General features: G+C 67.7%; 51 protein-coding genes, 2 pseudogenes and 1 riboswitch (1 of these 54 running past the window's edge). Of the genes and pseudogenes, 32 read left to right on the plus strand and 21 right to left on the minus strand.

The genetic code is table 11. From position 1 onward, the window contains the following. The 7 genes and pseudogenes from AC1DFE_RS14485 to AC1DFE_RS14515 form a co-directional block, all read right to left on the minus strand. A pseudogene (locus tag AC1DFE_RS14485) lies at nt 1–135 on the minus strand (S-(hydroxymethyl)mycothiol dehydrogenase); the annotation flags it as partial. A gap of 59 nt (nt 136–194) precedes the next feature. Beyond that, nucleotides 195–1,823: an APC family permease gene (locus AC1DFE_RS14490; protein WP_476906573.1), complete on the minus strand. Its 1,629-nt coding sequence runs from the start codon at nt 1,821–1,823 to the stop codon at nt 195–197. Nucleotides 1,824–1,973: 150 nt separating this feature from the next. Continuing rightward, nucleotides 1,974–3,515, minus strand: a complete 1,542-nt coding sequence (locus tag AC1DFE_RS14495) for an aldehyde dehydrogenase family protein (protein WP_476906644.1) — start codon at nt 3,513–3,515, stop codon at nt 1,974–1,976. A gap of 9 nt (nt 3,516–3,524) precedes the next feature. After that, on the minus strand, nt 3,525–5,237 hold the full coding sequence (gene betA, locus AC1DFE_RS14500) for a choline dehydrogenase (protein WP_476906574.1): 1,713 nt from the start codon (nt 5,235–5,237) through the stop codon (nt 3,525–3,527). Between the two features lie 344 nt (nt 5,238–5,581). After that, entirely contained in the window at nt 5,582–6,166 is a 585-nt protein-coding gene (locus AC1DFE_RS14505) for a TetR/AcrR family transcriptional regulator (protein WP_476906575.1), read from the minus strand. A 64-nt stretch (nt 6,167–6,230) separates the two neighbouring features. Further along, a complete protein-coding gene (locus AC1DFE_RS14510) occupies nt 6,231–7,631 on the minus strand; it encodes a sensor histidine kinase (protein ID WP_476906576.1) in 1,401 nt (466 codons plus the stop codon). Beyond that, on the minus strand, nt 7,628–8,311 hold the full coding sequence (locus AC1DFE_RS14515) for a response regulator transcription factor (RefSeq protein ID WP_476906577.1): 684 nt from the start codon (nt 8,309–8,311) through the stop codon (nt 7,628–7,630). Before AC1DFE_RS14515 ends, AC1DFE_RS14510 begins: the two co-directional genes overlap by 4 nt. A 468-nt stretch (nt 8,312–8,779) precedes the next feature. Between AC1DFE_RS14515 and uraD the strand changes: the two genes are divergently transcribed. From uraD to purM, 6 genes are read left to right on the plus strand one after another with little or no spacing between them, the layout of a single operon-like run. Beyond that, nucleotides 8,780–9,277, plus strand: coding sequence for a 2-oxo-4-hydroxy-4-carboxy-5-ureidoimidazoline decarboxylase (gene uraD, locus AC1DFE_RS14520; RefSeq protein WP_476906578.1), 498 nt, complete (start codon nt 8,780–8,782; stop codon nt 9,275–9,277). Further along, nucleotides 9,274–9,612: a hydroxyisourate hydrolase gene (gene uraH / locus AC1DFE_RS14525; RefSeq protein WP_476906579.1), complete on the plus strand. Its 339-nt coding sequence runs from the start codon at nt 9,274–9,276 to the stop codon at nt 9,610–9,612. Before uraD ends, uraH begins: the two co-directional genes overlap by 4 nt. Before the next feature lie 12 nt (nt 9,613–9,624). Continuing rightward, nucleotides 9,625–10,482 (plus strand): fumarylacetoacetate hydrolase family protein, encoded by an 858-nt coding sequence (locus AC1DFE_RS14530; RefSeq protein ID WP_476906580.1) that lies wholly within the window; start codon nt 9,625–9,627, stop codon nt 10,480–10,482. 45 nt (nt 10,483–10,527) lie between these two features. Further along, nucleotides 10,528–10,965, plus strand: coding sequence for a hypothetical protein (locus AC1DFE_RS14535; RefSeq protein ID WP_476906581.1), 438 nt, complete (start codon nt 10,528–10,530; stop codon nt 10,963–10,965). A gap of 47 nt (nt 10,966–11,012) precedes the next feature. Then, nucleotides 11,013–12,746, plus strand: coding sequence for an amidophosphoribosyltransferase (purF, locus tag AC1DFE_RS14540; protein ID WP_476906582.1), 1,734 nt, complete (start codon nt 11,013–11,015; stop codon nt 12,744–12,746). Beyond that, entirely contained in the window at nt 12,746–13,909 is a 1,164-nt protein-coding gene (purM, locus tag AC1DFE_RS14545) for a phosphoribosylformylglycinamidine cyclo-ligase (RefSeq protein WP_476906583.1), read from the plus strand. Before purF ends, purM begins: the two co-directional genes overlap by 1 nt. A 120-nt stretch (nt 13,910–14,029) precedes the next feature. Here the strand turns inward: purM and AC1DFE_RS14550 are convergent, their stop codons facing one another. Together AC1DFE_RS14550 and AC1DFE_RS14555 are read right to left on the minus strand one after the other, a co-directional pair. After that, the gene (locus AC1DFE_RS14550; RefSeq protein ID WP_476906584.1) at nt 14,030–14,815 is read right to left on the minus strand and encodes a VOC family protein; all 786 of its coding nucleotides are present in this window, start codon (nt 14,813–14,815) and stop codon (nt 14,030–14,032) included. A 271-nt stretch (nt 14,816–15,086) separates the two neighbouring features. Continuing rightward, nucleotides 15,087–15,320, minus strand: a complete 234-nt coding sequence (locus AC1DFE_RS14555) for a DUF3073 domain-containing protein (RefSeq protein WP_476906585.1) — start codon at nt 15,318–15,320, stop codon at nt 15,087–15,089. Between the two features lie 325 nt (nt 15,321–15,645). Between AC1DFE_RS14555 and AC1DFE_RS14560 the strand changes: the two genes are divergently transcribed. Then, nucleotides 15,646–16,398, plus strand: a complete 753-nt coding sequence (locus tag AC1DFE_RS14560; RefSeq protein ID WP_476906586.1) for a septum formation family protein — start codon at nt 15,646–15,648, stop codon at nt 16,396–16,398. Nucleotides 16,399–16,425: 27 nt separating this feature from the next. On the opposite strand, the gene clpB is transcribed toward AC1DFE_RS14560, so the two are convergent. Then, nucleotides 16,426–19,083, minus strand: coding sequence for an ATP-dependent chaperone ClpB (gene clpB / locus AC1DFE_RS14565; RefSeq protein WP_476906587.1), 2,658 nt, complete (start codon nt 19,081–19,083; stop codon nt 16,426–16,428). A gap of 244 nt (nt 19,084–19,327) precedes the next feature. Between clpB and AC1DFE_RS14570 the strand changes: the two genes are divergently transcribed. Both AC1DFE_RS14570 and AC1DFE_RS14575 read left to right on the plus strand, forming a co-directional pair. Continuing rightward, nucleotides 19,328–19,663: a YciI family protein gene (locus AC1DFE_RS14570; RefSeq protein ID WP_476906588.1), complete on the plus strand. Its 336-nt coding sequence runs from the start codon at nt 19,328–19,330 to the stop codon at nt 19,661–19,663. A gap of 258 nt (nt 19,664–19,921) precedes the next feature. Beyond that, nucleotides 19,922–20,995 (plus strand): metallophosphoesterase, encoded by a 1,074-nt coding sequence (locus tag AC1DFE_RS14575; RefSeq protein WP_476906589.1) that lies wholly within the window; start codon nt 19,922–19,924, stop codon nt 20,993–20,995. Nucleotides 20,996–21,043: 48 nt separating this feature from the next. On the opposite strand, the gene AC1DFE_RS14580 is transcribed toward AC1DFE_RS14575, so the two are convergent. Beyond that, nucleotides 21,044–22,168: a glycoside hydrolase family 16 protein gene (locus AC1DFE_RS14580; RefSeq protein WP_476906590.1), complete on the minus strand. Its 1,125-nt coding sequence runs from the start codon at nt 22,166–22,168 to the stop codon at nt 21,044–21,046. Nucleotides 22,169–22,402: 234 nt separating this feature from the next. Between AC1DFE_RS14580 and AC1DFE_RS14585 the strand changes: the two genes are divergently transcribed. The 8 genes from AC1DFE_RS14585 (at nt 22,403) to AC1DFE_RS14620 (ending at nt 31,899) form a co-directional block, all read left to right on the plus strand. Continuing rightward, nucleotides 22,403–23,254, plus strand: coding sequence for a glycosyltransferase family 2 protein (locus tag AC1DFE_RS14585; protein ID WP_476906591.1), 852 nt, complete (start codon nt 22,403–22,405; stop codon nt 23,252–23,254). A gap of 1 nt (nt 23,255) precedes the next feature. Next, nucleotides 23,256–24,254 carry a glycosyltransferase gene (locus tag AC1DFE_RS14590; protein ID WP_476906592.1) on the plus strand — a complete coding sequence of 333 codons (999 nt, stop codon included), beginning with the start codon at nt 23,256–23,258 and terminating at the stop codon, nt 24,252–24,254. 61 nt (nt 24,255–24,315) lie between these two features. Continuing rightward, nucleotides 24,316–25,416: a hypothetical protein gene (locus AC1DFE_RS14595; protein WP_476906593.1), complete on the plus strand. Its 1,101-nt coding sequence runs from the start codon at nt 24,316–24,318 to the stop codon at nt 25,414–25,416. Nucleotide 25,417: 1 nt separating this feature from the next. Beyond that, on the plus strand, nt 25,418–27,538 hold the full coding sequence (locus AC1DFE_RS14600; RefSeq protein WP_476906594.1) for a glycosyltransferase: 2,121 nt from the start codon (nt 25,418–25,420) through the stop codon (nt 27,536–27,538). Next, nucleotides 27,535–29,523 carry a hypothetical protein gene (locus AC1DFE_RS14605; protein WP_476906595.1) on the plus strand — a complete coding sequence of 663 codons (1,989 nt, stop codon included), beginning with the start codon at nt 27,535–27,537 and terminating at the stop codon, nt 29,521–29,523. Before AC1DFE_RS14600 ends, AC1DFE_RS14605 begins: the two co-directional genes overlap by 4 nt. Beyond that, a complete protein-coding gene (locus tag AC1DFE_RS14610; RefSeq protein ID WP_476906596.1) occupies nt 29,513–29,926 on the plus strand; it encodes a hypothetical protein in 414 nt (137 codons plus the stop codon). The genes AC1DFE_RS14605 and AC1DFE_RS14610 overlap by 11 nt, the downstream gene beginning before the upstream one ends. Before the next feature lie 250 nt (nt 29,927–30,176). Further along, the gene (locus AC1DFE_RS14615; protein WP_476906597.1) at nt 30,177–30,914 is read left to right on the plus strand and encodes a hypothetical protein; all 738 of its coding nucleotides are present in this window, start codon (nt 30,177–30,179) and stop codon (nt 30,912–30,914) included. Between the two features lie 109 nt (nt 30,915–31,023). Continuing rightward, nucleotides 31,024–31,899: a DUF4031 domain-containing protein gene (locus AC1DFE_RS14620; RefSeq protein WP_476906598.1), complete on the plus strand. Its 876-nt coding sequence runs from the start codon at nt 31,024–31,026 to the stop codon at nt 31,897–31,899. Here the strand turns inward: AC1DFE_RS14620 and AC1DFE_RS14625 are convergent. The 3 genes from AC1DFE_RS14625 to AC1DFE_RS14635 are packed head-to-tail and all read right to left on the minus strand — an operon-like array spanning nt 31,890 to nt 34,163. Further along, nucleotides 31,890–32,291 (minus strand): YccF domain-containing protein, encoded by a 402-nt coding sequence (locus AC1DFE_RS14625; protein ID WP_476906599.1) that lies wholly within the window; start codon nt 32,289–32,291, stop codon nt 31,890–31,892. The two genes, AC1DFE_RS14620 and AC1DFE_RS14625, sit on opposite strands and share 10 nt — an antisense overlap. 52 nt (nt 32,292–32,343) lie before the next feature. After that, entirely contained in the window at nt 32,344–33,513 is a 1,170-nt protein-coding gene (locus AC1DFE_RS14630; RefSeq protein WP_476906600.1) for an MFS transporter, read from the minus strand. Between the two features lie 53 nt (nt 33,514–33,566). Continuing rightward, nucleotides 33,567–34,163, minus strand: coding sequence for a phosphoribosylanthranilate isomerase (locus AC1DFE_RS14635; RefSeq protein ID WP_476906601.1), 597 nt, complete (start codon nt 34,161–34,163; stop codon nt 33,567–33,569). 104 nt (nt 34,164–34,267) lie between these two features. Here AC1DFE_RS14635 and AC1DFE_RS14640 point away from each other — a divergent pair, with 104 nt between their 5' ends. The 4 genes from AC1DFE_RS14640 to AC1DFE_RS14655 all read left to right on the plus strand — a co-directional run bounded on the left by AC1DFE_RS14640 (nt 34,268) and on the right by AC1DFE_RS14655 (nt 36,439). Continuing rightward, the gene (locus AC1DFE_RS14640) at nt 34,268–34,900 is read left to right on the plus strand and encodes a HutD/Ves family protein (protein WP_476906602.1); all 633 of its coding nucleotides are present in this window, start codon (nt 34,268–34,270) and stop codon (nt 34,898–34,900) included. 70 nt (nt 34,901–34,970) lie between these two features. After that, nucleotides 34,971–35,039: riboswitch (guanidine-III (ykkC-III) riboswitch) on the plus strand. 9 nt (nt 35,040–35,048) lie between these two features. Beyond that, the gene (locus AC1DFE_RS14645) at nt 35,049–35,372 is read left to right on the plus strand and encodes a DMT family transporter (protein WP_476906603.1); all 324 of its coding nucleotides are present in this window, start codon (nt 35,049–35,051) and stop codon (nt 35,370–35,372) included. Further along, a complete protein-coding gene (locus AC1DFE_RS14650; RefSeq protein WP_476906645.1) occupies nt 35,372–35,761 on the plus strand; it encodes a DMT family transporter in 390 nt (129 codons plus the stop codon). Before AC1DFE_RS14645 ends, AC1DFE_RS14650 begins: the two co-directional genes overlap by 1 nt. Before the next feature lie 27 nt (nt 35,762–35,788). Next, the gene (locus AC1DFE_RS14655; protein WP_476906604.1) at nt 35,789–36,439 is read left to right on the plus strand and encodes an MBL fold metallo-hydrolase; all 651 of its coding nucleotides are present in this window, start codon (nt 35,789–35,791) and stop codon (nt 36,437–36,439) included. 80 nt (nt 36,440–36,519) lie between these two features. Here AC1DFE_RS14655 and AC1DFE_RS14660 read toward each other — a convergent pair whose 3' ends face one another. Beyond that, a complete protein-coding gene (locus AC1DFE_RS14660; protein WP_476906605.1) occupies nt 36,520–38,373 on the minus strand; it encodes a DEAD/DEAH box helicase in 1,854 nt (617 codons plus the stop codon). Between the two features lie 711 nt (nt 38,374–39,084). Between AC1DFE_RS14660 and cycA the strand changes: the two genes are divergently transcribed. From cycA to AC1DFE_RS14690, 6 genes are all read left to right on the plus strand, one after another. Beyond that, nucleotides 39,085–40,575, plus strand: coding sequence for a D-serine/D-alanine/glycine transporter (gene cycA, locus AC1DFE_RS14665; RefSeq protein WP_476906606.1), 1,491 nt, complete (start codon nt 39,085–39,087; stop codon nt 40,573–40,575). A gap of 202 nt (nt 40,576–40,777) precedes the next feature. Beyond that, entirely contained in the window at nt 40,778–41,125 is a 348-nt protein-coding gene (locus tag AC1DFE_RS14670) for a molybdopterin oxidoreductase (RefSeq protein ID WP_476906607.1), read from the plus strand. Beyond that, the gene (nirB, locus tag AC1DFE_RS14675; RefSeq protein ID WP_476906608.1) at nt 41,125–43,638 is read left to right on the plus strand and encodes a nitrite reductase large subunit NirB; all 2,514 of its coding nucleotides are present in this window, start codon (nt 41,125–41,127) and stop codon (nt 43,636–43,638) included. The genes AC1DFE_RS14670 and nirB overlap by 1 nt, the downstream gene beginning before the upstream one ends. Continuing rightward, nucleotides 43,635–43,949, plus strand: a complete 315-nt coding sequence (locus tag AC1DFE_RS14680) for a Rieske (2Fe-2S) protein (protein ID WP_476906609.1) — start codon at nt 43,635–43,637, stop codon at nt 43,947–43,949. The genes nirB and AC1DFE_RS14680 overlap by 4 nt, the downstream gene beginning before the upstream one ends. A gap of 43 nt (nt 43,950–43,992) precedes the next feature. Continuing rightward, nucleotides 43,993–44,694, plus strand: coding sequence for an SAM-dependent methyltransferase (locus AC1DFE_RS14685; RefSeq protein WP_476906610.1), 702 nt, complete (start codon nt 43,993–43,995; stop codon nt 44,692–44,694). 141 nt (nt 44,695–44,835) lie between these two features. After that, nucleotides 44,836–45,432, plus strand: a complete 597-nt coding sequence (locus tag AC1DFE_RS14690; protein ID WP_476906611.1) for a dihydrofolate reductase family protein — start codon at nt 44,836–44,838, stop codon at nt 45,430–45,432. A gap of 92 nt (nt 45,433–45,524) precedes the next feature. Here the strand turns inward: AC1DFE_RS14690 and AC1DFE_RS14695 are convergent, their stop codons facing one another. Further along, nucleotides 45,525–46,940 carry an MFS transporter gene (locus AC1DFE_RS14695; RefSeq protein ID WP_476906612.1) on the minus strand — a complete coding sequence of 472 codons (1,416 nt, stop codon included), beginning with the start codon at nt 46,938–46,940 and terminating at the stop codon, nt 45,525–45,527. A gap of 2 nt (nt 46,941–46,942) precedes the next feature. After that, nucleotides 46,943–48,016 (minus strand): Lrp/AsnC family transcriptional regulator, encoded by a 1,074-nt coding sequence (locus AC1DFE_RS14700; RefSeq protein WP_476906613.1) that lies wholly within the window; start codon nt 48,014–48,016, stop codon nt 46,943–46,945. A gap of 100 nt (nt 48,017–48,116) precedes the next feature. Between AC1DFE_RS14700 and AC1DFE_RS14705 the strand changes: the two genes are divergently transcribed. After that, a complete protein-coding gene (locus AC1DFE_RS14705) occupies nt 48,117–49,379 on the plus strand; it encodes a M20 metallopeptidase family protein (protein ID WP_476906614.1) in 1,263 nt (420 codons plus the stop codon). Nucleotides 49,380–49,403: 24 nt separating this feature from the next. Beyond that, nucleotides 49,404–50,692, plus strand: a pseudogene (locus tag AC1DFE_RS14710) (MFS transporter). Between the two features lie 74 nt (nt 50,693–50,766). On the opposite strand, the gene AC1DFE_RS14715 reads toward AC1DFE_RS14710, so the two are convergent. Both AC1DFE_RS14715 and AC1DFE_RS14720 read right to left on the minus strand, forming a co-directional pair. Next, nucleotides 50,767–52,011, minus strand: a complete 1,245-nt coding sequence (locus tag AC1DFE_RS14715) for an MFS transporter (RefSeq protein WP_476906646.1) — start codon at nt 52,009–52,011, stop codon at nt 50,767–50,769. Nucleotides 52,012–52,291: 280 nt separating this feature from the next. Then, entirely contained in the window at nt 52,292–52,486 is a 195-nt protein-coding gene (locus AC1DFE_RS14720; protein WP_476906615.1) for a hypothetical protein, read from the minus strand. A gap of 241 nt (nt 52,487–52,727) precedes the next feature. Here AC1DFE_RS14720 and trmB point away from each other — a divergent pair, with 241 nt between their 5' ends. Then, entirely contained in the window at nt 52,728–53,660 is a 933-nt protein-coding gene (gene trmB / locus AC1DFE_RS14725) for a tRNA (guanosine(46)-N7)-methyltransferase TrmB (RefSeq protein WP_476906616.1), read from the plus strand. Nucleotides 53,661–53,822: 162 nt separating this feature from the next. Further along, nucleotides 53,823–54,629: a DUF1206 domain-containing protein gene (locus tag AC1DFE_RS14730; RefSeq protein ID WP_476906647.1), complete on the plus strand. Its 807-nt coding sequence runs from the start codon at nt 53,823–53,825 to the stop codon at nt 54,627–54,629. Between the two features lie 32 nt (nt 54,630–54,661). Here AC1DFE_RS14730 and AC1DFE_RS14735 read toward each other — a convergent pair whose 3' ends face one another. Both AC1DFE_RS14735 and AC1DFE_RS14740 read right to left on the minus strand, forming a co-directional pair. Next, the gene (locus tag AC1DFE_RS14735) at nt 54,662–55,339 is read right to left on the minus strand and encodes an anti-sigma factor family protein (RefSeq protein WP_476906617.1); all 678 of its coding nucleotides are present in this window, start codon (nt 55,337–55,339) and stop codon (nt 54,662–54,664) included. Continuing rightward, nucleotides 55,336–55,836 carry a sigma-70 family RNA polymerase sigma factor gene (locus AC1DFE_RS14740; RefSeq protein WP_476906618.1) on the minus strand — a complete coding sequence of 167 codons (501 nt, stop codon included), beginning with the start codon at nt 55,834–55,836 and terminating at the stop codon, nt 55,336–55,338. Before AC1DFE_RS14740 ends, AC1DFE_RS14735 begins: the two co-directional genes overlap by 4 nt. Nucleotides 55,837–56,028: 192 nt before the next feature. On the opposite strand from AC1DFE_RS14740, the gene AC1DFE_RS14745 reads away from it, so the two are divergent. Further along, nucleotides 56,029–56,381: the 5' portion of a COG4315 family predicted lipoprotein gene (locus AC1DFE_RS14745; RefSeq protein WP_476906619.1), read on the plus strand. The gene runs 157 nt beyond the window's last position; 353 of the gene's 510 nt are visible here — the first part of the coding sequence; it begins with the start codon at nt 56,029–56,031; its stop codon lies beyond the right edge, outside the window.

The raw sequence follows: 56,381 nt of genomic DNA on the forward strand, positions 1-56,381 counted from the left end.
ATCCGTGTGGCACACCCCGCACGTCAGGACGTCCACCAACGCCTCCCCCGGCCCCGGATCCGGCACCAGGATCGTCTCCACCGACACCGGAGCATCCTTCGCCCTGACAACAACTGCCTTCACTTTATGAACCATGACCTGGTGTTCCTTTCCTGAGCCCGGGGCCCTTTGGCTGCGGCACCTCTCTGCCAAATCTAGCCGACCTGCTGGGGTTCCAAATCCTCGTCCCGCGGACCGGACATTCCGCCCGCCGTGGTGCTGATGTCAGCCCGGACGGGCAGATCCCGCGAAGGCACCGGAAGCGGTGCGGCATGCTCGGCGAGGACGCCCGTCTGGTGCCTGATCTTCAGTCGGTAGAGCAGCGCTCCGCCAATGGTGACTGCCGCGACGAAGAGAACGCCGCCCCACTGGAAGTACCACTCGAACGGCGGCACGGAGTTGTAGATCTCCTGCCGCGGCCAGACCAGGTTCAGCGTCATGGCACCGCCCCACAGGACCGCGAGGATGTTCACCGGGAGTCCCCACTTGCCCATGCTGAAGCCGGCTTCGGAGTGGTCTCCGGCGCCCGGCCACTTTTTCAGGAGGCGCTTGCGCAGCATGGGGACCGTGACCAGCAGGTAAGACAGGTAGATCAGGACGATGCTGATGCTGGACAGAATCGTGAAGATCGCCGGCTGCGTGACGTTCACCAGCAGCGGGATGACCGCCAGCACGCCGATCACGATGGCCGCAACCGTGGGGGTCTTGCGGACCGGATCCACCTTGCTGAGCTGCCGGCTGAACGGCAGGTTGTTGTCCCGCGCCATGGCAAACATCATGCGGATGGCAGCGGCGTGAACGGCCAGCGTGCAGACCATCACGGCCACCACGATGCACACGAGGAAGGCCTTGCCGAAGGGTCCGCCGAGGACGGAGAGCACGATGTGCTGCAGGCCGCCGTCGGCAGCGCCGATCTTGGGGTCGGTGAGGTCCGGTGCGGCCAGGATGCCGAAGAGCAGGATCAGCCCGCCCAGCAGGAAGGATGCCGTAACGGCGCGCAGGATGGCCTTGGGCGCGGTGCGCTTCGGGTCCTTCGTTTCCTCGCCGAGGGAGCTTGCGGTGTCGAAGCCGTACATGACGTAGCCGGAGGCCATGGCGCCGATGAGGAACACGCCGAAGAAGCCGAGGTCGTGACCTTCGCCGAACCCGGCGGTGTCGAAGAAGACCTCGGGTCCCCGCGCCACGTGCCAGCCCAGCGCGAGGATGAGCAGCACGGCCGCGATCAGCTCGACGAACACGCCGATGCTGTTGATCCGGGTCATGAGCTTCACGCCGAAGGCGTTGATGAGCGTCGAGATGGTGATCATGATGGTGGCCAGGACCACGCCGTTGACGGCGAAGTCAAAGGGGCCGGTGCCGTCTCCGATGATCTGGAATCCGGACCACAGCTGCGGCAGGGTGATCTGCAGGGCCAGCGCCACGGACCCCAGCGCCATGATGGAGGACAGCAGCAGCAGCCAGCCGGCGAGCCAGGCCGAGGTGCCTGAGGCGAGGCGTTTGGCCCAGTTATAGACCGAGCCGGCCACGGGGTATCGGCCTGCCAGCTCGGCAAAGCACAGCGCCACCATCAGCTGGCCGACGAAAACGATGGGCCAGGACCAGGCGTAGGCCGGGCCGGCCATGGAGAAACCAAAGTAGAACAGTTGAAAAACACCCGTGAGGATGGAGATGTAGCTGACGCCTGCGGCGAAGCTGGCGAACTTGCCGATGCTCCGGTCCAGGGTCTGGGCATAGCCGAACTCGTCCATGCCGCTTGAATCAGTACTCTTGCTGGGTTCCAACATCTGAACTCCTATTTCAGAAAAGCACGATGGTGATGACCCGCGGCCGCCTTTGGACGCGGGTAACACTACACCCACGTGAAATCGCACGCAGGTGTATCGACGGCCGGGCACCGCGCTGCAGCGCCCGGCCGTCTCCCCCAAAGCTGATCCCTAGCCGGTTGCGCCGGCCCTCGTCTCCTCCGAAGTTTCTCCGGGAGCTGAGCCGAACCAACCGCTCGGGGCGGGGGCGATGTTCTGCCAGATGTGCTTGGCTTCGCGGTATTCGGCCAGGCCCGCCTGGCCGAGCTCACGGCCGATCCCCGACTTCCCGAAGCCGCCCCATTCCGCCTGGGGGACGTACGGGTGGTAGTCGTTGATCCACACAGTTCCGTGCCGGAGGGCGCCCGCGACGCGCTGCGCCTTCGACGCGTCCGACGTCCACACCGCGCCGGCCAGGCCGTATTCGGTGTCGTTGGCGATCGCGACAGCCTCGGCTTCGGTCCGGAACGTCTCAACGGTCAGCACGGGGCCGAACGACTCCTCCAGCAGCACGCTCATGCCTGACCGGCAGTTGCCGAGCACGGTGGGCGGGTAGAAGTATCCGTCGGCGAGCGGCCCCTCCTCCGGGATGTAGCCCCCACACAAGAGCTCCGCGCCCTCCGCGATCCCGGCCTGGACGTAGGCGTGGACCTGCTCGCGGTGCTTTGCTGAGATGAGCGGCCCGGTCTCGGCGTCCGGATCGAAGGGGCCGCCCATGCGGATCCGCTTCGCCCGCTGGACCACCTCGGCCACGAAACGCTCGGCGATCGTCTCCTCGACGACGAGCCGTGCCCCTGCCGAGCAGACCTGGCCGGAGTGTAGGAACACCGCGGTCAGGGCGTTGTCGACGGCGGCGTCCCAGTCCGCGTCCGCGAAGACGACGTTCGGGTTCTTACCGCCGAGCTCGAACGCGACGCGCTTCACGGTCTCGGCGGCGGCCGCCATGATCGTCTGCCCCGTCGAGAGCCCTCCGGTGAGTGAGACGAGGTCCACCCGCGGGTCGGAGCTAAGCGGTACGCCCACCTTCGACCCTCTGCCGGTCACCAGGTTCGCGACGCCGGCCGGGACGCCGGCTTCGGCGAGGGTCTCCATGAGCAGGATCGACGTGGACGGCGTGAGCTCGCTGGGCTTGAGCACGAACGAGTTCCCCGCAACGAGCGCCGGCGCCACCTTCCACGCCGCCTGGAGGAGCGGGTAGTTCCACGGCGCAATGAGCGCGCAGACCCCGAGCGGCTCGTACACGACCCGGCTGATGGCATCCGCCCGGCCGGTGTCGATGACCCGGCCGGCGTCGAGCCCGGCCACCTTGCCGTAGTACCGGAAGCACGCGGCGATATCGTCCATGTCATACTCGGCCTCCACCAGCCGCTTGCCCGTATCGAGCGCCTCGGCAAGCGCATAGGCGGCCTTGTCCCGCTCAAGGAGGTCCGCGACGCGGAGCATGACCGCACCTCGTTCGATGTCCGTGAGCCGGCGCCACGGGCCGTCGTCGAACGCGGCCCGGGCACTGGCGATCGCCCGCTCCGCATCCTCGACCGTCGAGGAGGCGACGACGGCCACCACGCGCCCGTCCGCCGGGCAGCGCACGGTGGTGGTCCCGCCGTCGGATGCCTCTTGCCAGGCGCCGTCAATGTACAGGCCCCGGGCGAGCTCCAGTTGGGTATCGATCGTCATGCTCATGCCCTAGCCCTTCGCCGCAACGGTTTCGGCTGCCGCGGCTCCGCCGCGTTCGAGCGGGCTCACGCCGTGCCGGTAGAACTCGGCGTGCTGGGGCGCCAGCGGCGCCTTGCCGGCGATCAGGTCGGCGGCCTTTTCGGCGAGCATCATCACCGGGGCGTAGATGTTGCCGTTGGTGACGTAAGGCATGGCGGAGGCGTCCACTACGCGGAGGCCACTGGTGCCGTGCACGGTCATGTCCAGCGGGTTCACCACGGCCATGGGATCGGAGTCCGGGCCCATCTTCGCGGTGCAGGACGGGTGCAGTGCCGTTTCGGCGTCGCGGGCCACCCAGTCAAGGATCTCCGCGTCGGTCTGCACGGCCCGGCCGGGAGAAAGCTCGCCGCCGTTGAAGGGACCCATGGCGGACTGGCCGAGGATGTCGCGGGCAACATGGATCGCCTCGACCCATTCGCGGCGGTCCTGATCGGTGGAGAGGTAGTTGAACAGCATCGACGGGTGCACCGTGGGATCGGTGGACTTGATCTTCAGGCTGCCGCGGGCGTCGGAGTACATGGGCCCGATGTGCACTTGGTAGCCGTGCTTGGCATCCGCCTTCTGGCCGTCGTAACGGACGGCGACCGGGAGGAAGTGGAACATCAGGTTGGGGTAGGCCACGTCCTCGTTGGAGCGGACGAACCCGCCGCCCTCGAAGTGGTTGGTGGCGGCCGGACCCTTCCGGCCCAGCATCCACTGCAGCCCGATCAGCGGGTAACGCCACAGATCCAGGGCCGGCTGCATGGAGACCGGCTGGGTGCAGGCATGCTGGATGTAGACCTCGAGGTGGTCCTGGAGGTTTTCGCCGACGCCGGGAAGGTTCACCACGGAGTTGATACCAAGGGAGTTCAGGTGGGCGGCGTTGCCGACGCCGGAGAGCTGGAGCAGCTGCGGGGTGTTGATGGCGCCGCCGGCCAGGATCACTTCACCCGCGGTCACCTGGTGCGTCTTGCCGTTGCGGCGGTAGGTGACTCCGGTGGCCACGTTGCCCTTGAAGTTGACCTTGGTGACGAGGGCACGGGTCAGGACGGTCAGGTTCTTCCGGCCAAATTCGGGCCGCAGGTAGGCGCGGGAGGCGGAGAGCCGCTGGCCCTTGTGGACGTTGCGGTCGAACGCGGCGAAGCCCTCCTGGCGGTAGCCGTTGACGTCGTCGGTCAGCGGGTAACCGGCTTCCTGGGCGGCGGCGAAGAAAGCCTGGAACAGCGGGTTGGTGGCAGGGCCGCGCTCCAGCACCAGCGGGCCGGAGTGTCCGCGCAGCTCATCGCCGGGATCGGCGGCCAGCGCGTTTTCCATCCGGTTGAAGTACGGCAGGCAGTGCGCGAAGTCCCAGGTTTCCATGCCGGCGTCGGCGCCCCAGCGCTCGTAGTCCAGCGGGTTTCCGCGCTGGAAGATCATGCCGTTGATGGAGCTGGAGCCGCCCAGGACCTTGCCGCGGGCGTGCGCCACGCGCCGGCCGCCCATGTGGGGCTCGGGATCGGACTCGTAGCGCCAGTCATAAAACGGGTTGCCGCTGGGGAAAGTCAGCGCTGCGGGCATCTGGATGAAAAGGTCCCAGGGGTAGTCGCTTCGTCCGGCTTCCAGAACCAGGACGCTGCTCTGGCCTCCGTCGCTCAGGCGGTTGGCGAGCACGGAACCCGCGCTTCCGCCACCGACGATGACGTAGTCATAATTGGTCTCTGTCATGCGAAATCTCCTTCTAACTGGTGCAGATCAGCGCTCATTACGAAGGCCGGGTCCGTGGGTTCGGTCCGGGCCTTTACGTGGCGGGCTCTTAAGCCGGTGTGAGGTTTGACGGAATGGTCGGGGAGTTGCGGCGAGTGGATTGTTCCCTGAGCCGCAGGCAGGAAGCCGCCGGGGAAACGCCTTTATTTCCGCGGGACCCCGCTTGTGTGGTGTAGGTCATACACATGCAGACTAGTGCACCTTGAACAAGCGTTCAAGGTTAAAACTGAACCGATGTTCAAGAAATTTTTGAAAGAGTCCGCCGCTGGCCGGGCTGGGCTTGTTTTAGTTGGGGCTTGTATCCGCTAGCCGGCGAAGGCGATCTGTTCGGTTCGGGCGAGGCTCCTCCGGATGGAGGCCTCGTCTACGCCAAGGAGCGACGTCAGCCACATCCCGTTTTGCACGACGACGATGTCGGCTGCCCGCTCCCTGCATTCGTCGCCGGAAAGCTCGGGTTTGGCATTTCCTATCAGCGTCGCCAGTCCATTGAGATACCGCTCGAACGCCGCGGCATTGATCAGCCCGAAGTCCTCATCGGCTTGCGCGAGCGCCCAAAGATGGAGGCGCAGAGACAGATATTCCGTGGTCAGCAATTCCGGGCCGGCAACGCGCCGGAGGGCCTTACGGAGCTGCTCGTCCGGGGGCGACTCCGGGTCGGGCGCTACAAGCATAAGGTCGTGCTCGTCGATCCGGCGCAAGGCCGCACGGATCAAGCTGGACTTGTCTTCGTAGTAGTAGTTAACGAGCCCCAGCGCGACGCCGGCTTCGCGCGCCACGGCGCGCATATTGATACCTGCGATGCCGTGCCGTGATAGCAGGTCCAGCGCCGCTTTGAGAATGCGCGACTGCCTGTCAACCTGTTCGCCGGAGTTCACGGTGCTTGTATCCACTCGGCCAGAATATGGCGAAACCCGTTACGGTGCATCTGCTGGCAGCGCGATGGTCAAAGTCTTTTCAGGGGCGCGCAGCGGCCCTGAAGGTGACGCGGGCGTCCAGGCCAGGGGTGCCGGGCCTGGCTTCGAGGGACACAGCCGCGCCGCTGGCCTCGGCGAGCTGCTGCACGATGGCCAGACCCAGGCCGCTGCCCTCGGACGTCGACTGGCCACGCCAGAAGCGGTTGAAAGCCTTTTGCCGGTCGTCCTGGGAAAGCCCGGGGCCGTCGTCGAGCACGTGAAGCTCATAGCCGCCGGCGGCGGCGTCCGGCCGCACCACCAGACGGATCTCTGAGTCCGACGGCGCCACGGCCAGGGCGTTGTCGATCAGGTTGTCGATAATTTGCTCGGCCGCACCGGGCATAGCCGTTACCCTGGCCTCCGGAGCAGCGTCCAGAACTGTGCGCACTCCGCTTTCCTCCGCCAGCGCCTCCCACTGCTCCACGCGATTCCGGGCAATCTCGCTGAGGTCCACATCCTCGCGGTCCACGTGTCGGCTATCCGCCCGGCTCAGGAGGAGCAGGCCGTCAATGATCCGCTGTAGCCGGTACGTCTCCTCCAGGGAATCAGCCACCATGACCCGTGCGCCGCCGGGATCGTTGCCCACCGCGTCCACGGCGTTCTCCAGCCGCAGCCGCAGTCCTGTCAGCGGGGTGCGGAGCTGGTGGGACGCATCGCTCGCGAATCCCCTCTGCTGCTGCAGCAGGTGCTCCAGCCGGTCCGCCATCTGGTTGAAGGACCGGGCCAGTGTCCGCAGCTCCGGCGGACCCTCCTCCTCCTCGGTGCGGGTGGCCAGGTTGCCTTCCGCCAGCAGTTCCGTGGCCTTCTGCAGCCGCTTGATCCGCCGGGTCACAGCGCCCGCCATCAGGTAGGCCAGCAGCCCGGCAAGCAGGACAGTGATGCCCGCAACCGCCCACATCACCCTCAGCTGGCCGGACACCCGGTCATCCACCACCGACGCCGGGTAGGTGAGGCGGACGGCACCGGTGATGTTCTCGCCGCTGAGCACGGGAACCGTGACGTACACGAGGTCGAACCCCAGGGTCTCCGAGTGACGCTGGCCGGAGGTGATCTGGCCGGCGAGCGCGGCGGCAATTTCGGGGCGCGAAAGGTAAGCGGCCCCGGTAGCCGACTGGTCGTCGTCGGACGTTGCCACAGCTGTACCTGCGCGGTCCACCACCACCACGCGGGCACCGCTGGCGCGGCCGTAATCGCGGACGGCCGTGGCCACCGCCCCGGGCGCGGGACCGCCCGTTTCGAGCAGCTGCCGCGCCCTCCCGCTGAGCAGGAAGGCATCGCGTTCCAGCGAGGTGGCGAGGCGGTCGCGTTCCACCCGGACGAGGTAGCTGCCCAGCGGAATGTCCTGCACCAGCACCACGAGCAGGGTGATGGCCATGAACGCCCCGATCAGCCGCCACCTCATCCGGGCACATCCAGCCTGAATCCGACGCCGCGCACCGCCTCGATCCAGCGGGGGTCGCCGAGCTTCTTCCGGATGGCTGCCACGTGCGCGTCCAGGGTCTTGGTGGTTCCGTACCAGGTGCCGTCCCACACCGCGTGCAGAATGTCGCTGCGCTGGCACACGGCGCCGGGATCCTCCGCAAGGTAGTAGAGGAGCTCGAATTCCTTGGCGGTGAGGTGGATTTCCGTCCCGGCCACCAGGACCCTCCGCGAGCGCTGGTCGATGCTCAACGCCCCGATGACGCGGGCGCCGTCGGCCGGCGCGGGGGTGTCGGACTGCGGGTCGGCCGTGCGGCGCGCGACGGCCCGGATCCGCGCGATAAGTTCCCGCATTCCGAACGGCTTCACCAGGTAGTCGTCCGCCCCGAGCTCCAGGGCCAGCACGCGGTCGATTTCCTCGTCACGCGCGCTGACCACGATGATCGGCGTCATGGTCAGGGACCGGATGGACCGGCAGACGTCCGTGCCGTCCATGTCCGGCAGGCCCAGGTCAAGGAGCACGAAATCCGGGCTGGAGCTCCGAACCTCGGCGAGCGCCCCTGCCCCGTCGGCGACATGCCGGGCCTGGAAGCCGGCCCGGGTCAGGCCCTCCAGCACGCCGGCGGCAACGGATTCGTCATCTTCAACCACGAGGATCTGCATATCCGATTATCTTCCGGGCGGAACGGTGCCGCGGCGGATAGCCGCGCTTGAACAGGCTACTTCTCCGAGCTTTGACAATTCTTGGACCCTCGAGGCCCCCCAACCACCCTCCATCCCGGCCCGCCCCGCGCCCGGTCCCGCGAAACCCACTCTCACCTCCTGCAGGAAAAACCCCAACCCTCCTTCACCGGTTGAGAGAGCGTTCGCCACAAAGCCGCGAAAGCTGACGGAGGATCGGCCTAAAAACCGCGAAAGCTGGGAGAGCGCCGGCATCCGCCCGGGCTCAGCCCCTGCGGTAGTCTCTTGACACCGGCGGACTTACTCGGCTTCACTATTACGTATGCTGAAATAACAGTTCCATGATGCGGAACCCGAGGCTCCAGTATGGGGTGTTGGTTCGCCGGGAGAGGACCCGGACCTCCGCATAGCCGTCACCATGGATGCCAGCATCTGCTTGAGGATCACAACGTGAAGCTTGCCGAATTCAATGCGGCGGACCGGGACGCTGCCAACGCAGTCCTGCGCCCCTGCATCGACGTCCCGCGCTGGGTGGACCAAATCGCCGGTGCGCGCCCTTTCAGTTCCGTTCAGGACCTCCTTGACGGAGCCCGGGGTGCTGCCGCGCCGTTCACTCCGGACGAGGTGGAAGGCGCCATGGCACACCACCCGAGGATCGGTGAACGCCCCGCCGCGCAGACCACCGAAGCCGCCATGTCCAGGTCGGAGCAGGCCGGCGCTGACCCGGCGGACACGGACGTTGCCGACGCCCTCGCCCGCGGCAACCGCGCCTACGAGGAAAAGTTCGGCCGGGTTTTCCTGATCCGCGCCGCCGGCCGCACCGCCCCTGAAATCCTGGCAGCGCTGAACGAGCGCCTGGCCAACACCCCGGCGCAGGAAGACGCCATCGTCGCGCAGCAGCTGCGGGAAATCGCGCTGCTCCGCCTGGAAGGAGTGATCACCGAATGAGCGTTTCACACGTGACAACCCACGTTCTGGACACCGGCGCCGGACGCCCGGCGGCGGGTATCGCCGTCGTGCTTTATGCGAACGACGGCGGCAGCTGGACAGAGCTGGGCAACGGCACCACCGATGCGGACGGCCGCGCGAAGGACCTGGGACCGGAGGTCCTGGCCCCCGGCAACTACCGGCTGAATTTCGCCACCGGCGACTACTACGCCCAGCAGGGCGGCACGACGTTCTTCCCGGAGGTGGACCTGGTCTTCGAGGTCACCGGCACCGAGCACTACCACGTGCCGCTGCTGCTGAGCCCCTTTGCCTACTCCACCTACCGCGGCAGCTGAAAAGGAGACAAAATGCGGCTGATGCGCATTGGCCCGGCGGGCAACGAGGTACCGGTGGTCATCGACGACGACGGCCAGGCCTACGACCTGCGGCCGGTCACCCGGGACATCGACGGGGACTTCCTGCAGGCCTGGACCGGCCAGCTCACTGAACTGGACCTGAGCGGGCTCCCCCGGATGACGGTCGACGGCAAACGGGTGGGCGCACCCATCGCCAGGCCCGGTGCCGTGATCGGGGTGGGGCTGAACTACGCCGCGCACGCCGCCGAATCCGGCCTTCCAGTGCCCGAGCGGCCGATCATCTTCTTCAAGCACCCCAACACCGTGGTTGGCCCGGACGACGACGTCGTCATCCCGCGGGGTGCGCAGCGGGTGGACTGGGAGGTGGAGCTGGGTGTGGTCGTCGGCCGGCGGGCCAGCTACCTGGCATCCGACGCCGAGGCGGCGGACTGCATCGCCGGCTACGTCCTGTCCAACGACGTCTCCGAACGCGAGTACCAGCTGGAGCACTCCGGGCCGCAGTGGTCGCTCGGCAAGTCCTGCCCCACATTCAATCCGGTGGGGCCATGGCTGGTGCCCGCGGCGGCGGTGGAGGCTGACGATATCCGCCTCGCTTCCTGGGTCAATGACGAGGTCAGGCAGGACAGCTCGACGGCGGACATGGTGTTTGGGCCTGCAGAACTGGTCCGCCGGTTGTCGCAGTACATGGTGCTCGAACCCGGCGACCTCATCACCACCGGCACCCCGGAGGGTGTGGCGCTGTCCGGACGCTTCCCGTACCTGTTGGCCGGTGACGTCATGCGGATGTCCGGCGGAGACGTCCTGGGCGAACAGCGGCAGCGGCTGGTGCAGGCGGGCCCGCAGGCCTGAGCAGCCGGGCAGGCCTGCGGCCGGGATGACAGTAGGCTAGATGGCATGTCTTCCGACCAACCCACCCCTGAACGGCGCGAAAATCCTGAACGGCGCGCGATCACCGTCCGGCGTGCCCCCAAGTATGTGCCCTTCCTGATCCTGGGCGGGCTGGTGGGGTTCGCCGCGGCGGCGGTCATTGCATACGCCCTGCCCGGCGATGCCAGTTACGACCGCGGCGCCGTTTATGGCTTTTTCCTGGTGCCGTGCGCGGCAGCCGGTGTGATTCTCGGCGCAATTGCCGCCCTGGTGCTGGACCGTGCGAGCGTCCGGCGGGCCCGCCGCGGCGTCGTCGAAGCCATGCCCGAAGCGGAGCACCCTGCCGCAGGCACGGCACCAGACACGGCACCAGCCGCGCACCCGGGCACCGCACCGGCCCCTGAACCCCAGCCCGCACCGGAGCGGACCCCGGACGACGGCGGCGAGCCCGGCCCGCGGTCATAATCCGGCCGCCGGAAGTTCCATACCTGATGACGTGAGATAATCGACCAGTGGCACGCGGCGATGGAAAACTTTCTCATGATCTTCTCCCTGGCGAAAAAGGCCCTATGGACGCTTGCGGCGTCTTCGGCGTCTGGGCACCAGGTGAAGAAGTAGCAAAACTTACTTACTACGGGCTGTACGCACTGCAGCACCGCGGTCAGGAGTCGGCTGGCATAGCAACCAGCGACGGTAAGCGGATCAACGTCTACAAGGACATGGGCCTCGTATCCCAGGTCTTCGACGAGACCACGCTTAACACCCTGACCGGGCACCTGGCCGTCGGCCACTGCCGCTACTCCACTACCGGCGCGAGCCACTGGGCCAATGCGCAGCCCACGCTCGGCGCTACCGCCACCGGCACGGTGGCCCTGGCACACAACGGCAACCTCACCAACACCGCCGAACTCAACGCCATGATCCTGGAACGCAACGGCGGCCAGCTCAGCGGCGAAATGAAGCAGGGCAACACTTCGGACACCGCCCTGGTGACGGCGCTGCTCGAAGGCGAAGAGGGCAAGACCCTCGAGGAAACCGCCGTCGAGCTCCTTCCCAAGATCCGCGGCGGCTTCTGCTTCGTGTTCATGGACGAGGGCACGCTCTACGCAGCCCGCGACACCTTCGGCATCCGCCCGCTCTGCCTGGGCCGGCTGGAGCGCGGCTGGGTGGTGGCCTCCGAGCAGTCCGCACTGGCCACCGTCGGTGCCAGCTTCATCCGCGAGATCGAGCCGGGCGAGTTCATCGCCATCGATGAACAGGGCGTGCGGTCCCAGCGCTTCGCGGAGCCGACGCCGGCCGGTTGCGTTTTCGAGTACGTCTACCTCGCGCGCCCCGACGCCGCGATTGCCGGGCGGTCCGTGTACGAATCCCGTGTAGAGATGGGCCGCCAGCTGGCCCGCGAGAACACGCAGGAAGCGGACATCGTTATCCCGGTTCCGGAATCCGGTACCCCGGCTGCCGTGGGCTACGCCGAGGAATCCGGCATCCCGTTCGCGCACGGCTTCGTCAAGAACTCGTACGTGGGCCGCACATTCATCCAGCCCTCGCAGACGCTGCGCCAGCTGGGCATCCGGCTGAAGCTCAACGCCCTGGAGTCCGTGATCCGCGGCAAGCGCGTGGTGGTGGTGGATGACTCGATCGTCCGCGGCAACACCCAGCGCGCCATCGTCCGGATGCTACGCGAAGCCGGCGCCGCCTCCGTGCACGTCAAGATCTCCTCGCCGCCGGTGCAGTGGCCGTGCTTCTACGGCATCGACTTCGCCTCCCGCGCGGAGCTGATCGCCAACGGCGCCACGATCGAAGAGATCTCCCTGGCGATCGGCGCCGACTCGCTGGCCTATATTTCCGAGGACGGCATGATCGCCGCAACCCGGCAGCCGCGGGAACGGCTCTGCACCGCTTGCTTCACAGGCAAGTATCCGATCGAGCTGCCCGGCGCCGACAAGCTCGGCAAGAACCTGCTTGAGCGCACCGACCTCGGCGGCCTGCCTGCCGCGTCCGGCGCCGCTCCGGCCGCCGGTTCAACAACGGACCCCGCCGCGGAAGCCGCCATCGAACCGGCCACCGGCACCCCGGGCAACCCGAACAGCATCCCCGTCACCGAGGACCCTGCCGAGAAGCCGGGCGCCACGGGCTGTGACCCGGGCCCGGACTCCGAGTTCGAGAACCTGCTGACCGACGCCGACCGCGTGCCAGATCTCCACCACGACGCTGCGACCGTCGGCGCTGACAAGAAAGAGTCCTGATGACTTCCGCTTCCTCCACTGCTGACATGAATGCTGCCCAGAACAGCGCCGGCATCACCTACGCGGCTGCCGGTGTGGACGTCGAAGCCGGCGACCGCGCCGTCGAACTCATGAAGGACGCCGTCAAGGCGACGCACAATGCATCGGTGATTGGCGGCGTCGGCGGTTTCGCAGGCCTGTACGACGTCTCGAAGCTCCTGACCTACAAGAAGCCCCTGCTCGCCACCTCCACGGACGGTGTGGGCACCAAGGTGGCCATCGCCCAGGCCATGGACATCCACGACACCATCGGCTATGATCTCGTGGGCATGGTGGTTGACGACATCGTGGTGGTGGGCGCCGAGCCGCTGTACATGACCGACTACATCGCGTGCGGCAAGGTGGTTCCGGAGCGCATCGCAGACATCGTCCGCGGCATCGCTGCTGCCTGCTCCGTGGCCGGTACCGCGCTGGTTGGCGGCGAAACCGCCGAGCACCCCGGCCTGCTGGGCGAGCACGAGTACGATGTCGCCGGCGCCGCCACCGGCGTTGTGGAAGCAGACGCGCTGCTCGGACCGGACCGCGTCCGTGCCGGCGACGTGGTGATCGGCATGGCTTCCTCGGGCCTCCACTCCAACGGCTACTCCCTGGTGCGCCGCGTCATCAACCACGCCGGCTGGGCCCTGGACCGCCAGGTTTCCGAACTCGGCCGTACGCTGGGCGAGGAACTGCTGGAGCCCACCCGCGTCTACGCCGCCGACTGCCTGGACCTGGCACGGGCCTTCCCCGTCACCGCCGGGAAGGCCGTGCACGGCTTCAGCCACGTCACCGGCGGCGGGCTCGCCGCCAACCTGGCCCGTGTCCTCCCACAGGGCCTCGTGGCCACGGTTGACCGCTCCACCTGGGAGCTGCCCGCCATCTTCAAGCTCGTTTCCGAACTGGGCCGCGTCCCGCTGCCCGACCTGGAGCGCACGCTGAACCTCGGCGTCGGCATGGTGGCCGTGGTGTCCGCAGAGGCCGCCGACGCCGCCGTGGCCCGCCTGAACGAGCGCGGCCTGCCGTCCTGGATCATGGGTTCCGTCAGCGCCGACTCCGACGCCGTGATCAAGACCGGTCCGGACTACGTGCAGGGCGCCAAGGGCGTGGACGGCGGCGCCGTCCAACTGGTCAACGCCTACGCGTAATCCCCACCCGCCCCCTCGCCACGCGAGCTCGGCCAGGGAACCCTCCCGGCGTGGGCCCAACGCAACGAGTCCCCTGTACCTGCCGTATCACAGCAGGTACAGGGGACTCGGCGTTTAAGGCTAGACCTCCAGCACGCTGAACACGCCGCCCTGCGGGTCCTTCAGCGTGGCGATTGTGCCGCCGTCGTCCTCGAACTCCGGCTCCACCAGCACCTCGGCGCCGGCGGCCACGGCCGAGAGGACTGCTTCCTTGACGCTGGAGACGCCGAAGTAGACCTGCCAGCCCCGGCTGCCGCCGTCGTCATCCTCGTCCTCCTCGGGTGCGGGGGCGATTCCAGCCACCTCCGTGCCGTTCACCAGCAGCGTGGTGTATGTTCCGCCGTCGTCTTGCGGGTATTCCGTCACCTCGTGCCTGAACAGCTGCTGGAAAAATCCGACGGCGGCCTGCGGCTCGGGCGTGACCAGTTCGGCCCAGGCGAACGCGCCGGGCTCGTTATGCCGCCCGCTGCCCGGGTGGGTTCCCGCCTGCCAGATGCCGGTGGCGCCGCCGCCGGGCGGTTCCACGAACACCATGGTGCCCGTGTCCGCAATCTCCTCCGGTCCGAACTGCACCGTGCCGCCTGCATGCCGGGCTTCTTCTGCGGTGGACCGGGCGTCGTCCGCGGCGAAGTAGATGTTCCACCGCGCGGGCCGCTGTGAACCGCCCGGCTGCGGCTGCGGCGCCACCGTCGCTACGAGGTCGTCATCCAGGAATGCCTTCGCGTAGCTGCGGCCGTCCGGAGTGGGAAGGTCCTCGAAGCGCCACCCGAAGACGGCGGAGTAGAAAGCCTTGGCCGCGGCCACGTCAGGCGTCTGGACGTCCGCCCAGCAGAGCTCCCCGGGGCTGTACCCGCTGCGTTGCACCATGCGTCGGTACCCTTTCGTAGGCTGAATTCTTTCCAGCCTAGTTCGTCAGGGGTGCGGATTCTAAGAGGTACGGATTCTAAGAGGTGCGGTTTCCAAGGGGCAGCCCGCGGCCAACACAATAGGCCCCTTGGGCACGCCAAAGACTGGCACGCCCAAAGGGCCTTGATAATTGTGGCGACACCCGGAGCGGTAACCCGAATGCGGGAAATGCCCGGGAGGTGTACGACGGCGGCATGCAACCGACTGCCTTCCGGCAGTTCAGCGGGAACGACTAACCGATACGACGGCTGTCTACCTCGTCGTCGTCTTCATCCAAATCGTCCGCGTACTTATCCACGTAGGCTGAATAGTCCGGTTCGACCGGTTCATTCGCGAAATGGCTCGTGGTACGACTTCCCGGACCCGTGAGCTCTCGCTGTAGAGCCGAATAATCGGTGTTCGGGGAGTAGTACTTGATGTCCCGAGCCTGCTTGGTAGCTTTTGCCTTTTGACGGCCGCGCCCCATGGCGTGACCCCCTTTTGTACTTGGACCGGAGGTGGTCACCTTTGGCGATCGGTGAGGCCCCGGAATGTTTGGTCAATTTGTCGTACCCCTAGATTACATGCTTTCGGCGGCATCTGCTCGCCAGGGAGCCTCCGGAGGCTGTCGGGGCCCACTTCTCCGCGACAATCCGGGGCCCGCAGGATTTTTTTGTTCGATAGAGTCTCCTGAACGACTGAATTAAGCGGGCATGGGGATCCGGCAATTGGCCGCAGGGCCACACCGCGGAAACGCAGAGTGCCGGATGCCCACCGCCGAGCCAACGCCAGGAAAGGGGTGCCGCCCCCATATGAATGACAACGATCCCATCCGTGACGGGGAGCGCGGGCCGGCCCGCACCATCGCCGTGCAGCCCGAGCCGGCCGCGAGCGAACGGGCACAGACCAAGCTGGCCGACCGCGAACCGGCAGCGCCCGAAGCAGCCAATCGTGGACCGGCAGAGTCGAAGACGGCCAACCTCGGTGCGCGGGCCGCCCGCCTCGCCGGGTTGCTCCGCTCCCGGCTCTCGCAACCCGAGGTCCGGCAAACCCTGCTAAAGACCGGTTTCGTCGCTGCGCTGCTTGTGGTGGGCGGCCTGCTTGTGTGGCTTCTGACGTCGCTTCTCGCCGGCGCCACCCTGCAGGCGGCCAGGCCCGGCGCGGCTGCGGCGGGGCCTGCTCCCGCCCCGCCGGTCGCATCGCCCCGGCCCAGCCTGCCGCTGGCCAGCGTCAGCCCGCTGGACTTCAGGGCAGGCGACTGCTTCAAGGACTTTGACCCCGAAGCGTCCAAGTCCACGGTTGTGGCCTGCAGCACCGACCATTCCGCCCAGCTGGTGGCGGTCACCCACTACGCCGGCAGTGACGCATACCCGGGCCGGGACGCCATGAAGACCAGGGCCAGGGAGACGTGCCAGGCGGCGCCCCTGACGGAGAAATCCAACGCCTACAACCTGAACTACCGTCTCGCCTACCCGAGCACGGCCAGCTGGGCCAAGGGTGACCGCCGCGTGGACTGCTATGTCACCTCCGCCGGCAACATCATCAAGGCAAGCCTGTTGCCCTAGCCCTCTGCCCCACGGACTCCCGGCCCGCTAGTCCCGGCGGCGGACGGTGAGTCCGCTGCCCATGGGGGCTCCGCCGTCGGGCCCTGAGAATGCTTCCAGTCCTTCGACGGTGAGCTCTCCGAGGTCCGCGGCGGTGTCCACCAGGACAGTGTCGCCGTCGGCGATTTCACCGGCCAGGATGGCCTTGGCCAGCCGGTCGCCGATTTCGCGCTGCACGAGGCGGCGCAGCGGCCGGGCGCCGTACGCGGAGTCGAAGCCGGACATCGCCAGCCAGGAGCGGGCGCCTTCGGTGACCTCGAGCGCGAGCCGCCGCTCATGGAGGCGCTTGGCCAGCTCCGCCACCTGCAGCTCGACGATGCGCGCGAGCTCGTCGACGGACAGCGGATCGAACAGCACCACCTCGTCCAGCCGGTTCAGGAACTCCGGCTTGAAGGATGCGTTCACCGTTGCCATCACCGCGCTGCGCTTGGCGTTCGCATCCAGCGTCGGGTCCACGAGGAACTGGCTGCCCAGGTTGGAGGTGAGCACCAGGATCACGTTGCGGAAGTCCACGGTGCGGCCCTGGCCGTCGGTGAGGCGGCCGTCGTCGAGCACCTGCAGCAGGATGTCGAACACCTCGGGGTGGGCCTTCTCCACCTCGTCCAGCAGCACCACGGAGTACGGCCGGCGGCGGACGGCCTCGGTGAGCTGGCCACCCTCCTCGTAGCCGACGTAGCCCGGAGGAGCGCCGACGAGGCGCGCCACGGAGTGCTTTTCGCTGTACTCGGACATGTCAATCCGAACCATGGCGCGTTCGTCGTCGAACAGGAAGTCCGCGAGCGCCTTGGCGAGCTCGGTTTTGCCGACGCCGGTGGGGCCGAGGAACAGGAAGGAGCCTGTGGGCCGGTTGGGGTCGCTGATACCCGCCCGGGCACGGCGCACGGCGTCGGACACTGCGGTGACGGCCTTGGACTGGCCGATCAGCCGCCTGCCGAGTTCCCCCTCCATGTGCAGCAGCTTCTGGCTCTCGCCCTGGAGCATGCGGCCGGCCGGAATGCCGGTCCACGCCGCGATGACCTCGGCGATGTCGGTGGCGGTGACCTCCTCCGCAACCATCAGGGCGGACTTGTCGGTGACGGCGGCCTCGGCCTCGGCGGCGTCGCTCAGTTCGCGCTCCAGCGCCGGAATTTCGCCGTAGAGGATCCGGGACGCGGTTTCCAGGTCACCTTCGCGCTGGGCCTTGTCCGCCGTGGACCGCAGCTCATCCAGCTTGGCCTTCAGGTCACCCACGCGGTTCAGGCCGGCCTTCTCCGCCTCCCAGCGGGCCTTCAGGCCAGCCAACTGCTCCTTCTTGTCTGCCATGTCGGCCCGGAGGGCAGCAAGGCGCTCCACGGACGCGGCGTCCGTCTCGCCCTGCAGGGCCAGCTCCTCCATGGTGAGCCGGTCGACGGCGCGGCGCAGCTGGTCGATCTCCTCCGGGGCTGAGTCGATTTCCATGCGCAGCCGGGAGGCGGCCTCGTCCACGAGGTCGATCGCCTTGTCCGGCAGCTGGCGGCCGGAAATGTAGCGGTTGGACAGCGTGGCGGCAGCCACGAGCGCGGAGTCGGCGATGGCGACCTTGTGGTGGGCCTCGTACCGTTCCTTCAGGCCCCGGAGGATGCCGATGGTGTCGTCCACGCTGGGCTCCCCGACGTACACCTGCTGGAAGCGCCGCTCCAGGGCGGGGTCCTTTTCGATGTTCTCGCGGTATTCGTCCAGGGTGGTGGCGCCGATCAGGCGGAGCTCGCCCCGGGCCAGCATCGGCTTGAGCATGTTGCCGGCGTCCATGGCGCTTTCACCGCTGGCCCCGGCACCCACCACGGTATGCAGTTCATCGATGAACGTGACGATCCGGCCGTCGGAGTTCTTGATCTCCTCAAGGACGGCCTTAAGCCGCTCCTCAAACTCGCCGCGGTACTTGGCGCCGGCCACCATGGACGCCAGGTCCAAGGCGATCAGGGTCTTGCCGCGGAGGCTCTCCGGCACGTCGCCGGCGACCATCCGCTGGGCCAGGCCCTCGACGACGGCGGTCTTGCCCACGCCGGGCTCGCCGATCAGCACGGGGTTGTTTTTGGTCCGCCGGCTGAGCACCTGCATCACGCGGCGGATCTCGCTGTCACGGCCAATGACCGGATCGAGCTTCCCTGAACGTGCCACTGCGGTGAGGTCGGTGCCGAACTTTTCCAGTGCCTGGAAGGTGTTCTCGGGATCCGGCGAGTTGACCTTGCGGTCGCCGCGGACACCCGGGAGGGCCGCCGCCAGCGCCTCGTGGGAGGCGCCGGCATCGCGCAGCAGCCTGCCCACGCCGTCGCTTCCTGCCGAGAGGCCCAGCAGCAGATGCTCGGTGGAGACAAAGGAATCCCCCAGCTTGTCAGCCTCGTTCTGCGCGTTCTGAATCGCCTGCAGGGAGGGCCTGGACAGCTGGGCCTGCTGGACCGAGCTGCCCGAGGTGGCGGGCAGCGCCTTGATGGCGGTACTCGCCTGCACGCTGGCAGCGTCCGGGTCCGCTCCGGTGGCGCGCAGGAGTGCGACGGCGACGCCCTCCCGCTGATCCATCAGCGCCTTGAGCAGGTGGGCTGGCTCGACCTGCGGGTTACCCGCCGTGGAGGCGTTCATGGCGGCAGCCGAGAGAGCCTCCTGGCTCTTGGTGGTGAATTTGACGTCCAAAGAGAGCTCCTTTCGAAGACGGTTAGCTAAGTTGAGTGTACTACGCTCAACTTTGCTTTTCAGGTCTTTTCGGCCAAGTTTTCCCACAGCGAAATGCCCGTCCGGGCTGGCAAGGTTTTCGTGAACGGTGGCCCTTGAACTGTATCGCCGCCGCCCGAATCCCCCTAGGATCAACCTGTGGCGCGAGGGCTGTGCCGTGGAGACGGCCGCCACCAAGACCCGCACTCCAAGGACAGGACCGGCAATGAAGAAGTTCGTAGTTCTTTACAACGCACCGCAGTCGGCACAATCGCAGATGGCGGAGAGCTCACCCGAGGCCGCGCAGGAGGGCATGAAGGCCTGGATGGAGTGGGCGTCCAGGGCAGGAAGCGGCATCGTGGACATGGGCCAGCCGCTGGGCGCCGGCAAGGAGGTCAGCCAGGCGGGGACCTCGGACACGAGTGCGAGCGTGGGCGGCTACGGCATCCTGCAGGCGGAGGACATGGACGGAGCTTTGGCACTGCTCGAGGGTCACCCGCACCTCATGATGCCCGGCGCCAGCATCCAGGTCTACGAGACTTTGGATCTGCCGGGAATGTAGCGCCGCCCGCTGGGCCCCGGATGTGGCCTTAGGAACCCGTGACGCCCCAGACGCTGGTGATCCAGGCGAGCTTTCGGGCCAGGGAGGACGTCCGACGTGGACAGGATCCCGGCCACCGAAAGCTGTCACCCGGAAAGGTCGAAGGGCTGCCTATGGCCTGCCGGCGCTGCCGGCATTACCCTGATGGCCTAGTAGTAGTGACTCCCGTTCCCCAGCCTGCCGCGGCATCAGGCTCAGTTCCGTGTGATGTGAGGGATCATGACTGGACCGTCGAAACCGTGGAGCTGGTACGGCATCACCCCGGCCGCCGTTCTCACGCTGGCGCTGCTGACCGCGTGCCAAGCGGGGCCTCAGCCGCCGCCGTCGTCCGGGGCGCCCTCCTCCCCAACGGGACCTTCCTCTCCCGCGGATCCAGCCGCTGTCCATTTCACAGCCCAGGGCGACGTCGGCCTGAGCACGGGAGCACGGAAGGTTCTGGACGCGATCGGAAGCCTCCGCCCCGAGCTGAACCTGGCCCTCGGGGACTTCTCCTACGAAGCCGGGCGCGAACAGGATTTCTGCGACATGGTCACCGGCAAGCTAGGCGGGGACTTTCCCTACCAGGTGGTCACTGGTAACCACGAGAGTGACGGCCACGACGGCGACATCGCCAACATCGTGAACTGCCTGCCCAACAGGCTCCCCGGGCTTCAGGGCGAGTACGGCACGCAGTGGTACGCGGACTACCCGGAGCGGAATCCGCTGGTGCGCTTCATCATGGTTTCCCCGGGCATCAAGTTCCACGACGGAAACACCCTGGACTACTCCAGCGGAAGCGAGCGATGGCGGTGGACGGCGGCCGCTCTGGACGGCGCGAAGTCCAGCAAGATCCCGTGGACCGTCGTCGGCATGCACACCCCGTGCCTCAGCATGGGTAAATACGATTGCCAGGCCGGACGCGACTTCACCAACCTGCTCATCGACAAGAAAGCGGACCTGGTGCTGACCGGGCACGACCACATTTACCAGCGAAGCCACCAACTGGGCGACGGCCAAGGTTGCCCGGTGCTGGTGCCGGACTCCTTCTTCGGAGGCTGCATCACCGACTCGGACGGCGCCATGGTCAAGGGCGCCGGTACCGTCTTCGCCACTGTGGGAACCGGCGGCGTGGGACTCTACCAAGTCAACGAGCAGGATCCCGAAGCCGCCTACTTCGCGGCCTGGTCGGGCGAAAACCGCGCCGCCGCCCTCGGCACCCTGGACGTGACGGCCACGGCGGAACGGCTCTCGGCACGGTTCGTTCCGGCGGACGGCTACGCCTTCGCGGACAATTTCGACATCGAGCGGAAATAGCCGACTAGAAATGGGCGAGCGCTACTGGCTGGGCCGGAGCCGGCCTCCCTAGGACCGCTCCCAGATGGCGATCCAGTCCAGGTAGACGTGCCCCGCAGTCGCCGGCTTGGGGCAGCCGAACAGGCAGGCCTCGGTCTGCAGAATGTAGTGCATGGGGACGTTCGGCGTGTGGGAGGTTCCTGCCCCAAGCGATCGGCCGTCGAGGAAAAACTCGACCTTGCCGGGACTCCACTCCATGGTGGCCACGTGCCAGTCCGTGAACGTGGCGTTGGCGAAAATGACGTCCGTCGCGTGGGGGTCGTTCCCCATCTTGTGCACGGCGCCGTAGAACTTCGTGGAAAGGTCACCTTCCGGATAGTCGAGTTCGCCGTCGCGCGGCCAGATCCCGCTGTCCGGCCACAGGAGCCAGGCCGTCTTGAAACCGCGCAGGGAATCGGCCTTGAACCGTACGGAGATTCGCCCGTACAGGAAGCTGTTGTCCCGGTGCGGGTTGGCGCTGTTGTTCGGGATTTTCGGCGTGGGCGCGGCCCCCATCGGCACGCCGTTCTCCGTGTGCAGGTACCAATCGAGCATTCCGTTCTTCACGCTGAGCACCTTGGACGGGTAGTAGCCCGACTTCGCGCCCCGCTGCCCGGCCGTGTCCGGAGTGCCGTCCACATAGCCGGCGCTCCACTTCGCGGCGTACGCCGGGCCCGGGAATCCGCCGACGGGCACGTTTCCCTCATCGAAGTCCTCGCGGAACACCTGGTTCCACCCTGGCAGGTCACCCGTGGGCAGCTGATGTAGCTTCGGATCCACAGCGGGGACCTTCGCGGTCAGGGGCTTCGGTGCCGGCGGGACCGGCGCCGTGGCCGCGGGCGGCGCGGCGGCGGACGGCACCGCCGCGGGGGCTGGCTCCCGGGCCAGCGACGGTGAAGACGGCGACGGCGACGAGGGCCTGGCTGCACCGGCCGGGGATGTTGGCGGCGCAGAGGCCGCCGCTGCTGATGCAGCGGAAGTTTCCGACGCCGATGGTCCAGCCGCAGGAAGCCGGTCCAGCGGAAGCCGCTGCGCTTCCGTGGCCACCGGAGCGCACGCAGCGAGCAGCACCACCGTTGCCAGTGCTGTCAGCCGCCCGAGCGGGCGGGGCGTGCTGCGGCGCGGACTGTGGTTCCCGTGCGCGGAGTTAACCATGGGGCAAGTGTGACACCGGAAGCTTATGGCGACCATGGATTCTCCGACCCCCAAAACTGGGGTCCGTTCAAGGAATCCCAAGCTTTTTACAAGTTGCCGGGCCGAACATGTTCCGAGGGGGAGTGCAAGCAAGTTGCCAGTACCGCAGCAGCAGGCGCTTCTATTTCCCGTATCCAGCCGGGAAGGCTGCTCGGGAGGGGCATAGGCATACGACTCCGATGAGTGGTGAGGCTAGTGACCATCCCTATACAAGTATCAACTGTTCGTGCACCAAGTCCGGTACCGGTACCCCTGGCCTCCATTAGCGTGGTGATTCCCACGCTAAATGAAGCCCTGAACCTCCCTTGGGTCCTTCGCCGCATGCCCTCGTATGTGGACGAAGTGGTGATTGTCGACGGCCGTTCCCTCGACAGCACCGTCGACGTGGCCCGAGCGCTGCGTCTGGACGTCGTTGTAGTCTCGGAGCCCAACGCCGGCAAGGGCTTCGCCGTACGGGCGGGGCTGGCCGCAGCATCCGGAGACATCATCGTGATGCTGGATGCCGACGGAAGCATGGACCCGCAGGAAATTGGGTGGTTCGTCTCACCACTCCAGCATGAATTCGACTTCGTCAAGGGCTCCCGGTACGTCACCGGCGGAGGATCCGAGGACATCACGGTACTGCGCAGTACTGGTAACCGTGCCCTGACCCGCCTGGCGAACATCGTCCTGCACAGCAATTACTCGGATCTTTGCTACGGCTACATCGCCATGCGGCGCGAGTGCCTGCAGATCCTCGAACTGGAGTCGGAGGGGTTCGAGATTGAAACCGAACTGATCGTCCGCGCTTCCAGGGCGGGCCTGCGGATCGCCGAGGTCCCGAGTAACGAGCTGAACCGGATCTCCGGCAACTCAAACCTCAATACCTTCCGCGACGGGTGGCGGGTACTGCGGACCCTGGCACGTGAATGCATCGGCTGGGAAGCACCCACGGCCGGCGCCCGGCCCGAATCACTCAGGCGCGTGAAGTACAGGTATCCCAGCATTTCCCTCCCCCACATTCCGACGGATCCGGCAACCGTCCTCGGCCTGATAGCAGGTGATTAAGGTGAACCACAGTGAAGGGCTACCGGCCGTTTCGGTGGTGATCTGCTCCTACACGGAAGACCGGTGGGACAGGCTGATGGCCGCCGTCGATTCCGTCCGTGCCCAAACCGTGCAACCACAGCAGACGATCGTGGTGGTCGATTACAACGTGGACCTCTACAAGCGGCTCATCTTCACGGTCGACGATGTCGTGATCCTGGAGAACACCGGCGCCAAAGGCCTTTCCGGTGCACGGAACACCGGGGCGGCGGCGGCGACTGCCGGCGTCGTTGCCTTCCTCGACGACGACGCCGTGGCCGCCCCGGACTGGCTGGAGCGGCTGACCGCCCTCTACGACGATCCGGATGTGCTGGCCGTGGGCGGACGCGTCGTGCCGGACTGGGAAACCAACCGGCCTGACTACTTCGCCGAAGAGCTGGACTGGATCATCGGCTGCACCCACCGCGGCATGCCCAAGGTGGCGGCCGAGGTCCGCAATGTCATCGGCGCGAACATGTCTTTCCGTTCCCAGGTTTTGCAGGTGGTGGGAGGGTTCAACACCGCCCTTGGCCGGCAGAACGCGCTGCCCCTGGGCTGCGAGGAGACGGAGATCTGCATCAGGGCGGTCATCGGCTCGCCGGCAGGCCGCGTGGTGTACGAACCGGCGGCGCTGGTGAACCACTACGTCCCCGCCCAGCGGGGCACGCTGAGCTACATGCTGCGGCGCGCCTGGTCTGAGGGAATATCCAAAGCCCTGGTCAGCAAGATCGTCGGCCACAAGCGCGCCCTCGGGCCCGAGCGCCGGTACGTCCGCAGCGTCCTGCCGCGCGCAGTGGCTGCGGGCATAGCGGGCAGGGCGCGGGGAACTGACCCCGCCGGTCTCCGCCGCGCCGCGGCCATCATCGCCGTGCTGGCCGTAACTACCTGCGGGTACATCCGGGGACGCCGCCTGCCCCTTGATCCCACGTCCGCGGGCCTCGAGCCGCACGAGTCCCACGCGAGCTGGAGGGAAGTCAAATGATCCGGATGTATCCGCAGGGCAACTTTGCCCGAATCATCGAGACCGCTGGAGGGCCCGAAGCATGAGTCAGTCCGAAGAAGACGTCCTGAGGGACGCTATCCCGTCCGCCGGAACCAGCTTCGACGTCCACGGCCTCGTGGGCATCGACGTGGCCCCCGGCACTCCCGGCGAAGCGCAGCTGCGCGACATGCTGGCACCGTTCCTGGGCCCTTCAAGGGCACCGCTCCGGCTGCACGTCAGCGCGGAAACGGCGGAGCTGGCGGAACAGTCCCACGCCGAGGACGCCTACCGGTTCACGCCGGAGTCGCTCTACATCCCGGCGGACCGCGTCCAGGTCCAGGAAACCCGCGACGGTTACTCTGTCCAGGGCCGCGGCGAGCTGCTGACCGCCGTCATCCCCCTGCTGGACCGGCTGTGCATCCGGGAGAACGCCGCAATGATCCACGCGGCGGTGGTCGACTTCCGGGGCTCGGGAGTCCTCCTCCCCGCCTGGGGCGGTGTGGGCAAGACCAGTACGGTCGCCAAACTTGTGGCCATGCCCGGCGTGCGCTTCATGGCCGATGACTGGGCGTTCCTGGATGCCGACGGCATGCTCATGGGCTACGCGAAGCCGATGTTCCTCAAACCGCACCACCGCAGGATCTACCCCGACGTGTTCAGCGGCGCCCGCAAGCCACTGGCCCCGGGCTGGCTCACGAATACGGTGGCCCACCTCGCCACGGCCGTGCATCCGGTGATCGTCCGCTATCCGAAGACCGCTTCCTTCACGCGCCGCTGGTCCCCGGAGCACCGCATGGTCCATCCGGAGCTCGTTTTCGGGCAGGACGGCATCTCATCGGCGGCACTCACCCGGCTGGCGATTTTCCTCGAACGCTACGACGGCTCCGAAGCCCGGCTGGAAACGCGCAGCCGGGAATGGATGACCTCCCGCATCGTGGGGAACTTCCATTCGGAGCTCCCGGTGGTGTCACGTCGGCTGATCGAGGCCCTCGGCGCCACAGGCCTGGTTCCGCTCGAGGAGTTCTTCAGCCAGAAGGCAGCCGTGGTCCGGCGGGCCCTGGACGACGTGCCCTGCTCCCTGCTCCGGATTCCCGCCTCCTGGTCTGCCGACCGGACCTCGGACTACGTTGCCGGCCTGATCGCCTCCAAGCTGGAGGAGTGACATGGGCGCGCACGTGAGCGACCTTGAAGTGTCAGTTGTGGTTCCCGCGCGGAATGCCGCCCGCTGGCTGGGCGAGTGCCTGGAATCCATCCGCGCCGAAAAACCGCGGGAGATCATCGTGGTGGACGGCTGCTCCACGGACAACACGGTGGAGATCGCACGGTCCATGGGCGCCCGCGTCATCTCGGACGAGGGCCGTGGGCTGCCCGCGGCGAGGATGCTCGGCGTCGAGAACGCCTGCTCCGACCTCGTGGCGCTGATCGACGCCGACGTCGTCCTTCCGAAGGGCGCCCTGGGCGGACTCCTCGACGAGTTCAAGGCCTGCGGCTACGACGGCCTGCAGTTCGGCCTGGTCAGCGAGGCGGACGGCCCCGGATACTGGGGCGCGGCCCTGGCCTGGCACCACGTCCACAGCCGCGTCCGCAGCTGGTTCGGCGTGTGCGCCACCCTGATGCGCAGGAAAGTCCTGCTGTCCGTGGCATTCGATGACACCTTCCGCTCCGGCGAGGACATCGAGCTTAGAATCAGGCTGGAAGAGGCCGGCTACCGGCTTGGTGTCTCCAGCACCACGGCGGTGCGGCACCGGTTCATGGACTCCTTCGATGCGGCCCGCGACCAGTGGCTGCAGGACGGCGCAGGCCTGGCCCGCACCGTCCGCAAGCACCCCGGCCGCGCCGGCTGGCTTGTGGTGCTGCCCCTGCTGGCCACCATCCGCGGTGTGGGCCTGTCGCTGCTGCATGCGCCGCGTTTCCTGGCGTACTGGGTCTGCTTCCTGGTGTACAACTACAGGTCGATGTTGGGCGAGCTCCTGCGTCCGCCCGGCACCGGGCTCTCGGTGGGCGGGAATGCCGCCTGGCTGACCGCCGCACGGGTCGCCCCGATGGCCACCGGGTTCCTGTTCTGGGCGATGGCGGCAATCATGCTGCCGCCCGCGCAGCTCGGCATGGGTTCCGCCGTGGTGGCCGCGGCGCTCCTCACAGTGCAGCTTGGGATGCTGGGGGTCGGCCCCGCCACGCTCACGCTGCTCCCGGAACAGTCCGACGGCGGCCGCCGGCTGGTTGCCAGCAGCCTCCTCACCGTCGGGGCCGCCACAGTCGTTGTGTCCGGTGCAGTGGCAGCGGTGACTTACGGGCTGCGGTCCGGTGTGGGCCTGGCCTGGAACGATCCCGTCATGACGGGGATGTTTGCCGCGACGGCCCTGTTCGCCGCGGCCGCGTACCAGCTGGATCACGTGGGCGTTGCACAGGAACGTTCCGACCGTGCCCTGGTCAGGAGCCTTGCGCAGAGCCTGGTGCAGCTGGCAGTCCTGGCTTTTGCCCTCGCCACCGGAGTCCGTGAAATGGCAGTGGTGGTCGGGGCGGTGGCCGCCGGTGCCTTGGCCAGCGTGGTCCTCGGGCTCCGCCAGCTCAAACGCGCCGGAGTGTCGCCGGACTGGAAGCACGGGTTGCGCCTCGGACCGGCCCTGCGTCTGCTGAAGCCGGGCCTGCCGAACCATGCGCTGATGCTCGCAGACCGCGCCCCCGGCTACCTCCTGCCGCTGATCGTGGCGGCCACCCTCGGGCCGGCCTCAACAGCGTCCTGGTACATGGTGTGGATGATGGCGTCAGCGGTCTTCTTTGTTCCCCAGTCCGCCGGGTTCTCGCTGCAGACGGCACTGGCCGGCGGCAGGTCACGGCCCGGGCTGGTCTCCTCCGCGCTCAAGGCCAGCCTCGGCCTCACGCTGGCGGCTGGTCTGATGCTGCTGGTAGCCGGCCCCCTCCTTCTTGGTTTCCTGGGTCCGGACTACGCCGTGGGCGCCATCCTGCTTCCCGTCCTGGTGCCGGCCCTGCTTCTGGGCTGCGTGACCCAGGTCTACTTCGGCCTGTGCCGGGCGCAGGGCCGCCTCGCCGAGGCCACGGCGGTGGCTGTGGCCGCTGCCGTCCTCGTCGTGGCCCCGGCCGCCTTCACCGCGCAACAGTTCGGCCTCACCGGCGTCTCAGTCCTCTGGTCCGCCGCCCAGGCCGCCGCAGCCCTGCTGGCCGTCTGGCGCCTCAGGATGCTGACCCCCGCCATGCCCGCCGCTGAACCGGTCCAGGTTGCATCAGCGGTCTTCAACCAGCCGACCGGAATCGAGAAGCCATGACACCCGAACACACTTCCACAGCGCCGGCGGCCCCACCGCCGCCGGCACCGTCACCCGCCCATGCGCCGCACCGGCATGCCGAGCCAAAACACGGCGACGCTAAGCACAGCGGCGGCCACCATGAAGCCAAGCACGGCGAGCACTCCGAAACCAAGCACAGCGGTGCCAGACACGGCGGGACTGAACCACCCGCCGTCGTCCATCACGGCCCCAACCAGCCGTGGAAACTGGTGGCACTGGCCGCGTTGGCAGCCGCGGCACTGGCCCTCGGGATCTGGAGCCTGCTGAGCGTTGACCCCGCACGGATCGGCGGGACGGGGCTCGTGGAGGCCGTGCCGCCAACCTTCTTCGTTGCGATCTTCCTCAGCCTGGCCGGGTTCGTGGCAACCCTTAACCTACGCCGGCATGCACCAGTACTGCTGGGCACGCAGGTCCTGGTGCTGGTGGTGATCCTGCACTCCGCCGATCCCATCATCCACGGCCTGCCACGGCTGGAAGCCAGCTACCGGCACCTGGGTATCGCCGACTACATTGCCCAGCACGGCCAGCTGGACACGAACCTCGACGCCTACTTCAACTGGCCCGGGTTCTTTGACGTCCTGAGCCTGCTGTCCGGCGCCACCGGCGTTCGGGACCTGATGGTCCTCGCCACGTGGGCACCGCTGGGAATGAACCTGCTGCTGCTGGCGCCGCTCCTGGCCCTGGCCCGGCGGCTGACCTCGCAACCGCGTCAGGCGTGGGCCGGCGTCTGGCTCTTCTACCTGACCAGCTGGGTGGGGCAGGACTACCTCGCCCCGCAGGCTTACGCCTTCCTGCTCCTGGTCACGATGCTTGCCTGCCTTCTGAGCGCGTTCAGCGGCTGGGCCTGGCCTACGGGCAGCAACCGGTTCACGAGGTTCCTGGCCCGGAGCGTGACCCGGCTCGATCCCACCGTTCCGCACCAGGGCATGGCCAGCCCGCCGCCCGCGGACGCGTCAATCCTGCTGGTGGTCAGCGTCGGACTCCTCGTGGCCATGACCGCCTCCCACCAGCTCACGCCGTTCGCGGCCATCCCGATCCTGGCCGTGTTCCTCCTGAGCGGCCGGCTCCGGGTGCCGTCCCTGCCGATCCTGGCTGCCGTGCTGGCTTTCGGGTGGCTGGTTTTCGTGGCAAGGGACTTCTTTGATGGCCACCTGACCCAGCTGTTCGGATCGTTCGGCGACGTCGAGGCCCACACCCTCGGCGCGGTGTCACAGCGGGTTGCCGGCAGCGATCCCCATGTGCTGGTGGTCTACGTGCGGCTGGCGGAAGTTGCACTGGTGTGGCTCCTCGCCGCCGCCGGGGCCTTCCTGGCGCACCGGCGGCGGGCCGCCTGGCTGACTGCCGCTCTGGGGGCGCTGGCGCCGCTTCTTCTGATTCCCGGCCAGGCATATGGCGGGGAGCTGCTGCTGCGGCTGTACCTCTTTAGCCTGCCGTTCGCCGCCTGCCTCGCCGCGCTGACGCTGATGCCGGACCGCCGCGGAGGACCCGGATGGCGCCGCGCACTGGCCCTGCTGGCGATGGGTTCCGTACTGGCCTCCGCCACGGTGGTGACCCGGTACGGCAATGACAGCATGGAGAAGTTCACGCCGGACGAAGTCGCGCTGGTCAACCAGCTCTATGCGACGGCCCCTGAAGGATCGATCCTCATCGAAGCGGTCCGCAACACTCCCTGGAAGTTCCAGAAGTACGCCGAGTACGACTACCGCGCGCTCCTGGCAGCCCAGCCGAAGCCCGGCGCGGGACCGCTGACCTGCGATACCACCAACAGGATCGCCCAGCAGTCCGGCGCCTATCTGATCATCACCACCAGCCAAAAGCAGGCGGCAAGCCTTCTGGACACGACGCCCGCGGGCGATCTTGACCGCTTCATTGCAACCTGCGGCAGTTCGCGGGGCTGGTCCAAGCTGTTCGAGAACGCCGGCGGCGTGGTCTACCACATTCAAGGAGCAGGCAATGGCAATTGATCGTAAACACATCGCATGGGTGGTGGCCGCCGTTGCCGTCGCCGCGGTGCCGCTGTCGTTTTTCGGTCCGGGGGGACTGCGGATGGTGGTCATCGGCCTCCTGATGCTCGCCGGACCGGGAACGGCTCTGGTGCTCTACATCCGGCTCGGCTCGGCTGACCCCGACGACGCCGGCGCGGACGGGGCCGGCGCCCACCGCACGGCCGCGCAGAGCACCCTTCCGCTGGCCATATCCATCGCCGTGGCCTCGAGCCTGGCCCTCTCCACGATCGTGTCGACGGCCATGGTCTTTGCCCAGATGTGGGCACCGCCGGCCGCGGTGGTGGTGCTGTCGCTGGTCACCCTGCTCCTGCTGGTCCTCGGAGCCAAGAGGTCCCGGGTAGTCATGGCGGGTGCGTCATGATCGTCTTTTTGGCTGGTTTTGCCACCGTCGTGGCAGTGGTCACGTGTGATGCCTTGCGCATAGTTCGGCCGGATGCCCCCCTGCCGAAAGCTGCGGTGTACACCGCAGCGGCTCTCCTTTCCGTAATCTGCGTTTCGCTTGTGACCAGGCTCATCCAACTGCTGTGACGGCGTTTCGCTCCTGGCGCGGCCCGGGACCGGCACCCTGTGCCGGTGACCTCCGAACCGAAAATGATAGTGAGGACTACCAAATGAGCAAGCTGAAAAAACTGGGCACCCTTGGCACCATCGGTGTCCTGATGACAGGCGGGCTGATCCTCGGCTCGTCGCCCGCCAACGCTGTGACCTGCAGCAACTCCACAGTCAAACCAACAAACTCGCTGACCGGCACCACGGTGGCCGCCACGGGGTTCGAGTCGGCGGCCTTCACGCCGTTCGTCCCCTCGACGGCGACCACCGGGGCCGCGACTATCAGCACGTCGCAGCACCGGACGGGCACCTGCTCGGCGAAGCTGCACGTGACCAACGACTCCGGCTCCGTGGCTCTGATGTCCGTCCCGCTGGGTTCCACCGCCGTCAAGACGGCCAACGCCGACGGCTGGTTCAACATCACGACGGCGGGGCTCACCGGCAACGATGTCCCCTACCTGCGGTTCTTCTCAAACGGCCTGCGGATCGCAGACATCTACCGCTACAACAGCAACGGCCAACTGTGGCTTCGCGTCACATCACCCAACGGCACCTTCTCCTACACCAAGCTGAAGTCCTCCAGCATCCCGCTGAGCACCTGGCACCGCGCCCAGATGGAGGTCACGGCCAACGGCAGCGCCTCCACCATCAAGGTGTGGTTTGACGGAGCACTTGAGTTCTCCAGCAGCGCGGTGAGCCTCGGGGTCTCAAGCCTGACGCACGTGCAGCTTGGGGCGGAGCATTCCCGCCAGATGGGCGACGAATACATCGACGACGTCATCGTGAAGAAGACGCCGTAGTGAAGAAGACGCCGTAGGCACAGCGGGTTCGCCCTTCACGGCACGGCAGGCGTTGGCGGTAGTACGCCTGCCGTGCCGTGCTGTGCGGGCCCGGACTAGACTCTCCCCCATGGTCGTTTACCTCGATCCGCCGCTTTGGCCTGCCCACGAGACGCTGTTTTCGCACCTGATTTCGGACACCTCGCTGGCGGAACTGCACGCCTTCGCCGCCGCGGCGGGCGTCCCGGAGCGGGCCTTCGACGGCGACCATTACGACGTGCCGCAGCGGCGCTATGACGATCTGGTGGCCGCCGGCGCCATTCCCGTAGAGGCACGGGTCCTTGTCCGGAAACTCATTGCCAGCGGACTCCGGATTCCGGCCCGCAGCCGCACCAAGTCCCTCAAGACTCCCCTGCTCACCCGGTGGAACATGGTGATGCCCGGCCACGACGCCCTGTTCCTGGACCTGCTGGACCGCTGGAGCGAGAGCCACCGCCGGTATCACGGCTGCACCCACCTGCTCGCCGTGCTGGAGGCCCTGGACCTGCTTACCGGACCCGCCAGGCCGCCGCGCACCGTGGTGCTGGCCGCCTGGTTCCATGACGCCGTCTACCGCGGCGTGGCGGGCCAGGACGAGGAGGAATCTGCCCGGCTCGCGGAAGTCCGGCTCTGCCAGGCCGGCCTCCCGGCCGCCGACGTCGATGAGGTGGCGCGGCTGGTCCGGCTCACCTCCGATCACCGGCCAGAGGCAGGGGACGACGACGGCGCCCTCCTCTGCGACGCCGATCTGTCCGTTCTGGGCGGTGAACCGGAGCCTTATGCCCGGTATGTGGCTGCCGTCCGGGAAGACTACGCGCACATCGGCGACGACGACTTCGCGGCCGGACGGGCCGCCGTCGTCCGCCAGCTGCTGGCTTTGGACCCGCTCTTCCACACCGAGCGTGCCCGCCGCCTCTGGCTGGACGCTGCCCGCCGGAACCTGCAGGGCGAACTCAATCAGCGGTAGGCGGTGATGAACGGCCGGTCGGTGGGCACGATCTGCTTGCCGAGCGGCATCAGGGAAACGGGGATCAGCTTCAGGTTGGCGATGGCCAGCGGGATGCCGATGATGGTGAGGGCCATGGCCACAGCCGTGACCACGTGGCCGATCGCGATCCAGATGCCGGCCACCAGCAGCCAGATCACGTTGCCAAGCAGCGAGAACACACCGTTGCCGCCCGGCTTTTCCACCACCATCCGCCCGAACGGCCACAGCGTGTAGGACGCGATCCGGAAGGACGCGATGCCCCAGGGGATGGTCACGATCAGCAGGCAGCAGATGACGCCGGCGGCGAAGTAACCCAGCGCCAGCCAGAAGCCGCCGAAAACCAGCCAGATGATGTTCAGGATTGTCTTCATCCGTCCATTCTGCCGGTCCGGGGACCAGAACTGCCTCGGGACCTGCCCTGATTTAACCCTGAACCTTCACGCGTGGGCCCAGCCGCGGGACCCCGGCAGCCGCGACCAGCAGCGCCAGGAGCCCCAGGCCCAGCGGGAGCGAGGCGGCTGTTGCGACGGCCCCAACCAGCAGCGGAGCGCCGGCGTCCCCGAGTTCGCGTCCCAGTTCGGCCGAGCCCATGGTCCGCCCCATCCTCTCCTTCGGCGTGCTGTCCGCCAAATGCGCAAAGCCCAGCGGCGTGGCCGCGCCAACGCCGGCGCCGATCACGGCCGCGGCGACAAAGATGGTGGCGGGCGCGGGGGCGGCCGCCACCAGGGCGACTCCGCCGGCGGTGAGCAGCAGCCCCGAGCGCATTCCGCTGGCGTCGCCGATGCGGCGCATGTCGCGCAGCGCGCCGATCCGCGGCTGGACCAGCAGTGAAGCGACGGCCAGGACACTGACGGCAGCGGTGCCGGCCACCGGATCCAGGCCGTGCTGCACGGCCAGCGCAGGAAGGAACCCAATGGCCGCCCCCATGGCCCCCATTGATGCTGCCAGCACCAGGGTGGGCACCAGGAACCTACGTTCGGCAACCTGCCGGGCCACGTCCAGCACCGTGTACCGTTGGCGCGGGAGCGGCGGCAGGTGCGGCACGCCGAGCAGGACCCACAGTGCGGTGGCCGCGGCAAGGACGGAAAGAGCCCCGAACAGCAGCGCGAAGCCACCGGCCGCAATCAGCCCGGCACCGAGCAGCGGGCCGATCACGTATCCAAGGCTTTTCCAGGATCCGTACCTGCCGAAGAAGGTCCCGGCATTCTTCCCTGCCGACAGCCGGGCCACCATTGCCGAGGACGCCGGGGAGAACGCCGAGGCCGCTGCGCCTTGGCCCAGGCGGGCAATGCCCAGCAGGAGCGGATCGGTGGCCCACAGGCCGGTCAGGGAGAGGACGGCAAAGCCGATGAGGCCGCCGACGATGACGGCTTTGGCGCCGATCCGGTCGCTCAGCGCGCCGAACACGGGCTTGAGGAAGACCTCGGAGATGTCGTAGAGGGCCAGCAGGATGCCCAGGTTCAGCAGGGTCAGCCCGATGTTGCCGCTCTGGGCGCCCATTCCGGCGGCGATGCTGTGGGCGCCGAACGCGGTCACGAATCCGGCAGCGTAGAGGGGTGCCGCAGGCGTCCGGGCGCCCGTCGCCTGAGTCACGGGGCTGTCATAGCCGGCGCCACGGGGCAGTCATAGCCGGTGCCACCGGGCAGTCAGCCTTTGGCTGCCGTGACGAACGCCCTGATCTTGGCCAAATCCTTCACTCCCCTGCTTTGTTCGACGCCGGAGGAGACGTCCACGCCCCACGCCCCGGCATCGCTCGCGGCCTGGGACACGTTGGCCGGATCAAGGCCGCCGGCCAGCAGCCACTGCCGTCCCTCCAGTCCTTTGGCTCGGACGGATCCATAGTCCCAAGCCTCGCCGGAACCGGGAACTGCGGCGTCGATGAGGAGCAGCTCCTCTCCCCAGTCGGTAAAGGCGTCCGGAGCGGCGCCCATGGTGACGGCGCGAATCACCTTCATGCCGGCGTCGTGTGCTGTTTTTACGTCGTCCGGCGTGCGGTCCCCGTGGAGCTGGATCCAGTTCAGCCCCGCCGCCCGGGCGATGGCCACGGCGTCGGCGGCCGGTTCGGTACGGAAGACGCCTACGGCCACCACGCCGTCGGGCACTGCCTTCACAAGCTGCGTAACCTGCGCGGGCGACACCACGCGGGGGCTGGCTGTCAGGACAAATCCGACGGCGTCCGCCCCGGCCTCCACGGCCTCCCGGACTGATTCAGGCGTGCTCAGGCCGCAGACTTTGACGAACATTCACGGGCTCCTTGTTGTTGAAAGCGTCGCCCACGACCGCAGCGACCCAGCGCCGACTTTACGCGGGAGGGAGGGCGCGGGCAACGCCCGGACAGGCTGGGCTGATGCAGATTATCCGCTTCGCCGACCTCAAACCCCAACCCTGGCGCAACGGCGGCGGGGTCACCCGCGAACTGGCCAGCCATCGCGGGGATGCTTCGTCTGGGGCCGTTTCGGCTGAGGACACTTCATCACAGGGCGGCGCGTGGGACTGGCGCATCAGCATCGCCGACGTCAGCAGCGCCGGGGAGTACTCCGCGTTCCCGGGCATGGAACGGGTACTGACCGTCGTCGAGGGCGAGCTGCTGCTGCTGGCCGTGGACGGGATTGAGCACCCGCTCGAAAAGTACCGGCCCTTCCGGTTCCCCGGCGGCGCGGCCTCCTCTTCCGCCCTGCCCACGGGGGGTGTCCGCAACCTTAACGTCATCACCCGGGAGGGTGCGTTCAAGGCGTTCACCTCGATCGTGGAGCTTTCCAAGAAGCGGGCCCATCCGGTGTTCGAGGGCCAGTTGGGCATCCTGCTGCAGGGCCAGGCGGCTGTCAGCGATGGGAACGCAGAGGCGGAGAACGCGGGCCAGAACAGCCCACCCGTGCAGCTCGGCCGTTACGACGCGGTGGTGGGCTCGGACAGCCAGACGCCGGAGATCCTGGGCCGCGGGTTCCTGGCCGTGGTGTCCATCGACCCGGTTACGGCCTAGCCGCCACCACCCGGCGGTGAGTTTTGCCACCAACGGTGGCCGCCGCCGTCGGACGTTGCTAGGGTAAAGGCCAAGGTCCCCCTTTCCCCGGGCCTCCGGACGACGGTTCAGTACCCGGTGCGCGACAAGACTGGCCAAAGGATCTGTCATGTCGTGGTTCATCCTCATCTTTTCCGGCGCCCTGGAGGCGGTGTGGGCGGCAGCGTTGCACCGCGCGTCCCAGTCCTCGGGCCGCCGCCGATTCGCCGCCGGCGCCCTCTTCCTCGTCGCGGTCCTGGCCAGCACCGCGGGCCTGGGCATCGCGATGCAGTCCATTCCCACTGGCACCGCCTATGCGGTGTGGGTCGGCGTGGGCGTGGTGCTGACGTCCGCTTACGCGATTGTGGCCAACGTTGAACGGCCGACGGCGGCGCGGCTCCTGCTGCTCGCAGGAATCGCCGCGTGCGTGGTTGGCCTGAAGGTGGTGGCGTGATGCTCGCGAAGCCGGCAACAGCCTGGATCATCCTGCTCACTTCCGCCGTCCTCGAGGCTGTCTGGGCCACGGCACTGGGCCTGTCCGACGGCCTGACCCGCCCGGTGCCTGCCCTGGTTTTCGTGGTGACGGCCGCGCTCAGCATGCAGGGCCTGGGCTTGGCGGTGAGGCACATCCCGCTCGGCACCGCCTACGCCGTCTGGGTGGGGATCGGAGCGGCACTGACGGTCGGCTGGGCGATGGCCACCGGCGTCGAACCCTTCAGTCTCCTCAAGGTCCTGTTCATCGCGGGCATTGTGGGATGCGCGGCCGGGCTCAAGCTGCTGCCGGCGGGCGGAGTTGAGCGTGAGCGGCACCCGGCCAAGCGCGGGGCCGGTTCGCCTTCATAAACCGGGTCTCCTCCCTAGACTGGGCTCATGGAGACGCTCATTCACTCACTTCGGGACATCACCATCCGCCGGATCTCGGTCAGCGAGATGGACAACAACGTGTATCTGCTGACGGCTAAGGAGTCCGGGGCGCAGCTGCTGATCGACGCAGCGGATGACCTGCCGGCGATCCAGGGCCTGCTGGCGGATGCGGCAGGGGATACGTCCGGGTCACCGGCGCTGGCACTGATCGCCACCACGCACCAGCACTGGGACCACGTGCGGGCGCTGCCGGGACTCGTCGAAGCCACCGGGGCCAAGACCGCCGCCGGCACCGACGACGCCCCGGAACTGCCGGTGAAGGTGGATGTGCTGCTGGACCATGGCGATGTGGGGAACTTCGACGGCTTCGACGTCACGGCCGTCCACCTGCGCGGCCACACTCCCGGTTCGGTGGCGCTGGTCTATCAGGATCCGGAGGGGCCAGCCCACATCTTTTCGGGTGATTCCCTGTTCCCGGGCGGCGTGGGCAACACCCAGAATGACCCGGAGCGGTTCAACCAGCTGATTACGGACGTCGCCGAACGGATCTTCGACGTCTACCCGGACGACACCGTGGTGCACCCGGGCCATGGCAAGCCCACCACGCTCGGCGCGGAGCGCCCCCACCTTCAGGAGTGGCGCGCCCGAGGCTGGTGAACGGTACTCTTGCGCTACGCAAAATGCCGGCCGCTGCGGGAATTCCCACAGCGGCCGGCATTTTGCGTAGCGACGGCTAGTTAGCGGCCGCGGCGCTCGTTCGACGCCGGAGCGGACGCGCGGCGCGGGGCCTTCCGGGCCGGACGGCCGTCACCGGAGCGGCCGCTGCCGCCGGCGGAGGAACCGCCCGAGTACGAGCCGCCGGACGTGCCGCCGGTGGTGGAGGACCAGACCGGACCGTTGCCGCCGGTCTTGCTGCCGGCAGCTGCCCGCTGCCCGGTAGCGGGACGTCCGCTCCGCTGGCCGCCGGTGGCCGGGCGACCGGTGCCGCCACGGGGGGCCTCACTGCGGGTGAAGCGGGATTCGGAACGTCCGTCCGAACCGCGGCCGGCCGATGAGCGGCCACCAGCCGCAGGAACGTCGTTGCGGTGCGTGGACGCAGTGCCACGGCCACGTGCGTTGCGGCGGGCTGCAGCTGCCGCAGTGGCGCGGTCCTCGTTCTGCTCGACTACGCGGTCTGCGGCGTCGCGGGCAGCAGCGCGGCCCTCGTAGGCAGCGGCACGGCGTTCGGCGCGGGGCATGTCCGTGCGCGGAGCCTCAGCGGAAATCCGCCCGCGGCCGCCGCGGCCGCCCCGGCCGCCGGCCGTGGGTGATGCCTGGCGGCGGGCGCGCTTGCGCTCGGCGTTGGCGCCGGTGGACTGGCCGGCACCCTGCTGCGGAGCTTTCGCCGCGAGAAGTGCCGCACGGGTCCGGGGGTCAACCTTGTCGGCGATCGCGCCCACCAGTTCGGCAACGATCGGCGAGCTTGCGGTGACCCGCTCAAAGCTGACCTCGACGCCGGCAGCCTTCATGAGCTTCTTGACGTCCGTCTGCTGCTCGGGCAGGGTCAGCGTGACCACGGTGCCGTCGGAACCGGCACGGGCGGTGCGGCCGGAGCGGTGCAGGTACGCCTTGTGCTCGGTGGGCGGGTCGACGTGGATGACCAGTTCGACGTCGTCCACGTGGACGCCGCGGGCCGCGACGTCGGTGGCCACCAGGACGCGGACGTCACCGGTGGAGAACTCGGCAAGGTTACGGTCGCGGGCGTTCTGCGACAGGTTTCCGTGCAGGTCGACGGCGGGGATCCCGGCGTCGGTCAGGGTCTTAGCCAGCTTGCGGGCGTGGTGCTTGGTCCGCATGAACAGCACGCGGCGCCCGGCACCGGAGGCCAGTTCAACGATCAGCTGCTTCTTGACGGTCTGGTCGTTGACCACCAGCACGTGGTGCTCCATGGTGGTCACCGCCGCCTGGGGATCGTCCACGGAGTGGGTCAGCGGGTTGGACAGGTAGCGCTGGACGATCTTGTCCACGCCGTTGTCCAGCGTGGCGGAGAACAGAAGCCGCTGGCCCTGGCTCGGGGTCATGTCCATGAGCTTCTTTACCACGGGCAGGAAGCCGAGGTCGGCCATGTGGTCGGCCTCGTCCAGCACCGTCACCTCGACGGCCTCAAGGGTCAGGATGCGCTGGCGGATGAGGTCCTCTAGCCGGCCCGGGCAGGCGATGACGATGTCGACGCCGGCACGCAGGGCCTTCTCCTGGCGCGCCTGGGAGATGCCGCCGTAAATCACGGTGGTGTTCAGGCCCATGGCCTTGGCCAGCGGTTCGATCGTGGCGTTGATCTGGGTGGCCAGTTCACGGGTGGGTGCCAGGACCAGGCCCATGGGGCGGCCGGGCTTGCGGAAGTGCTTGGCTTCGCGCTCGGCGAGGCGGGCCACCAGCGGGATCGCGAAGGCGATGGTTTTACCGGAGCCGGTGCGGCCGCGGCCCAGGACGTCGCGGCCGGCCAGGGTGTCCGGCAGCGTCTTGACCTGGATGGGGAACGGGGATTCGATGCCCTGGGCGGTCAGGATTTCGGTGAGTGCCTTGGGCGTGCCGAGGGCAGCAAAAGTAGTCATATGCGTTTATCAGGGTCTTTCAGGCGGTATCCAGCGGATATCGGCCCCCGACGCCGGTTGGCTCAGGGGGTCGCCGAAGAAATGTCAGGTGGTCAACCGGGCTGCTGCCAGTGTTCAAACAGCGGCCGCCGGGACCAATAGCGTTCATCGACGCAGGATGTGCCTCTCACATGAAAAAAGCCCACCAGAAGCGGGCATCACTGCACATCAAGTCCCACCAGTCTACCATCCGGCCACGCGGGACCCTCCCCGGGGCCCTTTTGGCCCCGTCTTTGCCCCTTCCCCGCCTCCTTCCCGCCTCCACAGGGGCGGGGAAGGAGGCGGCCGGTTGCCCGTCCGTGAGATAGCCCAATGGCAGCGTGATGCAGCTCACGGCCAACAACGGACGACACTTGGGGCTGGCATGCTGGACATATGTCGAAGACTATTGCGGCGTTCCGCTCCCGCTGCGAATTTCCTGCGGGGCGGCCCTGAATCCCGGCCTATCAGCGGGAATGCGCTTTTCCGCCTCGGCACTCCGCCTGAGCGCGGGCCTCCCGTCTGCCTCTGCTCCGCGGCCCGGGCATTCGATGCGGCTGCCCGGCAGCCCGCCGCGGCTCGTAGTCTTAACACCATCCCAACTGTTAGTTCCGTCACATTTTCGGCGGACCGACGCGGCCGGCACGGCAAGTTCCCGCACGTGCCGGCACCTGTGACAAGGAAGAAGACTTGATGTCTGAACGCACCACCAGTATTTCCGTTCAACCGTCCACAGAACCTGCTGAACCCGGCCAGGGCAGGGAAGCGCATCTCTCCCGCGGGCTGGGAAACCGCCACATCCAGCTCCTGGCCATCGGCGGTGCCATCGGCACCGGACTGTTCATGGGTTCCGGCAAGACGATCTCCCTCGCCGGCCCGTCCGTCATCTTCGTGTACATGATCATCGGCTTCATGCTGTTCTTCGTCATGCGCGCCATGGGCGAGATCCTGCTTTCAAACCTGAACTACAAGTCCTTCAGCGACTTCGCCGGCGACATCCTCGGTCCCTGGGCAGGCTTCTTCACCGGCTGGTCGTACTGGTTCTTCTGGGTGGTGACAGGCGTGGCGGACATCGTGGCAATCGCCGGTTACGTGGACAAGCTCGCCCCCGGCACGCCCCTGTGGATTCCGGCACTGATCACGCCCGTGGTGCTGATCCTGCTCAACCTTCCCAGCGTCAAGGCCTTCGGTGAAGCGGAATTCTGGTTCGCCATCATCAAGGTGGTCGCGATCCTCGCGCTGATCGCCACCGGCGTGGTCATGATCGCCACCAACTTCACCTCGCCGAACGGCGCCGTGGCTAACCTGGCCAACATGTGGAACGACGGCGGCATGTTCCCGCACGGCCTGTTCGGCTTCATCCTCGGCTTCCAGATCGCCATCTTCGCCTTCGCCGGCATCGAACTCGTAGGCACCGCGGCTGCCGAGACCAAGGACCCGGAAAAGAACCTTCCCCGGGCCATTAACTCGATCCCGATCCGTGTCCTGCTCTTCTACGTGGGCGCGCTGGTGGTCATCATGGCCGTCAACCCATGGCGCAGCATCGACCCGGCCAGCAGCCCGTTCATCGGCATGTTCACCCTGGCCGGACTGGGCATTGCCGCCGTCGTGATCAACCTCGTGGTCCTCACGTCAGCTGCTTCCAGCGCCAACTCCGGCATCTACTCCACCTCGCGCATGGTCTACGGCCTCGCGCAGGACGGCAACGCGCCGAAGGCCTTCGGCAAGCTCAGCGTCCGCAAGGTTCCGCAGAACGCGCTCCTGTTCTCCTGCATCTTCCTGCTGGCCGGCCTGGTCCTGCTCTACGCGGGCGACTCCGTGATCGGTGCCTTCACCATCGTCACCTCAGTGGCATCGGTGCTGACCATGTTCGTTTGGTCGATGATCCTCATCAGCTACATCGTGTTCCGTCGCCGGCGGCCGGAACTCCACGAGGCATCCGCCTTCAAGATGCCCGGTTCGGCCTTCATGCCGTACGTGGTCCTGGCCTTCTTCGTGTTCATGCTCGTGGCCCTGGCCCAGGCCGAGGACACCCGCCTTGCGCTGGTGGTTGCCCCGGTCTGGTTCCTGCTGCTGGGCGCCGCCTGGTACTTCAACCGCCAGACGCCGCTGCAGCAGGCCCGGATCGAGGAGTGGAAGGCCGAGGGCACCAGCGTCTCCGCTCCCACGGCGGCCAACTCCTAATTCCGCACGAAAAACGCCGCGCCGCGGGGCACCCAGGTGACCCGCGGCGCGGCTTTTCCATGCCCTGGCCGACGGACGGTGAGGAAGGTGTTATGCGGAAATTACACAGGCAGTCGGGCAATGTAACACGTGCAGCGAAGGATGGACTCATGCCGGGCTGATGCCAGCGACCGCAGCGTTCCTCCGCCGAAAGGATCTGACCGTGATCTTGAAGAACATCTTCCTTCAGGGCATCTTCCCGTTCGACGGTGCGGGGCTCGAAAAGGCCGTGCCCATCCACAGCCAGCTCTCCCATTTCGTCCCGGACGGCGTCATCAACCAGACCCTCTATTTCCGCGGCGGCAACTCCTCCGAGGAACTGATCACGGTGGTCCTGATGCGCGACGGCGTGCCCATGCGGTACTTCCCGATTGCGGCCAGGGGCGACGTCCACGTCCCGCTCCGCGTCGTGGAAGACATCGACGGCGGCTCGCTGATCGAGCTGAGGTTGCTGGCGGCCACGGGGGTCAGTGGATCCGTCGTGGTCGACATGGGCATGGTGGAGCACTGATGACCGCCCTGGCCAGCCGCACTGGGCGGAGCACGCCGGGTGACACCCGGCGCCGGCTCGTGGTGATCGGCAACGGGATGGCAGGCGCCCGCGCCGTCGAGGAAATCCTGGCCCGCGGCGGCGCTGTCCAGTACAGGGTCACCATGTTCGGCGACGAGCCCTACGGCAACTACAACCGGATCATGCTCAGCCATGTCCTCTCCGGCGACGAGGACGCCGGCGGAATTTTCCTGAATTCGCTGGACTGGTACCGGGAGAACGGCATCACGCTGCATGCGGGGGTCCGGGTCGAAAAAATCGATCGTTTCGCCAAGCTGGTGTTCTCCGACGACGGCCGGGCGACGCCGTACGACGTCCTGATCATTGCCACCGGCAGCCGCTCGTTCATGCCCGCCGTCGAGGGCCTGCACACGCCGGGCGGACGGCTGCTGCCCGGCGTGTTCGCTTTCCGGACCATCGATGACACCCAGGGCATGGTGTCGTACGCCCAGCAGGACCACCACCGCGGCGCCGTTGTGATCGGCGGCGGACTGCTGGGGCTGGAAGCCGCACGCGGCCTGCAAAGCCACGGTGTCGGCGTCGACGTCGTCCATTCCGGCGGGCACCTGATGAACGCACAAATGGGCCCCGACGGCGGCGCGGTCCTGCGCCGCAGCGTCGAGGCGCTCGGCATCAGGGTCCACACGAGCAGCCGGACCACTGCCATCCTGGGCGGCGACAAGGTGCGCGGCGTCCAGCTGCGGGACCAGCCGGAGATCGAATGCGACCTGGTGGTGGTGGCCGCCGGAATCCGCCCCAATGTGGAGGTGGCGGTGACCAGCGGCCTGCCGGTGGAGCGGGCCATCGTGGTGGACGACCACATGCGCGTCCCCGATGAGGACGAGATCTACGCCGTCGGCGAGTGCGTCCAGCACCGCGGCGAGGTGTACGGGCTGGTGGCACCGCTGTGGGAGCAGGCCGCTGTGCTGGCCGACCACGTCACCGGGGCAGATCCTTCCTCTGTCTACCTGGGATCCCGCACCGCCACGAAACTCAAGGTGGCCGGCGTCGACGTCGCTTCCATGGGGCTGCAGGCCCCGGAACGCGACACCGACGAGCACGTGGTGTTTTCCGAGCCCAGCAGGGGCGTGTTCAAGTCCATCGTGATCCGCGACAGCAAGATCGTGGGCGCAACGCTGCTCGGGGACAGCCGCAAGGTGGCCTACCTGACGCAGGCATTCGACCGCGGGCTGCTGCTGCCGGACGAACGGGTCTCGCTGCTCTTCGATCTGGGCGGGCCCGGCGAGGAAGCCGGTGTGGCCGAACTCGACGGCGATGCCCAGGTCTGCAACTGCAACGGCGTCAGCAAGCAGGCGATCACGGACACCGTGAGGGGCGGCTGCACCACGTTCTCCGGCGTCATGGACGCCACCCGGGCCGGCAAGGGCTGCGGCTCCTGCAAGCTGCTGGTCCGGCAGGTGGCGGAATGGGCCGCCGACGGCGCCGTGGCGGAGGATCCTGCGGCCGCCTACTATGTTCCCGGCGTGCCGCTGGAGAAGGCGGCGCTGATGACGGCGGTCCGGGAGCAGGGCCTGCGGTCCGTTTCTGCCGTGTTCGCGGCGCTGGCTCCGGGCGGCGCCGAGGACGCGAAATCCAAGATGGGGCTGGCGTCCCTGCTGAAGATGATGTGGGCGGGTGAGTACATCGACGAGCGCGATGCGCGGTTCGTCAACGACCGCGTCCACGCCAACATCCAGCGCGATGGCACCTTCTCCGTGGTGCCGCAAATGAAGGGCGGAGTAACCTCGCCGGAGCAGCTCCGCCGGATCGCCGACGTCGCGGACAAATACAACATCCCCATGGTGAAGCTGACAGGCGGGCAGCGGATCGACCTGCTGGGTGTTCCCAAGGAGGACCTGCCGAAGGTCTGGGCGGACCTGGACATGCCGTCGGGCTACGCGTACGGCAAGAGCTTCCGGACCGTCAAAACCTGCGTCGGGCAGGAGTTCTGCCGCTTCGGCACGGGTGATTCCACCAAGCTGGGCATCCAGATCGAGTCGCGGTTCCAGGGCATCGAGTCACCGGCGAAACTGAAGCTCGCGGTATCCGGCTGCCCGCGGAACTGCGCCGAATCGCTCGTCAAGGACGTGGGGGTGGTGGCGGTCGACGGCGGACGCTGGGAAATCTATGTCGGCGGTGCCGCCGGTGCCCACATCCGGAAGGGGGACCTGCTGGCCACCGTGGACGATCCCGCGACCGTGACGCTGCTGGCCGGCCGGTTCATGCAGTACTACCGGGAACACGCCAACTGGCTTGAACGCACGTACTCCTTCGTGCCGCGCGTCGGGATTGAGCACCTCCGGGCCGTCATCGTGGATGACGCCGAGGGGATCGCCGCCGGGCTGGACGAGGCGATGCAGCGGTCCGTCGACAGCTACGCCGACCCTTGGGCCGAGCGCGACGACCCCCTCACCCCCGGCCAGTTCCGCACGTCGCTCCCACTCGAGGTGCTCCCCCGGGTGCCGGTCCGATGAGCGCCGGGCTGCATGTTCTCGGCCCCGTGGACCAGATCCCGGTGGGCGAGGGGCGCGCGTACGGGGTAGCCGGCGAACAGATCGCGGTGTTCCGCCTCCGGGACGGTTCCTTCCGCGCGGTGTCCGCCGTGTGCCCGCACAAAGGCGGCCCCATCGCCGACGGCACCATCGACCGCGTCGTGGTGATCTGCCCGCTGCACCAGCATGCTTTTGAGCTGGAGACAGGCTGCTCCACCACCGGAGCCGGCCCCTTGCGGAGCTATCCGGTGTTCGCCGACAACTCGCAAAACGTGGTCGTCCGGCTCCCCTGACTTGCCCTAGTTGGACCCTCGATTCTGTGGCAGGGTAATCCCCATGGACCACGAAGGGCACGACGGCGCCGCGCGCCATTGGGACGATTTGTACCGGAGCAGGCCGCGCGTGTGGAGCGGCAGGCCCAACCCGCAACTGGTGGCCGAGGCAGCCGGACTGGAGCCCGGCACAGCCCTGGACCTGGGCTGCGGCGAGGGTGCGGATGCCCTGTGGCTCGCAGAGCAGGGCTGGACGGTGACAGCGGTGGACGTCTCCGCCGTCGCGCTTGAACGGGCCGAGCAGCATGCCGCGGCCTCCGGCGCAGGGAACCGCATCACGTGGCTGCAGCGCGACCTTGACGCGTGGGCGCCGGAGGAGCAGTTCGACCTCGTCTCCGCCCAGTTCCTCCATTCCACCGAGGCCCCATGGCAGCGGCCGCACCGGGTGGCTGCGGATGCGGTGCGGCCGGGCGGGACGCTGCTGGTCGTCGGCCACCATCCGGACGGCCTGCCGCCCTGGCGGAGCCTCTCGGACGAGGACAGCCACGCCGAGGAACAAAGCCACTCGCACGGTGGCGACGGCCACGCAAATTCCGGGATGTTCTTCACCGCGGAGCAGGCCGCGGCCGAGCTCGGCATCACGCCGCCCGGGTGGCACGTGGACGTCGCGGCCAGCCGGGAGCGCCAGGCCACCGGCCCGGACGGCCAGTCGGCCACGCTCGCCGACGCCGTCCTGCGCGCCACCCGCCTGCACCCACCCACCTAGAACCACCTCCCACCAATCCGGAGTTTTTGTCCAGATATCGTCCGCTAAACGCCCCCTAACCCGCGGTATATGGACAAAAACTCCAGCCCGGAGGATCAGCGCGGACGCCGGTTGAGACACGGCCGCTTGAGAGGAGCACGGATGGCCAGGTTGGTCGCCGAGATGACGATGTCCCTGGACGGCTTCATCGCCCTCCCGGACGACTCCGTCAACGGCTTGTTCGACTGGTACAGCAACGGCCCGGTGGAGGTCCCCACCGCCAGACCGGACATGACCTGGCACGTGACCGAGGCCAGCGCCATGCACCTGCGCAGCACCATGTCCACGGCCGGCGCCATGCTCGTGGGCCGCCGCATTTTCGACCTGACTGACGGCTGGGGCGGCCGGCACCCCGTCGACTGCCCCATCGTTGTGCTCAGCCATTCCGTCCCCGACGGCTGGCCCCGCGACGGCGTCCCGTACACCTTCATCACCACCGGGTTCGCGGATGCGGTGCGGGCCGCCACCACGCTGGCCGGGGACAAGGACGTGGCCCTGGCCGGGCCGGACATCATCAGGCAGGCGATCGACGCCGGACTCGTGGAAGAGATCCGCGTGAACCTCGCACCGTGGATCCTCGGCCACGGCATCCGGTTTTTCGACAACCTCGCGGCGGCCCCGGTGAAGCTCGAGCAGACCGCGGTGATCCAGGGGGACGCCGTGACCCACCTGCACTACAAGGTGCTCCCCCGCATCTGACCCTTCCCCATGGAGTTTTTGTCCACGTATCGCGACTTCGAGGCGGTTTAGGTCGCGATACGTGGACAAAAACTCCACCGGCGGGACAGAGTCTAGTGGGTGACGCGGGGGGCTATGGTGACCGCGGCTGCGGCGATCACCGCAGTCAGCACGAAGACGCCGGCGAAGGAGGCCGCCGTCGTCGTAAACGCCGTGAACACGATGCCCGTGGCGGCGAGCGAGAGGGCACCGCCGAGGGAATCGGAAATGGACATCGCGGAGCTGTTGAAGCCCTCGGTGTCCGGCGTGGAAAGCGCCAGCGTCATCACGCTCAGCCGCGGATACATCAGGCCCATGCCGCCGCCGGCCAGCACCCAGCCCGCAACCGCGACGGCGGCCGGCCAGCCCAGCGCCGTCGTTCCCAGCGCCAGGGCGATCGCCAGCAGCACCATCAGCGAGCCGATCCGCACGGCGGCCCGGCTGCCCAGCCTCCCGCCCAGACGGCTCTGCACGCCCGACGCCGCCGCCCACGAGAGGGCTCCGCCGGTCAGGGTGAGGCCGGCGAAGGTGGGCGAGAAGTCATAGCGCTCCACCAGCAGGTACGGCAGGTAGACCTCGGCCCCGAAGAAGCCGGCCGCAACCAGTCCGCGGACCAGGATCACGCTGGGCAGGCCCCGCCGGGCCGTGAGGGTTCCGGGCGGCACCAGCGGCTTCACGGCCAGCAGTGCAATCACGACGGCGGCCCCCGCCAGGAGCGGTCCGGCCACCGGAAGCTTTGAGGACAGGTTCAGGCCCAGCACCGCCAGCGCGGCCAGCGCCGCCCAGGCGAGCCGGCCCAGCGCCCAGGGGGCCGGGGCGCCCGCCGCAGCTTGCCCGTTCGCGTTGCCGCTCCCGTTCGCGTTGCCGTTCCCGCTCGCGTTGCCGGACCGGACGCCCCGCAGGGCAGGAAACAGCATCGCCAAGGCGGGCAGCACCAGCACGACGACGCCGAGGAACACCCAGTGCCAGCTGGCCAGCTGCGCCACAAGCCCGGCCGCGAACGGCCCCACGAGGGACGGAATGACCCAGGCGGCGGAGAAGGCCGCGAAAATCTTGGGGTGCAGGACCGCGGGATAGACCCTGGCCACCACCACGTACAGCGCCACCGTCATCGCGCCGCCGCCCAGCCCCTGCACCAGCCGGCCCGCCACGACGGCCCACATGGTGCCGGCCGTACCGGCAACCAGCAGTCCGAGCGCGAAGACCGCCACGGAGGCGAACAGCGGGCCGACGGGCCCGCGCCGGTCGGACCAGTTCCCCGCGCCCACCATGCCGATCACGCCGGTGGCCAGCGGGCCGGCGAAGGCGAGCGCGTACAGGCCGGCCCCGCCAAGCTCCCGGCTCACGACGGGCATGACGGTGGTGACGGCAAGGGACTCGAACGCCGCCAGAAACACCAGGGCACAGGCGCCCACCGTCACCAGAAGGTAGGGCCGCTGCAGGATTCCCGCACCGGGCGGGGCGGACACGGGCGGGGCAGATTCGTGCATGGTCAGCCCACCAGCTCAGGGGCACCGGTGGTCACCGCAACAACATCGCCGCTGGCCGTCGAATCGGGGTTGAGCATCCAGCCCACCCGCTTGACCGTTCTCAGCATGACGACACTCTCCACAAGTTCGATGCCCGGGATGCGCTGCTGAAGGGCCAGCTCCGCGGTCATGACATCGGCGAGAGACTGCAGCCACATGATGATGACGAAGTTGGTGCGCCCGGTGGTGGACGCGCTAAGGCGCACATTCCGGAAGCTACGGAGTTCTTCCGCCGCGGCTTCATGCTGGCCCGGCGGAACGTTGGCGAACCAGTGGCAGGTCACCGGGAAGCCGGAATACCTTTGCGCGATCTCGCAGCGGAAGGAGAGGACGCCGCTGGCGAGCACCCTGTTCAGCTGGCGCTGCACGGTGGCCGGGTGCCGGTCCAGCGCTCTCGCGATGTCTGCAGCCGTAGCCCGGCCGTCCTTCGACAGGAACGGCAGGATTGCCAGGTGGCTGGCGGGCAGCGGCTCCCTCACCGCCGCCGTGGGTGCGGACGCCGCGGCCTCGGGACCGGCGAGGGCCCGGAGCGCCTGGATCTGGCTGCGGTTGAGGACGTTGATGCGCCACGCATAGGCGCCGGTGTGCAGCCGGGTGGCAAGCGCCGTCTGGTATTTGACCAGCCCTTCGATGGCATGGAGCTTGGAGACCACAGCGGTGAAGTGCTGCAGGGAGCCGGTGATGACCGTCAGCGTCAGGTCCCGGTTGCTCGCCGCCTCCTCCACGGTGACAATCTCGGGCACCGCGGCCAGTGCATGGGTGACTGCAGCCCGGCGGTGCAGCTCGCACTCGACATCAACGAAGGCGAGGCACATCTTTTGCGGATCCCCCATCGGATGCGCCGTGACCCAGGCGGCGCCAGCGGCCGTGAGTCGCTCCCACCGCGCGGCCAGCGTGGTGGCGTGCACGCCCAGGACCTCCGCGGCGTCCGCCCAGCTCAGCCGCGGTGCGATCTGCAGGGCGTTGATCAGCGCGAGGTCCTCCTCGGTGACGTCCAACGGTCCCCCTCCCCGTGCCGTAGTGCACGAATACTGCATATAGAACCGGGCATTTGCATTTTTCCAGCACTTCGGCCGAGTGTGAACCAGGCCACTCCAGAATAGACCCACAGCACCGGACCACCAACGAGGAGAACACGTGCCGATTGCCGCAGACGCCCGCCAGATGCAGGAAGACCTTGCCCGGTTCCGCCACGACCTGCACCGCGAACCCGAAATCGGATTGCAGCTGCCGCGGACCCAGGAAAAGGTGCTGAAGGCCTTGGAGGGCCTCCCGTACGAAATCACCCTCGGCAAGGAGACGACGTCGGTCACCGCCGTTCTGCGCGGCGGGGCTTCCGACGGCGGTGCTTCCGGCGGGACTGCCCGCACCGCTCCGGCGGTGCTGCTCCGGGCGGACATGGACGGGCTGCCCGTGCAGGAGAAGACCGGCGTCGATTTCACCTCCACCATCGATGGCGCGATGCACGCATGCGGCCATGACCTGCACACCTCCATGCTCACCGGTGCGGCCACCCTCCTCGCCGAGCGGCGGCACCGGCTGGCGGGCGACGTCGTCCTGATGTTCCAGCCGGGCGAGGAAGGCTGCGACGGCGCCAGCTACATGATCCGCGAAGGCGTCCTGGATGCCCCCGGCCGGCGCGTGGACGCGGCCTACGGCATGCACGTGTTTTCCTCCCTCGAGCCGCACGGGACGTTCTGCACCAAGCCCGGCGTCATGCTCAGCGCCTCCGACGGCCTGGTGGTCACGGTGCTCGGCGCGGGCGGCCACGGCTCCGCCCCGCATTCGGCCAAGGATCCGGTGACGGCCGCCGCCGAGATGGTGACGGCGCTGCAGGTGATGGTCACGCGCCAGTTCAACATGTTCGATCCCGTGGTCCTCTCCGTCGGGGTGCTCCACGCCGGCACCAAGCGCAACGTGATCCCGGAAACGGCCCGCATCGAGGCGACCATCCGGACGTTCTCCGAGGAGAACCGCCGGCGGATGATGGACACTGTGCCGCGGCTGCTCAAGGGCATCGCTGCTGCGCACGGCCTCGACGTCGATGTGGACTATCAGCAGGAATACCCCCTCACCATCACCGACCAGGACGAGACGCACACCGCGGAGAAGATCATCACCGACCTGTTCGGCGATTCGAGGCTCGCGCGGTGGGCCACGCCGCTCAGCGGCTCCGAGGACTTCTCCCGGGTCCTGGCCGAGGTGCCCGGCACGTTCGTCGGGCTGAGCGCCGTGCCGCAGGATGCGGACCACGCCGCTTCCCCGTTCAACCATTCACCGTACGCAACGTTCGACGACGGCGTGCTGGCTGACGGTGCCGCGCTCTACGCGGAACTCGCCATTTCTCGCCTGGCGGCGCTGGCCGCCGCCCAGGTCCCTGCCTCCGTTCCGGCCCTCTAGCCCGCCCACTTCAGGGAGAAAACCATGACCGCCACCATCAACACCCTGCGCGCGGGCCGAATCTCGACCCGCAAGACCATCATCGGCACCGGCATCGGCAACGCCGTCGAATGGTACGACTGGGCCATCTACGCCACCTTTACCCCTTTCATCGCCGGCCAGCTGTTCAGCAAGTCCGACCCCGCCTCAGCCGTGCTGTCCACGCTGGCGATCTTCGCGGTCGGCTTCGTCGCCCGTCCTTTTGGCGGCTTCCTGTTCGGCTGGATCGGTGACCGGGTGGGCCGCAAGGCGTCCATGACGCTCGCCGTCGGCCTGGCGTCCCTGGGCAGCCTGATGATCGGTATTGCCCCCACGTTCGCCAGCGTCGGGGCCTTCGCGTCGCTGATGCTGCTGGTGGCCCGGCTGGTCCAGGGCCTGGCGCACGGCGGCGAGCTGCCGTCGTCGCAAACCTATCTTTCCGAAATGGCACCCAGGGAAAACCGCGGCTTCTGGGCCACGCTGATCTACACTTCCGGCACGGTCGGGATCCTGTTTGGAACGCTGTTGGGCGCAGTGCTGAACATGGCACTGTCCACGGAGGTCATGAACGCCTGGGGCTGGCGCATCCCGTTCCTGGTCGGCGCCGCGATGGGCCTGTACGCGCTGATCATCGGTCCCGGCTGCACGAGACGGACGTGTTTGAGGGCGAGACTGCCACGGAGAAGCGCGCCCCGCTCTGGCCCCAGATTGTCCGGTACCGCAAGCAGGCCGGACAGGTGATCGGCCTGACCGTGGGCCTCACGGTGATCTACTACATCTGGGGCGTGGTGGCACCCAGCTACGCCACCACCGCGCTAAAGATCGACCGCGGCGAGGCACTGTGGGCCGGCGTCATCGGCAACATCGTCTTCATTGCCGCGCTTCCCGTGTGGGGCAAGCTGTCGGACCGGATCGGCCGCAAGAAGGTGCTGTGGGTCGGTGCGATCGGCTCCGCCGTGATGCACTTCCCGATGACGTGGCTGCTCAAGGATTCCGCCTGGCAGCTGGCCGTGAGCATGTCCGTGATGCTCATCTTCATCGCCGCGAGCGCCGCCATCGTCCCCGCCGTGTACGCCGAGCTGTTCCCCACGAGCATCCGCACCGTGGGTGTGGGCGTGCCATACTCCATCTGCGTGGCAGTCTTCGGCGGCACCGCACCGTACCTGCAGCAGTGGCTGGGCACCACCATCCACATGCCCAGCCTGTCCAACGTCTATGCGGTGGTACTGCTGGTCATTAGCGTGGCGTTCATCTTCACCATCCCCGAGACCAGGGGCAAGGACCTGACCCACTAACCTTCCCGACTAGGTAGCAGCAGAGGGCTTTCTGAGCGATCAGAACGCCCTCTGCTGCTACCTACATGGGGCCACTACCCGCCGATGAACCTGTCCCGGCCAGCCCGGTAGCCGAACACCGCTGCCAGTGTTCCCACAGCCAGGAACAGGAGCCCCGCCGCCGCAAACGAGCCCGTGCCCTGATGCAGCTGACCCACCAGCAGCGTGCCGGTGGAACCGAGCCCGTAGCCCACCCCCTGCATCATGCCGGAGAGGTGGGCTGCCGTGTGCCCGTCGCGGGTCCGGAGCATGATCATCGTCAGGGCGACGGCGGTGAGACTTCCCTGGCCGAGCCCCAGGATGCCCGTCCACACCCAGACCAGTTGGAGCGGGCCGAAGATGCTCAGGGCAAAGCCGCCACCGGTCATGAGGGCCACCACAGTGTTGATCGCCCGCTGGTCGCGGAGCCGGGCCGCGAGCGCAGGCGCGAACAGCGAGCCCAGCATCTGCAGCACGATGGACACCGACACAATCAGCCCGGCCGTTCCGCCGTCCACGCCGCGCCCGCGCAGGATCGGCGCGAGCCAGGCAAAAACGCTGAAGGACATCATCGCCTGCAGCACCATGAAGATCGTGACCTGCCAGGCCACCGCCGAGCGCCACACGTTAACGCCGTCCCGCACCGCTGTGTGGTGCCCGTGCCGCTGCCGCACCGCCACCGGCAGGAAGAGCAAAAGCACGACGGCGGCCGGCACCGCCCAGAACCACAGCGCCGAGGTCCATTGGCCGGTAGCGCTGAAAACGGGGTAGGTGAAGCCGGCGCCCAGGGCGGCGGAGGCGCAGATGGCCGTGGTGTACAGGCCGCCCATCAGGCCCAGCCGGTGCGGAAAGTCGCGCTTTACCAGCCCGGGCAGCAGGACGTTGCACAGCGCAATCGCGGCACCGCACGCGGCCGTCCCGGCGAACAGTGCCGGCAGGTGCCCGGCGCCCGGGATTCCTGCCGGCCGCAGGAGCAGCCCGGCCACCAGGACGGCCATCGCACCCAGCAGGACCCGTTCCGCGCCGAACCGGCGGGCCAGGACCGGAGCCAGCGGTGCAAAGACGCCGAGCAGGGTGACCGGGACGGTGGTCAGCACCACCACTGCCCAGCCGGGCAGGCCGGCGTCTGAGGTCACCTCGGGAAGGACCGCCGAAAAACTGGAGAACACTGTCCGCAGGTTCAGCCCGATCAACACCAGGCACAGGCCCAGATAGGCCAGGGTCCGGCGACTCGTCACCTGCGTGGGTTCGGCAGCGGGAACGTCGTCGGCCTCTGCGTCAACGAGGGTGTCCGCATTGATGGCGGGACGCGGCGGCCGGGCGTCCTCTTTGCGTGAGTTCTGGGCGTCGGTCACCCGCCCATTCTTGCAGGGTGCCGAGCGGGCCAGGGCTCGATCGTGCCAAGAAACCTGCACCCGGTGGTTATCCACATACGGGTCAAGCACGGTACTCCGGGTGCCCGCGGAGCCATAATCTGGTCGGCACTTAGCTATCCAAAAAGCCATCCCGGCCGAATCCAGGAGGGGAACCGTTGAGCTTTCCGCAGGCACCAGAGCCCGGCGTCCCGCCACCGGAGTGCGGTCATGGCGACCAGCGTCCGAGCAATTCCGGCATGGGTGTGGCCAGTCTCACGTGTGCCGCGGCGGTCGTGCCCAGCATGATGGTGACGTCCGTGCCGGCGACGTTCGTCTCGTTGTTCACGCGCCCTGACCACGGCAGAAGCGGCAGAGAATGGGTCGCAAGCACTGTCTTCTTTGGCGCGCCGGTGTTATTCACGTTACTCTCCCTAATTTTTGGCCTTGTTGCCGTGCGCGGAGCGCCCCGCGGTTCCAAGGACTTCAGGACTGGCGTTGCGGGGCTCGTAGCGGGAAGTTTAGTGGCCATCATTGTGCTTCTGCCGACGCTCCAGCAAGGCTTCTAGCGAACAACAGGCCGATGCGGCCATTTCGATGGTTCAGCGGCCTGTGGAGCTTGGTCCGAAAGCGTGCCCCTCACCGGCTCCACTACTCTGGAAGGGATGAGCGAATCTCCCGAATCCCCGCAGCCGCCGGAAAATCCGAACCAGCCCCGGCCCGTCACGCCGGGAAGCCAGGCCTCCTACGGAACCTACGGCGGACGGCCGGTCAGCTTCGTTCGCCGCGGAACCCGCCTGCAAGGGCGCCGCCAGGCGGCCTGGGAGGAGCACTCCGGCCGCTGGGCCATCGACGTGCCACGCCACGTGGCCAACACCTCGGTCCATCCCGACTACACATTTGATGCCGAAGCCGAGTTCGGGCGCAACGCACCGTTGATCGTCGAGATCGGCTCAGGTTTGGGAGATGCCGTCTGCCACGCCGCAGAGGAAAACCCGGACAAGGACTTCCTCGCCGTGGAGGTCTACACCCCCGGCCTGGCCAACACCATGATCAAGATCAACAGCCGTGGCTTGACCAACGTGCGGGTCGTGGAAGCGAACGCTCCGGAGGTCCTGTCAACCATGCTGCCGCCCGGCTCGGTCAGCGAGCTGTGGGTTTTCTTCCCCGACCCCTGGCACAAGTCCAGGCACCACAAGCGCCGGCTGATCCAGCCGGAATTCGCCGAGCTCGCCGCCAGGGCGCTGAAGCCGGGCGGCCTGTGGCGGATCGCCACGGACTGGTCCAATTACGCTGTGCACGTCCGCGATGTCCTCGCCGGGTCCCGAGACTTCGAGAACCTGCACGACGGCCAGCGCAGCGGCCCCGAGAGTCCGCTCACCCACGTGTGGCAGACCGGCGTCGAATCGCTGGTGGGCGGCGCCCCGGTGAAGGAAGGGCGGGCGCCCGTGAGCACCGAGCACACCGGACCCAACGAGGGCATCGACGAACGGGGCGGCTGGGCTCCGCGCTTCGAAGGCCGCATCCGCACCAGCTTTGAAAACAAGGCCCACGAAGCCGGGCGGATGATTTTCGATCTCTGCTACCGACGGAACTAGCCGCGTCGGACCGCCGCGTCCAGGGGCACCGGACCGCCGGATATAGTCCCGCCCGGGGCCTCTGTTCCCCGGCGGCCGGCCGTGGCACGATAAGCGTGTGGCGGTGTGCCACAGCAGCTGCACGGGGTGTGCTGGCGCGGAGGAGCGATCATCAAAAGAGAACTGAAAACCGCAGCCGACCAAGCCGAGAACGTCACCAACTCCAAGCCCCTTGAAATGCTGGCACGCGGGGGATTTGCCGTAAGTGGCGTGCTCCACATCCTGGTCGGCATCATCGCCTTCGGACTCGCCCGGGGCCGCGGCGGCCGCGCGGATGTGAGCGGCGCCGTCGCCGAACTGGCCAGCCAGCCCGCCGGCCCGGCCCTCCTGTGGTGCAGTTTCGCCGGATGCGTGGCCCTGGCCCTGTGGCAGGCCGGTGACGCCATTTTCGACTTCGAGCGGCTGCCCACAAAGCACAAGGCCGGCAAGAAGCTGCAGGCCGGGGCGCAGGCCGTCGTCTATGCCGGACTGGCATTCACGCTGGCCGCCTTCGCGCGCGGCGCCGGCCAGGACAACCGGGAATCAACCAGCGACTTCACGGTCAAACTCATGAAAGCGCCGGGCGGTGTGCTCCTTTTGGTGCTGATCGGTGCGGCCGTAGCCGTCGTCGGCATCATCTACGCGGTCCGCGGGTTCAAAAAGTCCTTTGAGAAGCACATCAACCTTCCGTCGTCCCCCGGTGCCCGTAAAGCGATTACCGGCCTGGGCATGGCGGGCTATGTGGCCAAGGGCGTTGCCCTCTTTGTGACGGGTCTCCTGGTGGTCATCGCAACAGTCACCGCCCACCCCGAGCAGTCGACAGGTCTCGACGGCGGGCTCCGCGCCCTGCGGGAACAGCCTTACGGTGTGTACGTGCTGGCCGCGGTGGGCGCAGGGCTCATCTGCTACGGGGTCTTCACGGTGGTGCGGGCGCGGCTCGCCAGGATGTGAGTCGGTCGGGACGGGTCAGGCCTCAGAACGGGTCAGGTGCCCGGCACGGCAATGACGGCAATGGTCTGCTGCCGGTCATTGCGCACTTCGACGCTCGCGATGCTCGTGTACTGCAGCGGCGTCGCGCTGGTGACCCTCGCCCTTCCGCTCGGTGTCGCCGTCCACGCACACGCCCTGTCCTCGACTCCGGCGCGGTCCTTCACCCACAGTGAAAGCCGGCCGTTCTGGGGTAGGCTCCGCCCGTCGAAGGCCAGTTCGGTGCCCCATGTTTTCTTGACCATTCCCACCGTGACCTGCATGCCGGAGCCGGCTCTGACGGAATAGCTGGCATCGGGTTTGTCCCCGGGATCGAAGAGCGGCGCCGCCGCAAATCCCAGGGCGAGGCCGGCGGCAGCCACCACGCCCACGAGGGCCGTCAGCCGGCGTCGGGAATTACGACGGCGGGCCGCCAGTTCGTCGAGCACCGGCTTCGGGACGGGGGCCACCTCAGCAGGGGCGTCTGATCCCGGCCGGCGGGCCGGGACCGCGAGCGCCACGGCGTCGGGGACCGGCAGGGCATCCAGCAGGCCCGGCAGGGATTCCAGGTCCGACAGTTCACTGCGGCACGTGCCGCAGTGCTTGAGGTGCTCTTCAAAACGCAGCCTGTCCGCGTCGTCGAGTCCTCCCAGCAGGTATGCCCCCAGGAGCTCATGGGTTTCCTTGCCGTTCACCGTTCCACACCCATTTCATCAAGTACTGTCCGCAGGGCCTTCACCGCGTAGAAAGCCCTGGATTTCACCGTTCCGCTCGGAATGTTCAACTGGACTGCGGCCTCGCCCACCGTGAACCGCCTGTAGTGCAGCGCCACCAGGACATCGCGGTGCTCGGTGCTCAGCCGGAGCAGCGCCTCCTCCATCAGCACCTTGTTTAAGAGGTCATCGACCCGTCCGGTGGCCTCCTCCGGATCCGCGATGTCACGGTCCTCGGCTTCCAGCGGCCGGCGCTGGGCCTTCCGGTAGTTGTCGATCATGATGTTGCGGGCAGTCCGGAAAAGGTAGCTGCGCATGCTGCCCGTGACCTTGGGGGCTTGTTGCCAGACACGAAGCACCGTTTCCTGGACGATGTCGTCGGCAAGGTGCGGGTCGCGGGACGCACTGAGTACAAACCGGCGGAGCGCCGTTCCGTGCTCGCGGTAAATCGCTGCAACCAAATCCTCATCCAGCGGCACCTTCGGCCTCCCTGCAATGACCCTATGAGACCGTTCCGAGCGGGCCGGTCTTCCTGGCACATACGACGTCGGCAGCCGGCAATTGGTTCAATTCCGGCGAACCGCAAATCCTTTGAACCATTCTTCACCTTTGTGCGTCATTCCAGATAGCGCCGGTCTCTTAGTCTGCCGGCCCTAGCCAAGGAGCAGCACATGAAGAAGCAACTGAGCGTTGGCCTTGCAGTTATGGCCCTTGCCGCCTCACTGACGGCATGTGGCGGCGGATCCAGCACAACCACCACCACTACGGCGGCGGCCCCGGCCAGCGAGTCGCCAGCGGCGACCGCGACAACGGGTGCCAGCGACAGTGCCACGGTGGACCTCAAGACCGCGTCGTCCAGCAAAGGCAACATCGTGGTGGACGGCAAAGGCATGAGCGTCTACTACTTCACGAAGGACGTCAAGGACTCAGGCAAGAGCAACTGCACGGGTGACTGCCTCGTGAAGTGGCCTCCGGTGATCGCTGCCTCGGACACCCCCAAGGTCGAGGGTGTGACGGGGACGGT

This window comes from Arthrobacter sp. 05T423 (genome assembly GCF_056396245.1).

Excerpts from the sequence above, each read along its gene's own strand:
- AC1DFE_RS14605 (WP_476906595.1), top strand. The coding sequence starts at position 27,535 with ATGACACCCGAACACACTTCCACAGCGCCGGCGGCCCCACCGCCGCCG.
- AC1DFE_RS14575 (WP_476906589.1), top strand. The coding sequence starts at position 19,922 with ATGACTGGACCGTCGAAACCGTGGAGCTGGTACGGCATCACCCCGGCC.
- AC1DFE_RS14685 (WP_476906610.1), top strand. The coding sequence starts at position 43,993 with ATGGACCACGAAGGGCACGACGGCGCCGCGCGCCATTGGGACGATTTG.
- AC1DFE_RS14625 (WP_476906599.1), bottom strand. The coding sequence starts at position 32,291 with ATGAAGACAATCCTGAACATCATCTGGCTGGTTTTCGGCGGCTTCTGG.
- AC1DFE_RS14700 (WP_476906613.1), bottom strand. The coding sequence starts at position 48,016 with ATGCAGTATTCGTGCACTACGGCACGGGGAGGGGGACCGTTGGACGTC.
- AC1DFE_RS14680 (WP_476906609.1), top strand. The coding sequence starts at position 43,635 with ATGAGCGCCGGGCTGCATGTTCTCGGCCCCGTGGACCAGATCCCGGTG.
- AC1DFE_RS14535 (WP_476906581.1), top strand. The coding sequence starts at position 10,528 with ATGTCTTCCGACCAACCCACCCCTGAACGGCGCGAAAATCCTGAACGG.
- AC1DFE_RS14635 (WP_476906601.1), bottom strand. The coding sequence starts at position 34,163 with ATGTTCGTCAAAGTCTGCGGCCTGAGCACGCCTGAATCAGTCCGGGAG.
- AC1DFE_RS14495 (WP_476906644.1), bottom strand. The coding sequence starts at position 3,515 with ATGACGATCGATACCCAACTGGAGCTCGCCCGGGGCCTGTACATTGAC.
- AC1DFE_RS14580 (WP_476906590.1), bottom strand. The coding sequence starts at position 22,168 with ATGGTTAACTCCGCGCACGGGAACCACAGTCCGCGCCGCAGCACGCCC.
- AC1DFE_RS14490 (WP_476906573.1), bottom strand. The coding sequence starts at position 1,823 with ATGTTGGAACCCAGCAAGAGTACTGATTCAAGCGGCATGGACGAGTTC.
- cycA (WP_476906606.1), top strand. The coding sequence starts at position 39,085 with ATGTCTGAACGCACCACCAGTATTTCCGTTCAACCGTCCACAGAACCT.
- AC1DFE_RS14690 (WP_476906611.1), top strand. The coding sequence starts at position 44,836 with ATGGCCAGGTTGGTCGCCGAGATGACGATGTCCCTGGACGGCTTCATC.
- betA (WP_476906574.1), bottom strand. The coding sequence starts at position 5,237 with ATGACAGAGACCAATTATGACTACGTCATCGTCGGTGGCGGAAGCGCG.
- nirB (WP_476906608.1), top strand. The coding sequence starts at position 41,125 with ATGACCGCCCTGGCCAGCCGCACTGGGCGGAGCACGCCGGGTGACACC.
- AC1DFE_RS14570 (WP_476906588.1), top strand. The coding sequence starts at position 19,328 with ATGAAGAAGTTCGTAGTTCTTTACAACGCACCGCAGTCGGCACAATCG.
- AC1DFE_RS14550 (WP_476906584.1), bottom strand. The coding sequence starts at position 14,815 with ATGGTGCAACGCAGCGGGTACAGCCCCGGGGAGCTCTGCTGGGCGGAC.
- trmB (WP_476906616.1), top strand. The coding sequence starts at position 52,728 with ATGAGCGAATCTCCCGAATCCCCGCAGCCGCCGGAAAATCCGAACCAG.
- AC1DFE_RS14640 (WP_476906602.1), top strand. The coding sequence starts at position 34,268 with ATGCAGATTATCCGCTTCGCCGACCTCAAACCCCAACCCTGGCGCAAC.
- AC1DFE_RS14615 (WP_476906597.1), top strand. The coding sequence starts at position 30,177 with ATGAGCAAGCTGAAAAAACTGGGCACCCTTGGCACCATCGGTGTCCTG.
- AC1DFE_RS14510 (WP_476906576.1), bottom strand. The coding sequence starts at position 7,631 with ATGAGGTGGCGGCTGATCGGGGCGTTCATGGCCATCACCCTGCTCGTG.
- AC1DFE_RS14530 (WP_476906580.1), top strand. The coding sequence starts at position 9,625 with ATGCGGCTGATGCGCATTGGCCCGGCGGGCAACGAGGTACCGGTGGTC.
- uraH (WP_476906579.1), top strand. The coding sequence starts at position 9,274 with ATGAGCGTTTCACACGTGACAACCCACGTTCTGGACACCGGCGCCGGA.
- AC1DFE_RS14655 (WP_476906604.1), top strand. The coding sequence starts at position 35,789 with ATGGAGACGCTCATTCACTCACTTCGGGACATCACCATCCGCCGGATC.
- AC1DFE_RS14620 (WP_476906598.1), top strand. The coding sequence starts at position 31,024 with ATGGTCGTTTACCTCGATCCGCCGCTTTGGCCTGCCCACGAGACGCTG.
- AC1DFE_RS14695 (WP_476906612.1), bottom strand. The coding sequence starts at position 46,940 with ATGCACGAATCTGCCCCGCCCGTGTCCGCCCCGCCCGGTGCGGGAATC.
- AC1DFE_RS14660 (WP_476906605.1), bottom strand. The coding sequence starts at position 38,373 with ATGACTACTTTTGCTGCCCTCGGCACGCCCAAGGCACTCACCGAAATC.
- AC1DFE_RS14610 (WP_476906596.1), top strand. The coding sequence starts at position 29,513 with ATGGCAATTGATCGTAAACACATCGCATGGGTGGTGGCCGCCGTTGCC.
- AC1DFE_RS14595 (WP_476906593.1), top strand. The coding sequence starts at position 24,316 with ATGAGTCAGTCCGAAGAAGACGTCCTGAGGGACGCTATCCCGTCCGCC.
- AC1DFE_RS14600 (WP_476906594.1), top strand. The coding sequence starts at position 25,418 with ATGGGCGCGCACGTGAGCGACCTTGAAGTGTCAGTTGTGGTTCCCGCG.
- AC1DFE_RS14515 (WP_476906577.1), bottom strand. The coding sequence starts at position 8,311 with ATGCAGATCCTCGTGGTTGAAGATGACGAATCCGTTGCCGCCGGCGTG.
- AC1DFE_RS14645 (WP_476906603.1), top strand. The coding sequence starts at position 35,049 with ATGTCGTGGTTCATCCTCATCTTTTCCGGCGCCCTGGAGGCGGTGTGG.
- AC1DFE_RS14560 (WP_476906586.1), top strand. The coding sequence starts at position 15,646 with ATGAATGACAACGATCCCATCCGTGACGGGGAGCGCGGGCCGGCCCGC.
- AC1DFE_RS14555 (WP_476906585.1), bottom strand. The coding sequence starts at position 15,320 with ATGGGGCGCGGCCGTCAAAAGGCAAAAGCTACCAAGCAGGCTCGGGAC.
- purM (WP_476906583.1), top strand. The coding sequence starts at position 12,746 with ATGACTTCCGCTTCCTCCACTGCTGACATGAATGCTGCCCAGAACAGC.
- AC1DFE_RS14650 (WP_476906645.1), top strand. The coding sequence starts at position 35,372 with ATGCTCGCGAAGCCGGCAACAGCCTGGATCATCCTGCTCACTTCCGCC.